This is a genomic window from Aeromonas sp. 600479, assembly GCF_049175515.1.
GTDB lineage: Bacteria > Pseudomonadota > Gammaproteobacteria > Enterobacterales > Aeromonadaceae > Aeromonas > Aeromonas veronii_A.
Genome location: NZ_JAAKVF010000001.1, coordinates 1 through 57,671 on the forward strand (window position 1 = coordinate 1; position 57,671 = coordinate 57,671).

Here is a 57,671-nt window from a genome sequence, read left to right on the forward strand (position 1 = left end):
GTAGGTGAGCTCGCCTTTTTCAATCTGCTCGACCAGCGCCAGTTTAAAAGTCAGCGAGTAATCGCGCTGTGTCCGTTTCACACCTTGTCCCATCCGGTTCTCCATTTATTGGGAGGAAAGGTGTAAACCATATTCAGGACGGGACATGATTGATATAAAAAGCCCGGTCTATTGATCGGGCTTTTTATATCCTCGATCTAGCTTATCTATTCGTCCGCAATCAGGGCAGGGCAATACCGTGGCGCTCCAGCAGTTCGATCAGGCCGATCAGTGGCAGACCGATCAAGGCGTTAGGATCGCGCCCCTCCAGCCCCTTGAACAGCACGATGCCCATACCTTCACATTTGAAGCTGCCAGCACAATCTAGTGGCAATTCTGCCTCTACATAGCGGCGAATGGCGGCTTCATCGAGGTTGCGAAAATGGACAGTGAAGGGTTCCACCAGTTGATGAGCCTCATTGGTTGCGGCATTCACTACGCACAGGCCTGTGTAGAAGGTGACACTGCGCCCCTGGGCCGCCATCAGCTGGGCGATGGCATTGTCGATGGTGCCCGGTTTGCCGAGGATGTACCCATCGCAGACACACACCTGATCAGAGCCGATGATCAAGCCGTGATCACGATGTTGGGCGATGGCATCTGCCTTGGCACGAGCCAGTCTGGCCACCAGCGCCTCGGCGGATTCGCCAGCCAGTGGTCGCTCATCCACATCGGGGGCGGCACATTCAAAGGGGAAACCGAGCTTCTCCAGCAGGGCTTTGCGATAGCGAGAAGTTGAGGCGAGGATCAGATTCTGTGGCATAATCAGGTACCGATGAAAGCGAGTACCGGCATTCTAGGGACTTGTGACGTTAAAATCATCGGCGGTAAGGACTTTTTCCTTTGACTATCAGTTGTTGGACCTATATTATTCGCGCCCTATGCAAAAGGTGAAGTTGCCCGTTAAGGTTGATCCAGTCCGTAGTGCCTTGAAGCTGCTCGATTACATCGGGATAGTGGAAAAGTCGCAGATGCCCAGGCTGGAGGAATCAACCGCTGGCTTGCAGAGTGATATCGATGTATCACTGCACTTTGGCAAAGATGTCCAGAAGTTGACCGTTATGAAAGGCACTGCCCATGCCAAGGTTGACCTGGTTTGCCAACGTTGCGGAGAGACATTCGAACACCTCTGTGAAGCTGAATTTATCTACACTCCGCTGTTCGAAAGGACAAACGAGGAAGAACTGCCGGAAGCTTATGAGCCCATTGAGTTGGACGAAAACGGCGAGATAGATCTTCATCAAATCCTGGAGGATGAACTCATCCTCTCGTTGCCTCAAGTCGCAATGCATTCTCTGGATGCCTGCCCGAGAGGAAACATGGAGATGACCTGGGGTGAAATCGAACCTGCTGATGAGCGGCCGAATCCCTTTGCAGTTCTTGAAGAGCTTAAACGTAAGTGAATTTAGGAGTTAGCCTACAATGGCCGTACAACAGAACCGTAAAACCCGTGCCAAGCGTGGCATGCGTCGTTCCCACGATGCGCTGACCACCGCTGCCCTGACTGTTGATCAGACCAGTGGCGAAATTCATCGTCGTCACCACGTGACTGCCGATGGTTTCTACCGCGGTAAAAAGGTAATCGCTTAAGGATTGCCTTTGTCTACGCAAACTGTCGCGCTAGACATCATGGGGGGAGATATTGGCCCCTCGGAAACAGTGCCTGCCGCCGTGCAGGCACTGTCTCTTTTACCCCAGCTAAAACTGATCCTGGTCGGTGACCACCACCAGACCTCCTCTCTGCTGCAGCAACATGGCTTGCTGAATCATCCCCGCGTTCGTTTCGTACATGCATCCCAGGTGGTTGGCATGGGTGATAAACCGATCGTGGCGCTGCGAACTCTGAAAGACTCCTCCATGCGGGTGGTACTCAATCTGGTGAAAGCCGGTGAGGCCGATGCCTGCGTCAGTGCTGGCAATACCGGTGCGTTGATGGCGATGGCCAAGTGCGTGCTCAAATCCCTGCCCGGGGTAGACAGACCCGCCCTTATCAAGGCGCTGCCGACATTGAGCGGCAAACGTACCGTGATGCTGGATCTAGGCGCCAACGTCAGTTGCGATGCGGATACCTTGCTGCAGTTTGCGGTGATGGGCTCCGTCGTGGCCGAAAAGGTAGAAGGCATTGCATCACCCCGTGTTGCCTTGCTCAACATCGGCGAGGAGGAGATCAAGGGCAACGATCTGGTGCGCCACAGCGCCGAATTGTTGCGTCAGTGTCCCGCACTCAATTATGTCGGGTTCATCGAAGGGGATCGCATCTTCAGCGGCGACAGCGACGTGATCGTCTGCGACGGTTTTGTCGGCAATGTCTCCCTCAAGACGGCAGAAGGGGTGGTGCGGATGATGGCTCAGCTGGCCGGATATCCCCGCAAGAAACGCACTTTTCTTGGCCGGATCGCCGGATTTATGTTCAAACGGCGTTTTTCTTACCTGAACCCCGACCAGTATAACGGAGCAAGTCTGTTAGGATTGCGCGGCATTGTGGTAAAAAGTCATGGGCGGGCCGAACGGCGCGCTCTGTGTAATGCGATCCTGCTGGCCGCACAAGAGGCCAAACATCAACTTCCACTGCAAATAGCAGATCGCCTTGAAGCTGTCTTCTCTGACAGGGATCTATAAGAACTCTATGCATAGCAAAATTCTGGGTACTGGCAGCTACCTGCCGAGTTCAGTGCGGACTAACGCCGATCTCGAGCAGATGGTTGAGACCAGTGATGAGTGGATCGTGGAACGCACCGGTATCCGTGAGCGCCGTATTGCCGGGGCTGACGAAACCGTTGCCACCCTCTCTTACCAGGCCGCCCTGCGCGCCCTGGATGCAGCCGGCCTGACCGCTGCCGATCTCGATATGATAGTGCTGGCCACCACCAGTGCTGAAAATGCCTTCCCGGCTGCCGCCTGCGAGCTGCAGGGGCTGCTCGGCGTTCCGGGCATTCCTGCCTTTGACGTGGCTGCTGCTTGCGCAGGCTTCACCTACGCACTCTCCATTGCCGATCAATTCGTCAAATCCGGCGCCGCCCGCCATGTGCTGGTCGTCGGGGCCGATGTGCTCTCCCGCATGTGCGATCCGCAAGATCGCGGCACCATCATCCTGTTTGGTGACGGGGCCGGGGCTGTGATTGTCGGTGCCAGCGAGACGCCGGGCATCCTCTCTACCCATCTTCATGCCGATGGCCGTTATGGCGAGCTGCTCAAGCTGCCTCATCCCCGTCGTGGCATGCCGGGTGCCGAGCTCGAAGCCTACATGTATATGAAGGGCAACGATGTCTTCAAGGTAGCAGTCACCCGTCTGAGCGAGATCGTAACCGAAACGTTGGCCGCTGCCGGTATCGAGCCGAGCGAGCTGGATTGGCTGGTGCCGCATCAAGCCAACTTCCGCATCATCAGTGCCACCGCCAAGAAGCTGGGTATGAGCCTCGATAAAGTGGTACTGACCCTCGACAAGCACGGCAATACCTCTGCCGCTTCTGTTCCGGTTGCCTTCGACGAAGGGGTGCGGGATGGCCGGATCAAACCGGGTCAGCTGGTTCTGCTGGAGGCCTTTGGCGGCGGTTTCGCCTGGGGCTCGGCGCTGGTTCGCCTTTGATCTTCGGCGGGATGGTGTCTCCATCATTCCGTCACCGATTTCATTTTTGTCTTATCTAAAAGGAATCAATGATGACCCAATTTGCCATTGCCTTCCCGGGACAAGGTTCCCAGTCCGTAGGCATGCTAGCCGAGCTGGCCGAACAACATGCCGTGATCAAGGAGACCTTCGCCGAGGCGAGCCAGGTGCTGGGTTATGACCTGTTTGCCCTGGTGATGGATGGTCCGGTTGAAGATCTGAACAAAACCTGGCGCACTCAGCCTGCGCTGCTGACAGCCTCTGTCGCTCTGTGGCGCCTGTGGCAACAGCAGGGTGGGGCAACGCCTGCCATGATGGCGGGTCACAGCCTGGGTGAGTACTCCGCGCTGGTTTGCAGCGGCGCACTCGATTTTGCCGATGCGGTCAAACTGGTCGAGCTGCGTGGTCTGGCCATGCAGGAAGCGGTACCGGAAGGCACCGGCGCCATGGCGGCCATCATCGGCCTGGATAACGAATCCATCGCCGCCAACTGCGAAAAAGCGGCAGAAGGGCAGGTGGTCTCTCCGGTCAACTTCAACTCTCCGGGCCAGGTGGTTATCGCCGGTCACAAAGAGGCCGTTGAGCGCGCCAACGTGCTGATGAAAGAGTCGGGTGCCAAGCGTGCGTTGCCGCTGCCAGTCTCCGTACCGTCTCACTGCGCGTTGATGAAACCTGCCGCAGAAAAACTGGCAGCTGCGCTGGACGGGATCGAGATCAAGGTTCCAACCATCGCTGTCATCAATAATGTCGACGTATCCTGTGAACAGGATCCGGCCGCCATCAAGCAAGCGCTGGTACGTCAGCTGTTCAGCCCGGTTCGTTGGACCGAGACTGTCGAACGGATGGCCAACGAGGGGGTTACCCTCGAGATCGAGATGGGACCGGGCAAAGTGTTGACCGGGCTCGCCAAGCGTATCGACAAGCGCGTGGAAGGTATTCACGCCAACGATGCCGTCTCTTTCGAGCAGGCGCTGGCCCAGATCAAGTAAACAGGAGCAAGTAATGAGCTTTACCGATAAGGTTGTGTTGGTGACCGGTGCCAGTCGTGGCATCGGTCGTGCGATTGCCGAAACATTCGTGGCCCGTGGCGCGAAAGTGGTCGGTACGGCGACCAGTGAGAACGGTGCCGAGGCGATCAGCGCCTATCTGGGCGACAATGGTTGCGGCATGGCACTGAACGTGACCAGCCAGGAATCCATCGAAGCCGTCTTCGCCGCCATCAAGGCGCGCTTTGGCGACATCGACATCCTGATCAACAACGCGGGGATCACCCGTGACAACCTGTTGATGCGGATGAAAGATGACGAGTGGAACGAGATCATCGATACCAATCTGACCTCGCTTTATCGTCTGAGCAAACCTGTGTTGCGTGCCATGATGAAGAAACGTCACGGTCGCATCATCAGCATTGGCTCCGTGGTGGGAACCATGGGCAATGCCGGTCAGGTCAACTATGCTGCCGCCAAGGCCGGTCTGGTTGGTTTTACCAAATCGTTGGCGCGGGAAGTGGCATCCCGTGGTATCACAGTGAACGCGGTTGCTCCCGGTTTCATCGAAACCGACATGACCCGTGCCCTGAATGACGATCAACGTGCCGGCATCATGAGTCAGGTGCCTGCCGCCCGTTTGGGTGATCCAAAAGAAATTGCCGCAGCTGTGGTATTCTTGGCTTCTGATGAAGCAGCCTATATCACCGGCGAAACCCTGCATGTTAATGGCGGGATGTACATGGTGTAATCAATTTGTCGTGAGATCTGTTCAAATTTGCGATAGTACGCCGAAGTTTGGCACATTTCGTGGTTTGACCAGCGGCAAGCTACTTGCAAACTCACGTCAATTGAATAAACTACCCCAACCAGACGCAAATAGCGTATTTTTAAAGGAAAATTCAGGTCATGAGCAACATCGAAGAACGCGTAAAGAAAATCATCATCGAACAACTGGGTGTTAAAGAGGAAGACGTTAAGAACGCTGCCTCCTTCGTCGACGACCTGGGCGCTGACTCTTTGGATACCGTTGAACTGGTAATGGCGCTGGAAGAAGAATTCGATACCGAAATTCCTGATGAAGAAGCCGAGAAGATCACCACTGTTCAAGCGGCTATCGACTACATCACCGCTAATCAGGAATAAGTTCCTGTTCTGAAAGAAGCGGCCCAAGGGCCGCTTCTTTTGTATTTGTTCCTTTTCAAAACACCTCTCGGAGACTACCTCAGTGTCAAAACGCAGAGTCGTGGTGACCGGCTTGGGGATGCTTTCCCCGGTGGGTAACACTGCCGAATCCAGCTGGCAAGCACTGCTCAACGGGCAGAGCGGCATTTCCCTTATCGAACACTTTGATGCCAGCGAGTTTGCAACCCGCTTCGCAGGTCTGGTCAAGGATTTCGATCCCGAGCAGTACGGTATCAACCGTAAAGACGCTCGCAAGATGGATCTCTTCATTCAATACGGCATCGCGGCCGGTATGCAGGCGCTGGATGATTCCGGGCTGACCATCAATGAAGAGAATGCCGAACGTGTCGGCGTGGCGATTGGCTCCGGTATCGGCGGTCTGGGTCTGATTGAACAGAACCACGAAAGCTTGGTCAACGGCGGCCCGCGCAAGATCAGTCCCTTCTTCGTTCCGTCCACCATCATCAATATGGTGTCCGGTCATCTTTCCATCATGAAAGGTCTGCAAGGGCCGAACATCGCTGTGACCACCGCCTGTACCACTGGTACCCATGCCATCGGTATGGCGGGTCGGATGATCGCTTACGGTGATGCCGATGTGATGGTCGCCGGTGGCGCCGAGAAAGCCTCCACCGCGATGGGGATGGGTGGCTTCGCTGCCGCCAAGGCACTCTCCAACCGCAACGACGAGCCGCAAAAAGCGAGCCGTCCGTGGGATAAAGATCGCGATGGTTTCGTGCTGGGTGACGGTGCCGGTGTACTGGTACTGGAAGAGTACGAACACGCCAAGGCCCGTGGCGCCAAGATCTACGCCGAGCTGGTCGGTTTTGGCATGAGCGGTGACGCGTACCACATGACTGCGCCTCCTGCAGATGGCAACGGTGGCGCCCGCGCCATGAAAAATGCCATCAAGGATGCGGGCATTGCCCCCGAGCAGATTGGTTACATCAACGCGCATGGTACCTCCACCCCGCTGGGTGATGTGGCCGAGCTGCGTGGCATGAAGTCGGTGTTTGGTGAGCACGCCAAATCCCTGATGGTCAGCTCCACCAAGTCCATGACCGGCCACCTGCTGGGTGCAGCCGGTGCCATCGAGGCGATCATCACTGTGTTGGCTCTGCGTGATCAGGTGGCTCCACCCACCATCAACCTGGACAACCCGGATGATGAGTGCGATCTGGATCTGGTGCCCCATGTGGCCAAGCCAGGCAGCTTCGAGTACGCCCTTTCCAACTCGTTTGGTTTTGGCGGCACCAATGGCTCACTGATCTTCAAACGCGTATAATTTGCCGCAGGGCAAAGACACAGGCCCGATACTGCCGGTATCGGGCCTTTTTTATCGGAGGGATCCCTTTGCTTATCAATGGCGTGAAGCTTGATACCATCTCGGCCCATGATCGGGGGCTGGCTTATAGTGACGGTCATTTCACCACCATGGCGGTGAGAGAAGGACAGGTATTGCTGTGGCCAGCGCATCTGGCTCGACTGCAACAGACCAATAGCCGGCTGGGATTGGTTGAACCGGACTGGGATCTCTTGACCCGGGAGGTTGAAGAGATGGTGGCCGAGCAGCCACAATGCGTGGCCAAGGTGATCCTGACCCGCGGCGAGGGGGGGCGGGGCTATGACGGCAGCGGATGTCAGCACACAACCCGGATTGTCACTCTGGCGCCATTTCCCACTCACTATGGCCAGTGGCAACAGGAGGGGATCGAGATGGTGGTGTGCCGCCAGCGGATCGGTGATGCCCCCATGCTGGCCGGGCTTAAAACCTTGAATCGTCTGGAGCAGGTATTGCTGAAAAGCGAACTTGTCAGCCGAAATGCAGTCGAAGGGATAGTGCTTAACAGTCGCGGTTTTCTGATTGAAGGGGTCAGTGCCAATCTGTTTTGGCGTCGGGGCAAGACGGTGTTTACGCCCGATCTCGCCCGCGGTGGTGTCGATGGCATCATGCGTCGCCAGGTGATGGCGATGTTGAAACAGATGAGTATTGAGTTGCGTGTGGTAGAGGCTCCGCTGGAGTCACTATGGCAGGCGGAAGAGGTGTGGCTCACCAATACCCTGATGGGGATCGTGCCGGTCAATGGCATCGAGGATATTCACTATCCCCCAGCGGTATTGAGTCGCCGTTTACAGGAGCGTTTGGTCATTGAAGTTTAATCGGCTTTACACCCTGCTCGCGGGGGCGGCACTGACGGTAGCCGCTGCCGGGGGCTATGTACATTACAAATGGCAACAGGTAGAGACGCTCACCAACAAGGGGCCGACCCGGCTCTTTACGGTGGAGAAGGGCGCCCATGCGGCGCGCCTGATCGCCGAACTGGGTGAGGGGGAAACCAGCCCCTGGGCGGTGCGGCTCTGGCTGCGCAGCCATCCCGAACTGGTGGCCATCAAATCGGGCACCTATGAAATCAAGGAAGGGGCCCCTCTCAAGGAGACCCTTTCCCTGTTCGCATCGGGCAAGGAGTTTCACTTCAGCCTCACCTTCGTCGAAGGTTCCCGTTTCGAGGATTGGCAAAAGCAACTCTCCAGCGCCCCATACCTTGAGCGGTTGACCGTCGAGCAATCCGAAGCCGACCTGGCGCAGGAACTCGGCATCGAGAATGGCAAGCTGGAGGGTTGGTTCCTGCCGGAAACCTATGCCTATACCACCCATGCCAGCGATCTCTCGATCCTGCGTCGCGCCCATCAGGATATGGAGACTTTCCTGCAGCAGAGCTGGGAGAAACGTCAGGCCAACCTGCCTTACAAGACCCCTTATGAGGCGCTGATCATGGCCTCCATCATCGAGAAAGAGACCGGCCAGCCGGACGAGCGGGCGCAGATCGCCTCCGTATTCGTCAACCGTCTGCGTCTGGGCATGAAGTTGCAAACAGATCCCACCGTCATTTACGGGGTGAAGGATCGCTTCGATGGCAACATTCGCCGCAGCGATCTGACCGACAAGAATCCCTACAACACCTATGTGATCGACGGTCTGCCGCCCACGCCTATTGCCATGCCAGGAAAGGCCTCCATCGAAGCTGCGCTTAACCCCAAGTCGACTGATTATCTCTATTTTGTCGCCAAGGGGGGCGGTGCCCACTATTTCTCCAAGACTCTCGATGAACACAATCGGGCGGTTCGTGAATACATATTGAAGAAACCCTAATGTCTAAATTTATTGTGATCGAAGGATTGGAAGGGGCAGGGAAGAGCTCGGCCGTTCGTTATGTGACCGACTATCTGCAGCGCCACGGCATCAACCGGATCGAGTGCACCCGCGAGCCGGGTGGTACGCCACTGGCCGAGCGGATGCGGGCTATCGTCAAAGAGGTGCACGACGAGCGCCTCACCATCGAGGCGGAATTGCTGCTGATGTATGCCTCCCGGGTACAACTGGTGGAGACCCGCATCAAGCCGGCACTGGCCGATGGTATCTGGGTGGTGGGGGATCGCCACGATCTCTCCTCCCAGGCCTATCAGGGGGGCGGCCGTGGTATCGATGCCCAGCTTATCGGAGCCATCAAGCAGGCGGTGCTCGGCAACTTCAAGCCGGATCTCACCCTCTATCTCGATATCGATCCTGCCCTTGGCTTGCAGCGCGCACGCCATCGCGGCGAGCTGGATCGCATCGAACTGGAGCAACTGAGCTTCTTCGAGCGTACCCGAACTCGTTATCTCGAACTGGCCGCCCAGGATGATTCCATTGTGGTGATCGATGCGGCGCAAACGCCGGAACAGGTCAAAGCGGCCATCGAGTGTGCATTGGATCACTATCTGTCGAACGAGCCGCTATGTATCCCTGGCTGATCCCTGACTGGCATGCCCTGAGCCAGACGGCCCAGTCCGGTCGTCTCGGCCACGCCTGGTTGTTGCTGGGCGATCCCGGTCTTGGCAAGGAGCAACTGGCTGAGCGGCTGGCGCGTTTGCACCTTTGCCAACAACCGGATCGTGGAGAACCGTGTGGTCAGTGCCACTCCTGCCAGCTGTTTGACAAGGGCAACCACCCGGATCTCGGCACCATAACGCGCGACAGCAAGACCATCGGGGTCGAGGCCATTCGCGAGATCTGCACCCGGCTGCAGGGCTCTGCCCAGCTCGGCCGTGGCAAGGTGGTGATCATTCCTGATGCGGAGCGGATGACCGAATCGGCAGCCAATGCCCTGTTGAAAACCTTGGAAGAGCCGGCCGGCGACAGCTTGCTGTTGCTGATTGCCTCCCAGGTTTCCCGGTTGCTTCCTACCATTCTTAGTCGCTGTCACAAACATGTCTGTCAGTTGCCTGCAGAAGGGGAGACGGTACGCTGGTTGGCCGAACAGGGTCATCAGGCCACGTTGGCTCAGGTGCGGATCTGTCAAGGGGCCCCGCTGCGGGTACTCGACTATATCGAGCAGCAACAGGACGGTACTCGTCGCGAACTGCTGGAACAGTTTGTCGCCCTGAGTCAAAGTCCGGTCAAGGCGACGGCACTGTGCAGCCAGCTTGGTCAGGAGACGCAGGTCAGGTTGCACTGGTTGCAGCTCTTCTTGTGCGATGCCCTGAAAACCCAGGCCGGATGTGGTCATCATCAGCTGGCAATGCCTGATCTGGCCATCTTGAGTCAACGGTTGGCGGAGCAGCACTCCAGCGAAAAACTGCTGGATGCAGTACAAGATCTGGTTGCCCTGAAAGCGGCATGTCAGCCGGGTCAGCTCTCCAATCCCACCATCCATCTGATGAACTGGCTCAGTCGCTGGTTATAATTACCGACAAGCAGAAAGGTTTTATATGTTACTCGTTGATTCCCACTGTCATCTAGATCGCCTCAGCTATGGCAGCAAGCAGACCAGCTTGGCTGATGTACTGGCAAAGGCCACGAAACTGGACGTGGGATATTTTCTCTGTGTCAGTGTGACTCAGGCACAGTTCCCGACCATGCTCGAGGCGATCGCTCCCTATCCCCAGGTATTTGCCTCTTGCGGGGTACACCCGCTCAATCAGGAACCCGGTGTCGATGCCGAGTTGCTGCTCAAGCAAGCTGCCGATCCACGTGTGGTGGCCATCGGTGAGACCGGCCTCGATTACTTTTACTCGCCCGAGAACAAGGACGTTCAGCAAGCCTCTTTCCGCGAACATATCCGGGTTGCTCGCGCGCTGAACAAGCCGCTGATCATCCATACCCGCGATGCCCAGCAAGATACCTTGCAGATCATGCGTGAAGAGGGCGCTGATCAGGTTGGCGGTGTGCTGCACTGCTTCACCGAATCCCTCGAAATGGCAGAAGCAGCAATGGCGATGGGGTTCTATATATCCATCTCCGGGATCGCCACCTTCAAAAATGCGTCTGCACTGCAAGAGGTGGTCAAGGCTCTGCCCCTGGACAGATTGCTGGTCGAGACCGACTCGCCCTATCTTGCCCCCGTGCCGCATCGGGGGAGGGAGAACGAACCCGCCTTTGTGCGAGACGTTGCGCAGTTTATTGCCGATCTGCGTCATATTCCGCTTAATGAATTGGCAGAAGCCACCAGCCGGAATTTCTTTGAACTGTTCAAACTGGCGAAAAAATAATCCCCAAGCCCCGTTGCTCGGGGCTTTTATATTTCAAATACCAAGCTGATTACCCACCTGAATATCAATATCGCGCTACGTTATCTCTCACTCGCCCAACCAATTCAACTCGTTCATCCATACAAAACCGGGTCGAATAATACTTCTATGTTTCTCGTCCGTTCACCGTGGCCAATGGGTATTAAAACAGCATGCTATTAGTATCGATAATATTCATTATCGATACTTGATGTATGGGAAGGATCCTGTAAGATCCTCTCAAACATCATATGAATCATAGGGTTCCGTGGCATATCCATCCTTGTCCAATCCGACTCATCAGTCACTGCAGACTGTTTTCGATGCACAGCTAAATAGTCGGGCACGCCGCTTTTTGCGCAGTGCAAAAGCGGATTCCACCCTCAATGCCTATCAGGCAGATACCCGTATTTTTGTCTTCTGGTGCCAATTGCACGGACTGGATCCGCTACAAACAACCCATCACGACATCATGAACTTTCTTGCTGATCAGGCTGACGGCGTATTGGCAGACTGGGTATGGCTGGATAAAGAAGAGGGAAAAGGGGAGCTACGCAACGGTGAACCTCGTAAACCGGCAACCCTGGTGAGACGGCTTGCCGGGATCCGTTATGCCTTCAAGCAGAAAGGCATTCATCCCATGCCCACCGAACATCCCGAAATCAAGGAGATGATGCGCGGTATTGTCAGATTGGGGGATAATCGCAAACGCAAAACCGGCGCCCTGACGCTGCAGCCATTGACCCAGGTGCTCGATGGCATCGACACCGGTGATCTGGCTGGCTTGCGTGATCACACCCTGTTGCTGTTGATGTTCAGTGGCGCTTTGCGCCGCTCGGAAGCGGCCCGAATTGAGGTGAGCGATCTCGATTTTGTGGGGCAGGGGATCCGCCTTCGTCTCAAACCGAGCAAGCATCAGCTTCATGAAACCGAGATAGCCCTGATCCCGGGCAAGCACTATTGCCCCGTATCGGCACTGCAAAAGTGGCTACACAAAAGCCGGATCAGCGAGGGGCCGCTATTTCGGCGCATGAACCGCTGGGGTCAACTGATGGCCGAACCACTCGGCCCACAAGGCATCAATCTGATGATCAAGCGGCGAACCGGTCAAGCCATTGACGATCTTTACGTCAGTGGCCACAGCCTGCGGCGCGGATTTATCACCTCTGCCGTGACTGCCGGCAAACCGATGAACAAGATCATCGAGGTGACGCGCCACAAGGATATGCGAACCCTGCAGGAGTACTTCGATGACGCCCACAAATTCTCCGATCATGCCCTTGATGGCTTGCTTTGACACAACTGCGTCACCTCGTTTTTTATGTTAAATGATATCTTGTTGATCTGATGATATATTTGCCGTGCAGCCAACAGCCCAAAGGGGAAGGGCATCTTCCAATGGATAATGGCATGTGATGAGAGATAACAAACTCAGAAACGTAATATCGCAAGGACATATGAGCCAAGAAATGACAGGGCGTGAAGAGCAAGAAGCGGCCCCCCAAAACAATGCCGAGCGGCAGCGCCAACATGTAAAACGCAAGCAGGAGACCCATACCCGATTGCAATGCTGGATCAGCAATCGCCACGCCGAGCGATTGGCCGCTCTGGGTATCCATCTCGAAGACAGTCAGGCATCACTCATCGAGCAGGCGATCGATCTGCTCTACCAACATGAGCTGGGTAGAGAACCTCCGTTTGAAAACAGAGTCGCCACACAGCTCGAAGAGACCGTCGAATAGAGCCAAGAGTGAAGTAACAGCGATACGTGAAGAGATAAAAAAAGCCAGGTACGAATTCCTTGTACCTGGCATAGGGGAATTGGCTCCTTGCAGAGCCGTGCGCTAACTGGTGTTCGGATTGCCTTAAGCTTAGACAAGGCTCAAGGCTTTTCAAGAACCGAAGAAAAGTTCAACCAGAGTGTGGGTATTTCAGACTCGTTCAAGTGCTGATGCACCGAACGATCCACTACGCATTGAACAGATTGTTGTCACGCACCAGCTCGCGGGGGAGGGCATTCTTGACCCGACTCCCCACCCATTTCCCCATGCCCAAGGTATACCCCTGATAGCGGACGATCACCTCGCCAGTGCCCGCATCCTGCTCTGGCCAGACATCTCGCCCCATCATGAATTCCCGCGCATTGGTGCAATCCAGCTCGACCACGCCCTTGCTCGCTTTATCTCCATAGGCCAATGCCCACTCATGAGTGAGGCGATAACCTTTCTTGAAGGTCTCGGCCAACTTGATGCCGATGCGATCGAAGCGCAGCTTGCCCTGCACCTGATCAAACTGCTGGGGAAAGAGCCAGATCTCGTCATTGCGGCCAAACAGTTGACCCTGCGGTGCCACTCCGAAGTTGGCTTCAATCTCGCGCAATATGGGTTCCGCCTCTTTGGCAGGAAGGGGCGTAAAAGGGAATTTACCCAGCTTGCCCGGCTTGAACATGGTGTTGGGTACCGAGTGATGCTTGCGCAATCTGGCGACGAAAAAGCCTTCACTATCGAAGATCTGGGGCCAAACGTGCAGATATCCTTCAGGTGTGCAGGCTTGCTCTGCATGGGGAAACAGGTCGGCCAGTGAGTCAAAACTCAAGGCATCGCCAAACTTGTCCAGCAGGGATTGGCAGACCGCCTGATTCTCCTGCTCACTCAAGGTGCAGGTGGAGTAGACCAGCACACCACCCGGTTTCAGGGCATGGAAGGCGCTCTCCAGCAACCCTTGTTGCACCGCCGCAATCTCGTCGATGCTCTCGATACTCCAGTTGCGCAACGCATCTTCATCCTTGCGCACAGTCCCTTCACCGGAGCAGGGGGCATCGAGCAGGATAGCGTCGAAGATCTCCGGCAGCCACTGGCCAAATACCTTGGCATCAAAGTGGGTCATCCCGACATTGGTCACACCGCAGCGCTGGATATTGGCATTCAGCACTTTCAACCGGCTGCTGGAAAACTCGTTGGCAACCAGCATCCCCTGATTGTTCATCAGGGCCGCGATCTGGGTGGTCTTGGAGCCGGGGGCCGCCGCCGCATCCAGCAACATGCCCTCCGTTTTGATCTTGTCGCTGGCAAAGAGCGCCGTTACCGGCAGCATGGAGCTCGCTTCCTGAATGTAGAAGAGCCCGCTCAAATGCTCGGCGGTGTTGCCAAGGGGGACGGTTTCATCGCAGCGGGTCAGCCAGAAGCCGGTATCACACCAGGGGACAGGGTCGAGTTGCCAACCCAGTGGCTCCATCAGGGCGACGAAATCCGAGACGGCGATCTTCAAGGTGTTGACCCGAATGCTGCGGCGCAGCGGACGTCGACAACTGGCCACAAACTCATCCATCGAGAGATGGGCCGGCATGATGGCCGCAATGTGGCGTAAAAAGTAATCGGGAAGGAAGGTGTTGTCGTGCACTGTGCCGTCTCGTTGACCGAAAAAGAGGGGCGATATTCTACCACAAGGCTAAGAATATTCTGAATCTGAACCCTATCAACAGGCTCCGGAATATAAAAAAGCCCGGCAGGGTGCCGGGCTTGGATGAGATACAAAGGGAAGGGATCAGGGCTGGATGCGCGGGCTCCACTCCAGCCACTCTTTCTCGGCCTTGCCATAGAGCGGATAGCTATGGCCCGCCTTGACGGTTGGCCCCATCTCTCTCTCCGGCGTATTGAAAGCAATGCCGCCAGCCAGCAGGCTCTGCACCGTCTCCACTTCGATGGTGCCGCCAGTCAGGCCGATATCCGCCTTGACCCCGGAGACATTCCAGAAACGGGAGTTGGCCCGCACCAAATGGGCATACTCCTGATCGACGTTAACGTCGATCACCACCTCGCTACCATCCCGAGCAAGCGCCACCTTGGTGACACTGCCCACCACCATCTTGCGAAACAGTAGCGGACTGCCGACGCTCAGGCCATTGACGGAGGGGCTCTTGAGGGTAAGGGCCAGACCCACCGGGCCGACCTGACTCAAGGGGAAGCGATCTTTGCCAGCGCCTTTACCGGGTTGTGCTTCTACAAACGCCCCCTTGATCAGGGTATCGAGGTGAGCGACACCGCCCAGCCCCAGCTTGGCCTGCACCAGAGTGAAGCGGGCGCCGGACTGCAGGAAACGCTCGGCATAGTGGCCATCGAGTTCCGCCTTGAAGATCACCTGACCCAGAGACGGCTCCAGCTCGATCTCTTCAATTTTGCCGATATCGACCCCACGATAGCGGATCGGGCTGCCAATCCCGAGCCCCGGATTGCTATCTGCTACCAGTGACAGCTGGCGCACCTTGGCCTTGGCTTGCTCCCTGGAATCGAACAGTTGATGACTGCTGCGGCCATTGGCCAACCGGTCGAACTCGATAGCGCCGCGCAGCAGTGTACCGAGGTTGCCCACCTTGACCTGCACCCCATCGACCCGCACCTTGGTGTCGATGGCCGGTTTTTTCCAAAACTGGGGTTGCTGGGCGAGGAGGGGAGCATAGACGCCATCAATTTCTAGCTCGATCTCGACCCCCTCTTTGGCGGCGCGCAGCTGTTTGACTTTGCCCGCTTCCAGCCCCAGATAGAGCACAGGTGAGCCAATGCCAATGCCATCGGCCTGATCTGCCTTGAGCAACCAGCGCTGCGGCTTGGCATCACGGGTACCGAGCAGTGCCAACTCCTGACTCGGGTAGAGACGGTTAATCCGCTCGCCACTGCTGGCTTGTACCAGCTTGATCCCGCCCCCCAACCAGGCACTGGCCGGACTGGTTTCTACTTTGATGCCGCTCAGATCGGCATCGATCTGCAACGGGACGGCGCGATAGAAGCGGGCACGATTGAGCAGATGGCCATAGTTCGGCGCCATCACCAGCTCAACGCTGGCATTGCCGCGCGCATCCAAGGTGAGCTGGCTGATACGGCCCACCTGCAATCCCTTGTACCAGACAGGTGCATCCTGATTGAGCCCCGCCAGATCGTCAGCCTGCAGCGTCACCTTGGTACCGCTCTGGGGCGCGCGATCGGTCAGGGTCATCTTCTGTACCGGTTTGCCCGCTACATAGTCGAGGCGAATGGCCGGGCCGGAGAGCAGGCGATCTGCATGCTGCACGCCGGTCGCGGAGAGGGAGACGCTCTCCCACACCAGTTGACTCTTGTCAGTAATGCGGTAAGCCTGCTCCGGGTTGATCAGCGCTGTGACCACACGGCCTTTGTCGGTGAGGCGAATGGGGTCGATACGACCAATCTCGATCCCCTCATAGAGGATGGGCATCCCCTCCTTGACCGGAAGATCGCCAGCCGCAATGTCGATACGCTCGCCACGCGCCGCTTCCGCCAGCCCTTTATAGAGGACGAAAGTCTGTCCCTTCTCCGGTTCCGGTGAATCTTTGGGCGAGTCAAAGGCAATGCCGCCGCTCAGGATGGAGGTAAGGCTGCCAGCCTCCACGTTTACCCCGGCCAGACTGAAGGAGCCCTTGATGCCGCTGATGTTCCAGAAGCGGGTATCGGCTTTGACCAGATGTTCGAAACGCGGCTCGATCACCAGATCCAGAATGACATTCTGGTTGTCCTGACCCAGGCGGGTATTGATAACGCTGCCCACCTCGATGCCGCGGAAATAGAGCTTGGCGCCAATCCCCACAGAACCCAGCGAATCGGCGGTCAGGTGCAGCATGCGTCCCTGAGCCTGATAGCCGGGGGGAGGGCCCTCAAGGGCATCGAAGGTCTCCTCCAGCGGATTGCTTTCACGCCCCGGTTGCAGGTTGATGTAATTGCCGGAGACCAGAGTATCGAGGCCGGAGATCTCGGTCAGCGATGCCTTGGGGCTCACCAGCCAGAAGTCGGAGCCTTTGCGGATCAACGGCCGGGCACGGCTGTCAATCTTGGCCATCACCGCAATCTTGCGGCCATCTTCAGCCAGCTCCAGCTCTTGCACCACGCCGATGGCCACCCCCTGATAACGTACCTGGGTTTTGCCCGGCAAAATGCCGTTGCCCTGGGCGAAGTTGATCTGGATAAGCTGGCCACGGCTCAATACCTGCTGATAGAGAAAGCCACCTGCCAGCAGCAGGGCTATCAGGGGTAACAGCCAGACCGGTGATAACCAGCGACGCTTTTCAATGACGGGTTCAGCCCCGATCATAGTGACTCCTTATTGGCTGGATTAAACAGCACATCAGACAAAAACAGAGAAATCATTAACGAGCCGCCTTGTCCCACAGTAAGCGGGTATCGAGCATGCGGGCCGACATCATGGTCAGCACCACCACACCGGCAAAGGCGGTGGCCCCCGGGCCTGCGCGAACACTCAGCAGCACACCACGATCGACCAGTGCCACCATCAGCGAAATCACGAACAAGTCCAGCATTGACCAGCGACCGATAAAATCGATCACCCGATACATCACCAGCTGGCGCTTGCGCCGTACCGGTTTGGCCCGCTGCAACTGCCAGCAGATCCAGCCCAGCCCCAATATTTTGCCCACCGGCACCAGTATGCTGGCGGTAAGGACGATAGTGGCAATCCCGCCCATTTTGCTGCGATAGAGCATCATGATACCGCTGAAGATGGTATCTGACTGCAGTAAACCCTTGTTGTAGAAATGGGTAATAGGCAACAGATTGGCAGGCAACAACATGAAGGTGGCAAGTGCCAGCAAGCCCCACGACCAGGCAAGGGAGCGGGGGATGCGCACCTGCAACTTGCTGCTGCAACGGGGGCAGGCTGCCCCGGCTTGATAACGCACCAGCAGACCGCAGGTATGGCAGCGGCAGAGCCCCATCTCACGGGCGCTGGTCATGTTCCGGCTCCTTTAACGGGATCCGCGCCCAGTAGGGGGCGGGGTCAAACAGGATCAGCAGGGTCATATTGAGCAGCATCAGAATGCCGAGACTGAGCAACCCGCCACCGAGGCGCACATCGGCGATGTCGATCAGTTTGAACAGGGCAACAAGCAGACTGACGATATAGACCTCCAGCATGGCCCAATGGCGAAACACCTCGACCAGCTTCAAGGTGGGCGCCAAGATATGCCAGCGTTTAGCCAGACCCGAGGCAAGCGCAAAGATCCCCGCCAATAACCCTACCGGTGCCAGTACGGCGCACCAGAGCACCAAAGAGGCCACCCAAAACTCACCTTCGCCAAATAGCACCAGGATACCGCGCAGCAGGTCGGCATCGGAGTTGACCCCCGCCAGCCGCAGATAGATCAGCGGTTCAAAAAACGCGGAGGGGAGCAGCAGAAATCCGGTGATGGTCAGGGCCATCAACTGGGAGGGACGAAAGGCATAACGGCCATAGAGATGTTGGTGACAACGCGGGCAGTGGGCATGACGACGCAGCGGCAGTGCTTTGCGCTGGATCAGCAAGTCGCACGCCGGACAGACAATTACGGAACCGGGCTCCATCATACAATTCAACCTGTTGAAGGAATTGGTGAAATTTACCCTAAAACCGGTTTCCTGTCTTGCCTGCGGCCGGAATGTCACGAAAGTATAATTGACGTTAACGTAAACGTGATATTAGATAGCCAGACTAGACAGGTGAAAGGAGTCATGATGTCCAGTTTGTCCCCCTCGGCAGGCCTGCGCTTTCGCACCGCCCTTGCCAATGAACATCCCCTGCAGATCGTCGGCACCATCAATGCCTATATGGCGCTGATGGCCGAGCGCAGCGGTTTTCAAGCTCTTTATCTCTCCGGCGCCGGAGTAGCCAATGCCTCCTATGGCTTGCCGGATCTCGGCATGACCTCCCTCAACGACGTGCTGATCGATGCCGAGCGGATCACAGCGGCGACCCGAGTGCCGCTACTGGTCGATATCGATACCGGCTGGGGCGGGGCATTCAATATCGCCCGCACCATTCGCGCGTTCGAGCGAGCCGGAGTTGCCGCTGTCCATATGGAAGATCAGGTTGCCCAGAAGCGCTGCGGTCATCGCCCCAACAAAGCGGTGGTGTCGCTGGAGGAGATGTGTGATCGGATAAAAGCAGCAGTGGATGCCCGCGAGAATAGCGAGTTCGTCATCATGGCCCGCACCGATGCGTTGGCGGTGGAGGGGATGGAGTCGGCTCTTGAACGCACTGCCGCCTATGTGGCCGCCGGGGCCGACATGATCTTCGCCGAGGCGGTGACCGAGCTTGCTCAGTACGACCAGTTCAAGCAGGCGGCCAAAGTGCCGATCCTCGCCAACATGACCGAGTTCGGCAAAACCGAACTGTTTGACAAAGAGCAACTGGCCGCCCACGGGGTCGACATGGTGCTCTACCCCTTGAGTGCCAACCGGGCCGCCAATCAGGCCGCCCTCAACGTCTATCAACATATTCGCCAGGATGGCCATCAGCGCGCTGTCGTGGAGACCATGCAGACCCGGGAGTCACTCTACGACTTCCTCGGATATCACCACTACGAGCAGACACTGGATCGTCTGTTTACAGCCAAGGAATAGGAGGCAGCTTATGGGACAGCAAAAACCGTTGGGCGGGGCCGGTCTGCGCGGTCAAAGCGCAGGGGAGACCAGTATCTGCACAGTAGGCAAGAGTGGCACCGGTCTTACCTATCGCGGCTATGACATCAAGGAGCTGGCCGACAGCGCCCAGTTCGAGGAGGTCGCCTATCTGCTGCTCAAGGGGGAGTTGCCCGGTGAGCAGCAGCTTGACGCCTACAAGCGCGAGCTGCGTCGCCTGCGCACCTTGCCCCAGCCGCTGCTGGAAGTGCTGGAACGCATTCCCGCCGATGCCCATCCCATGGATGTGCTGCGCACCGGCTGCTCCATGCTCGGCGATCTGGAGCCGGAAGATGGTTTCGAGCATGAGCATGAAGTGGCGGATCGGCTGCTGGCTGCCTTCCCGGGCATTCTGATCTACTGGTACAAGTTCAGCCATGAAGGTATTCGTATCGCCCTCGACAGCGACGAGGAGTGTATCGGTGGCCACTTTCTGGCGCTGCTGCACCAGAAGGCACCGAGCGAGCTGGAGCGGCGGGTGATGCATGTCTCCCTTATCCTCTACGCCGAGCATGAGTTCAACGCCTCCACCTTTGCGGCGCGGGTTTGCGCCTCGACGCTCTCTGACATGTTCTCCTGCATCACCGCGGCCATCGGCACCCTGCGCGGCCCGCTCCATGGCGGTGCCAACGAGGCGGCCATGGCGATGATCGAACACTGGCAGGATGAAGAGCAGGCAAGGCGCGAATTGCTGGCCAAGCTGGCGGCCAAGGAGAAGATCATGGGCTTTGGCCACGCCATCTACCGCACCTCGGATCCACGCAACGTCATCATCAAGGAGTGGTCGGCCAAGCTCGCCGAGGCGGTAGGGGATGATCGCCTCTATCGCGTCTCCTGCGAGGCGGAGAAGGTGATGTGGGAGGAGAAAGAGCTCTTTCCCAACGCCGACTTTTTCCACGCCAGCGCCTATCACTACATGGGGATCCCGACCAAGCTGTTCACCCCCATCTTCGTCTGCTCGCGGGTCAGCGGCTGGTGCGCCCACGTGATGGAGCAGCGCGAGCACAACCGGATCATCCGCCCGAGCGCCGATTATGTCGGCCCGGCCCCCCGTCACTTTGTCTCTCTACAACAACGATAAGGAAGTCACGATGTCCGCCAACGTCGACGTCAACCACAGACCCGAGCCCGATCAGGTGCTGGTCGATATTGCCGATTATGTCTGCAACCACCCCATTACCAGCGAGGCGGCCCTCGACACCGCCCGCTACTGCCTGATGGATACGCTCGGCTGTGGCCTCTTGGCCCTGCGCTTTCCCGAGTGCACCAAGCACCTTGGCCCTATAGTCCCCGGGACACTGGTACCCCATGGTGCCCGGGTGCCCGGTACCCAGCTCTGCCTCGACCCCGTCAAGGCGGCCTGGGATATCGGCGCCATCATCCGCTGGCTCGATTACAACGACACCTGGCTGGCCGCCGAGTGGGGTCACCCCTCCGACAATCTGGGGGGCATTCTGGCCACCGCCGACTGGCTCTCCCGTACTCGCGTGGCCGAGGGCAAGGCGCCGCTCACCATGAGCGATGTGCTGGTGGCCATGGTCAAAGCCCACGAAATTCAGGGGGTGCTGGCGCTGGAGAACTCCTTCAACCGGGTCGGTCTCGATCACGTGGTGCTGGTCAAGGTCGCCAGCACCGCCGTGGTGACTCATATGCTGGGTGGCACCCGCGATCAGGTAATCGATGCGGTCTCCCAGGCCTGGGTCGATGGCCAGAGCCTGCGTACCTACCGCCATGCCCCCAATGCGGGATCGCGCAAGAGCTGGGCGGCAGGAGATGCCACCTCTCGCGCGGTGCGCCTCGCCCTTATCACCATGAGCGGCGAGATGGGCTATCCCGGTGTGCTGAGCGCCCCCAAGTGGGGCTTCTACGATGTGCTGTTCAAGGGCAACCAGTTCGCCCTGCATCAGGGGTACGGCAGCTATGTGATGGAGAACGTGCTGTTCAAGATCTCTTATCCCGCCGAGTTCCATGCCCAGACCGCGGTTGAGTGCGCCATGAAACTGCACGGTCAGGTGAAGGGGCGGCTGGATGAGATCGACCGCATCGAACTCACCACCCATGAGTCGGCCATTCGCATCATCAGCAAGGTCGGCGCCCTCAACAACCCGGCCGATCGGGATCACTGCCTGCAGTACATGGTGGCGGTGCCGCTTATCTTCGGTCGCCTCATTGCCGAGGATTACGAGGACGATGTTGCCGCCGATCCCCGCATCGACGCGCTGCGCAGCAAGATGGTGGTGCAGGAGGACAAACGCTACAGCCGTGAATATCTGGAATCGGACAAGCGCTCCATTGCCAACGCCATCCAGATCTTCTTCAAGGACGGCACTCACACCGCCAAGGTGGAGGTGGAGTATCCGGTCGGCCATCGTCGCCGTCGGGAGGAGGGGATCCCGCTGCTGGTGGAGAAATTCCAGCACAATCTGGCCACCCGCTTCCCGGCCAAACGGGTCAGCGACATTCTGGCCCTCTGTCAGGATGGGCCGCGCCTTGCCGCCACCCCGGTGCACGCCTTTATGGATCTGCTGGTGATCTGATCGCTCCGCTCTTGCATTGGCCAACATATCGGCAAACAGTGATAAACGAAAAGCGGGCTCATCGGCCCGCTTTGTTATTCTGGCGGCTTATCCCTCGATAAGCCTTACCCCAGCGCACTGCTGTCGCCGTTAAAGAGCGCCGTCATGATGGCCGTTTCGCGACTGGCGATGGTCTCGAGAAACTCGTTGGCACGCCCCATCTGATGACACACCTGATAGCCGCGCTCGACAAAGGAGAAGAGCTCGCCAAGCCCCGCCAGATGGGCTGGCCCTGACACCAGCTTGAGGGTTGCCCCCAGCAGCGGCTTTCTCGCCAGTCTGTCCAGCGTCATGCCAAGCTCGCTCACCAACGCAATCTGATGTTCCCGGCGCGCCTGTTCACCCACGGCACGATAGGCGATGGTGTAATGATCCGGTGTGATGGGATCAATGCCATCAATGCGCCGCAGCGCCACCACCATCAGGTAGTCCAGCTCTTCGGAGAGAGCGTCGAGCTCGATCGCTTGCGCCAGCACCTTGAGGCCGGACTCCGGCAACAGCCGCTCGGCGGTTGGCATCACCCGCATCACGTCCGCATCGCGGCGGGCGCAATCCCCGGGGCCATAGAGATCGGTCAGGAAAAACTCGGCCGCCGGGCCGTAGCGGTCACTCTCCAGCAGATCACGATGGGTTCGCCCCAACCGGTCGGCCTGCCACTGGCGTAGCCGATCCCGATCCTGCAGATCCTCCGGGTGAGCACGCATCTGCTCGCGCAAGGCTGCAACCCGCTTGAGCTGGCGGTAGAGCCGACCCAGGGTGCTATCGTCGTCGTGGGCATGTTCTTGATGCGTCATCTACAGCTCTCTGGCCTTGGGCCCATTGATGGGGATTCGGTGATACGAAGATACAAGTGAATGAAAAACAAGCAGCTTTTGCTGATCGTTCCGTGACAAGTGTAGCGCGCACGGGGGAGGGAATAAATGCCATGCCCCGCTGATGGCCTGCATCCCTCTCGACTCTGTTAAGTGAGTCCCATTTATGTGAACCATCCTTTCATTTGTTGTGAACATGTGTTTAATATCAATAACTAACTTATGACCCAGAGTAACGACCATGTTCTTCAACTCGCTCGCTGGCAGCAGCGCACTCTCTACCATCCAGATCAGCCGTCAGCATCCGCTGGGATTGGCCGCCGCCCGGATCGCGGCCGAAGCCATCGCTGCGGACATGAGCGAGAGCTATCAACTCGATTGCGAATGGGCAGATGAAGAGGAGACCGAGCTTCGTTTTCGCGGCTCAGGGGTACATGGCACTCTCACCCTGGACGAAGATACCCTGGAACTGGAAGTGCATCTTGGTTTGATGATGTTGCCTGTACGCAGCGTACTGGAGCAGGAGATCCTCGATTATGTCGACAATCGCTTACCTTGCCCCAAACGTGTTTGAAACTCTTCGTTGCACTGGTTTTAAATAAACCAGCTGTAAACGATGGCTGTTTGAAATAAGTTGGCAAGCCATATAGTTTGTCAGATTTATTATTCGGCGAGGTCTCAATTCTATTTTTTAAGTAATCTTTCATCTTTATTTCATATTTCGAGTCGGCACTCATTAATGTCATTCTGATTGCATCAAGTCTTCATCCGGATATGAGGGCAGGAGCAATTTGCCGCCTCGGTAAATTCATTTTGTAGGGAAACAACCATGCCACTGAGTGAATTTATCTCCTGCGTCGATACCGCCTGGTTACGCATGGACAGACCCAACAACCTGATGCAGATCATCGGTGTCCTGATGTTTGAAGGAGAGCTTGATGAAGCGCGTCTGCGGGCCGGATTGCGCCACACCATTTCGGTGCAACCCCGCTTCCACCAGCGGGCCGTGCTGGAGGGGGGCTCCTACTACTGGCGCCATGATCCCGATTTCGATCTCGATCAGCACCTCAAGCGTGTGATCCTGCCGGGTGAAGCGGGCAAGCTGGAGCTGGAGAAGCTGGTGGCCGATCTCGCCTCGACGCCGCTCAACCACCAGCGCCCCCTGTGGGATATGCACCTGACCGACACGTCGCTGGGTGGGCAAGCGCTGGTGGTGCGCATTCACCACGCCATGGGCGACGGCTTCTCGCTGGTGCGGGCCATGCTGACCATGATGGATAACACCCCGGAAGGGGCGCCGCGACCACCGTCACCGGAGCCACTGGATGACAGCGATGACGAGGATGATGAGGATTGCCACCAGGGCAGCCGTCTGGTGCGGGCCGGTCTCAAGCTGACCGGTAGCCTCTGGTCCAAATATGTCGAAGTGGTCACCCATCCCACCAAGGCGGTGGATTACCTCAAGACCGGGCGGGATGTGGCGAGCGAGCTGTGCAATATCGCCACCCTCGGTGATGATTCACCCTGCCGCCTGCGTGGCAAGACCACCAGCACCAAGCGGGTGGCCTGGTCGGAACAAATTGATCTGCCGGATATCAAGGCCGTGGGCAAGGTGCTGGGCTGCTCGGTCAACGATCTGCTGATCGCCGCCACCGCAGGGGCGTTTCGCCACTACCTGCAGGAGAAGGGGGATGATGCCAACAAGGTCAAGATCCGCGCCCTGGTGCCAGTCAATATGCGTGCACCGGACGATGAGGGGGCGCTGGGCAACCGCTTCGGGCTGGTGGCCCTGGACTTGCCACTGGATGTTGAACACCCGTTACAGCGGCTCTATACCGTGCGTGACCGGATGCAGGCGCTACGCACCTCGCTACAACCCGTAGTAGTGCTCAACCTGTTACATGCCCTTGGCATGGCCCCCAATGCGGTGCAACAGCAGGCCGTCGAGCTGCTCACGGCCAAGGCCAGTGCGGTGATCACCAATGTGCCTGGCCCGCAGCAGACCCTCTATCTGGCTGGAGCAAAATTGCGTCAGCCGCTGTTCTGGGTGCCGCAATCGGGGGATATCGGCGTCGGCGTCTCCATCCTCTCTTACGATCACAAGGTGCAGCTGGGCCTTATCACCGACAAGAAGCTGGTACCGGATCCGGATCGGGTGGTCGAGCGGTTTGCGGTGGAGTTCGAGCAACTGCTGTTGCTGGTGCTGATGGAGCCGGAGCTATTGTTTGACCCCAACGGACTGGATGCGCTGCTCGGTTGAGCGAGCATTTGAGCGACCAGTGACGGCGTAGCCAACCGGACTGCACCCATCATAAAAGAGGCCAACCCGCGGGTTGGCCTCTTGTTTTGTTGTCTATCCGTGGCAAGAGTGGCGGTTAATCCTCCAGCTCTTCCCGCGCCGCCTCCACATCGAGGCGCTCCATGGCATCCATGGGTTCGCATTCGGCCGCTTCGGCATAGAGGGCTTCGGCCGCTTTCAGGCGGCTCTTGCCGTGCAGCATCACCTGAGCGTTGGCGTACTCCATGCGGGCGATAGCCGATTCGGGGATCAGCGCCAGCGCCTCCTTGAAGTGACGCTCGGACTCCTCCTTCTTGGCACCATAGGTGAGGCCGCCGATCATGGCACCCAGCTTGTCGACGATCTCGGCGTGCCAGGCGCCAAAGGCGATATGGGCTTCCGCGTGGTCGGGTTCGATCTCCAGCGCCTTTTCCAGGCTTGCCTTGATCTTGTCGCCAATCCCTTGCGAGAGGGCCTTGGAGATGGAGATCACCTGACTGTATCGCCCGAGTGCCAGCGCGTGGAAATACCAGGCGTTGGCGTTCTTGGGCTGGCGCTTTTGCAGCTGCTCGGCATGGCTGGCCGCCCGTTCGAAGGCGGCGCGCTTGGCATACTTGTCCTCCAGCAGGTAGCTGGCGTGGATCACCAGCGCCTTGTTTGCCACATTGAGGCCCGCCTCACCGGCCGCTTCGCCAAGGGCGACAGCTCGGGCAAAATCCCCGGCATGATAGGCCCGCCAGGCATCCTGTACCTGCTCATCCTCGGGCCAAGGTTCGGCATCCCCCTGATGGAGACGATCCCAGTTGTCCGCCAGCTTCTGGCCAGCATAGTCATAGGCCGCATCCGCGTAGGGGAAGGGGACAAATTCGAGTTGTGAAGTGGTCATGCTTGTTCTCCCTGTAGCATGTGAATCAAACCTTGTCGGTGTAGTGATGGGCGAGGGCGCCCAGATGAGCGCGGGCATCGGCCCGCAAATAGGGTGCGACCAGCTGCATCACCTGAAAGACGCCGAGGGCGATATCGGCGTCCGCCTTGGGGTGCAGTGCCCGCTGGTAAGAGATCCAGAATGTGCCCACCAGCGCCACATTGGCCGCCAGCGTGCGCATCTGTTGCGTCGTGCCCTCCATCAGCCCGACCGTTTGCAGATGGTTGCAAATGGCGATGGCGGTCTGCTCCTTGCGGCGCAGCAGGGCGGAAAAGCGCTGTTCCACCTGATGATAACCACTCATCAGGGTCGCGATATCGTAGTAGAGGAAACGGTACTGCCAGACGGCTTCAAACATCAGGTGGAGAAAGAGCCAGATATCTTCGGGCTCATCGGACGGGGTGCTGACCGCCTCCAGCAGGCGATCCATCTGCTGTTCAAATTCGCAGAACAGGGCGTTGACGATCTCCTCCTTGTTGTGGAAGTGGTAGTAGAGATTGCCCTGGCTGATCTCCATCTCGGCCGCAATGGCCGAGGTGGTGACGCTGGGTTCCCCTTGTCGATTGAAGCAGGCGAGGGCAGTGGTCAGGATCCGCTCCCGGGTACGACGTTTGGGTTTGCGATCCATGCTACTCCTTTGGTGATGAACGGCGCACGCCGTGGCGATAGCGTTTGGCAAGCCAGTGCTGCAACTGCTCCAGCGACTTGTCGAGGGCGGCGACCGAGCCAATGCCGGGGGCCAGCAGGGTGCGATCTTCATCGGCCAGCGCGGCCAGATTGAGCTCGAGGCCATGCTTGGCCAGCACCGGCGCCAGCTCGTCACGGCGCTGCCAGAGATCGCGGCGGGTATGCTGGTAAGCGTGCTCGCAGAGGCGGCGGCGATCCCGATAACTGAACACATTGGTGAAGAACATCTCGCCATCGGCAGAAGAGGGCTCAAACAGCAGGGCGTCGGCGTCCGGATATTGGTGTTTGTAGCGATCCATCCCCACATGCATGCGGGAGTGGATGATGGCGCGAAAGGTCTGGGCCAGCACCACCGGCAGACCGCTGTCCACCAGATTGGTGGGCGCGCCGGCGGCCATGTCCGCATCATAGGGCACCAGCGGATTGATGCAGAACACCAGATCCGCCCCCTCTTCCAGCGCTACCGAAGCGTGCAGAGTCTTGATCAGCGCCCCGTCCACATAGTAACGCCCGTTAATCAATGAAGGGGGAAAGAGGCCGGGCAGGGCGGCCGACGCCTGTACCGCCGCCGAGATGGGCACGTCATCGAGCCCCGGGCTGCCGAAGGCGACCGGATGGCCGGTATCGAGTTCGGTAGCGACCACAAACAGTCGGCTGCGCAGCTGGCGGAAATCGTTGCTGCGGCCGGGGCGAGAAAAAAACTGGGTCAGGGTGCGATCCACCCCGCGATTGTCGAACAGTCCGGTCGGAATGGCCTTGGAGAGTCCCTGCAGCGATTCAAACAGGCTTCGCTTCCAGGGCGCCGCCAGATAGTAGGTCAGGCTCTGCCACGCCAGTGGCGGGATCGAGGTCAGGCGGTCGGCATATTCACGAAAAGCGGGTCGCAGCAAGGTGGCCGGGTCAAACATCTCCCCCGAATCATCGCTGAGCAGGATCCGCACCAGCTTTGCCGGCGAGATGCCGTTGGCCAGCGCTGACGCCACCACGGCCCCCGAACTGACGCCAACATAAATATCGGCATGGTCAAGGCGCAAGCCGTTGATGCTGTCAGAGAGGGCTGCGCAGGCACCGATCTCGTAGATGCCGCCGAGCGGCCCGCCGCCAGCAAGGGCAATTGCGATGGTACTCATAGCGTCGCCTCTCTATCCATGACATTCACCATGACAAGACCGGCCCAGCGCAGGGCATGGGCCGGTATCAATCACCTTCCGTCACCGCGAGGGATCAGGGCAGGACGCTCTCTGCTTTGGCCTTCACCTCTTTCACCGCATCTTCAGCGGCGGAAAGGAGATCAGCGGCCTGCTCAACCACGGCCTCTTTGGCCTTGGCTACCGGAGCCTTCTTTACCGGAGGCTTGCGGGCAACGGGCTTTTTGGCGGCAGCCGGTTTGGCTTCAGCGGCAGGGGCCTCCTCTTCCTGCGCATCCAGCAGTTGCTGGACCACGTCGGTCAGCTCGGCCATGCGCTTGGAGAGCTTGTCGATATCCTTGCGGGTCGGAATGCCGAGGCTGGCCACAGCGCGGGCCACGCGATCTTCAAAAACCTGCTCCAGACGGCCCCAGGTATTGGCGGTCTTGTCGGTCACAGCTGCAATCTTCTCATCTGCGCTCTGACGGGTTTTTGCTTGCAGCGCTTCACCTTCCTGCACCAGGGCTTCAAAGATCTTGCCACCCTCTTCCTGCGCCTTGGCATAGGCGCCCAGACCGGCCAACCAGATCTGCTGGGTAGACTCCTTGATGGTGGAGGTGAGTTGGTTGTCGGTCACTGACCCTGCCAGCGCTTTCAATTTCTTAGCCATGATCTTCTCCTTGAATAACGACTGTTAAATGTAATGGCGACAACGAAACTGCAATCGGGTTGTGGCATTACTGATTTTTCAACTCCAGTCTAGGGACAAAAAATAGAGGGTTCTACCTAATAACGGAACAGGCACACCACCGAAATTAGGGTTTGCTCACGAACCGACAATCAAATTGCGGATTCCCATATGAATCGTGATATATCTAACAACCTAGTAACACCCTAATCAGTAGCAGGATTCTCTTTATGAACTATTTCATTACTGGCGGTAGTGGTTTTATCGGGCGTCGATTGATCAAAAAGTTATTCCAACAGCATCCCGACTGTACCGTCTATTTTCTGATGCGCGCCTCTCATCAGGAGAAATTGTCAGAGTTGTTCTCATTCTGGAATATGGATGAATCGCGCGCAGTCCCTGTTTTTGGCGACATGACGCAACCGCTGCTGGGGGTATCGGCCGAGATGCAGGAGCAGTTGATCGGCAAGATCGACCACTTCTTCCATCTGGCGGCCATCTATGACCTCAACGCCAAGGCAGGGATCCAGCAGCAGGTCAACACCGAAGGGACCCGTCAGGCTGTTCAACTTGCCGAGCGGCTGGGGGCGGGGCAGTTCCACCACTGCAGCTCCATCGCTGCTGCGGGCCTGTTTGACGGTCTGTTTCGCGAGGACATGTTCGATGAGGCCGAGCACCTCGACATGCCTTACTTTCAGACCAAGCACGAAGCGGAAGGGATTGTGCGAAACGAGTGCACAGTTCCGTGGCGAGTCTATCGACCGGGGATCGTCGTCGGTGACTCCAATACCGGCGAGATGGACAAGATCGACGGCCCTTACTACTTCTTCAAGACCATCCAGAAGCTGCGCCGTCTGCTGCCGCCCTGGATGCCGGCCATTGGGGTGGAAGGGGGCCGTATCAATATCGTGCCGGTCAACTTCGTGGTCGATGCCATGGTGCATATCGCCCATCAGGAGGGAGAGGAGAACAAAACCTTCCACCTGACCGACCCCAACCCGATGCGGGTCGGCGACATGCTGAGCACCTTCTCCCGCGCCGCCCATGCGCCAGAGCCTGCGATCCGCATCAACGCCTCTCTCTTTAACTTCATTCCCCGCCACCTGACCGCCATGCTGATGACCATGGCGCCGGTGCGCCGCATCCGCGATGCTGCCATCGCCGATCTGGGTCTGCCCAAGGATGTGTTCCGTCTTATCAGCTATCCCACCCGTTTCGACAGTCGCGAAACCCAGCGGGTACTGAAAGGCACCGGCATCGAAGTACCGCCGCTGCACAGCTACGCCTGGCGGCTGTGGGATTACTGGGAGCGCCACCTTGACCCCGAGCTCTTTATCGATCGCTCCCTGCGTGGTCGGGTAGAGGGCAAGGTAGTGCTGGTGACCGGAGCCACCTCCGGCATTGGTCGTGCCACCGCACGCAAGCTGGCGGGGGCGGGGGCCAACGTCGTTACCATCGCCCGCGACGAGCAGAAGATTGCCGAGACTAAAGCCGAGTTTGCCGAGCTGGGGCTGACCATCGAGATCTATCAGGGGGATCTCTCCAATCTGGCGCAGGCCGAGGAGATCACCGCTCGCATCGTGGCCGATCACGGCGGCGTCGATATTCTGGTCAACAATGCCGGCCGCTCCATCCGCCGCTCCATCGAGGATTCCTTCGATCGCTTCCACGATCTGGAGCGCACCATGCAGCTCAACTACTTTGGCGCGCTCAAGGTGATCATGGGGGTACTGCCCACCATGATCGAGAAGAAAAAAGGGCACATCATCAACATCTCCTCCATCGGGGTGTTGACCAATGCGCCGCGCTTCTCCGCCTATGTTGCCTCCAAGTCGGCCCTTGATGCCTGGGTGCGGACTGCCGCCTCCGAGTTTGCCGACAAGGGGGTGAGCTTCTCCATCATCAATATGCCGCTGGTGAAAACGCCGATGGTCGCACCGACCAAGGTCTATGAGCAGGTACCTATGATGACGCCGGAAGAGGCGGCCGATCTGGTGTGCGATACCATCATCAACAAGCATGTGCGACTGGCCACTCGCCTCGGGGTGTTCGGTCAGGTGGTTCACGCTCTGGCGCCGCGCGTCGCCCAGGTGATCATGAACACCAGCTTCCGCACCTTTGCCGACCCCAAGGATGGCGACAAATCCAAGGCCACCGCCGATCAGGTTGCCGTCTCGACCCTGATCAAGGGTATCCACTTCTAACCGGGTGATGCGATAAAGAGATCAACAGGGGCCTGAGCAATCAGGCCCCTGTTTTATTTGGAATAGCAGTTGAAGAACGATTAAGGAGGGTCAGACTCGGGACAACAACTCAAGCAGCAGATCCGTCGTACGGCGGGAATAGAGCAGAGAAAGATGCCCGATGGCGGGCAACTCGATATCTTCCATTCCCGCCAATCGTTGCCGTTCCTGCGGCATCACTACGTTGTCGTGACTGGTACGCACCGAGATGCCGGGTACGCAAAGCGGCACCGAAGCGAAACGCTGCAACCAGCCGGAGCCTGGCTCCATCTCGCGGGCATTGGCCCCAAGCCCAAGGGCGGCCAGCTGACTGCCCTGATGGGGCGTTGCCAGCGTGATCAGGCGCTCTACTTTGTCACCACCATGGATAGCCAGATAGTCGCGGCAGACCAGTCCGCCCATGCTGTGACCGACCAGCACCAGCTTGTCAGCCCCAGTCTGCGCCAGCACGTCGTCAATCCGGGTGGCCAGCAGCGGCACCATCTCATCGATATGACCAAATGGTGGCATCAGGGTAATGGTGGCGACCACATGACCTGCAGCCTCTAGTCGGGCGCGCTGGGTGCGCCAGATCCCGCGACTGCAACCGTAACCATGCACCAGCAATACGGGGCGCTGGCATGGACGCAGCCGATCGGGTGCCATCAGCAAAGGCTCAAACGGTAGCAACAAGGTGAAGGTGTAGAGGTAGGCCAGCATCTCCTGCGCCATCATCTTCACCCTGCGCCAAAGGCCGATAGCCGGGGAGGGGTAGAAGCGGGTAAACAGCCAGCTACCGAGCACCACCAGGCAGCGCAACCCAAGCAGGGAAAACACCACAAACAGCAGGGTCAGCAACCAAGGGAGTCCCACGACCAAGTGGGCGATACTCCCAAGGAGCAGCACCTCTACCATCAGCAGGATAAACAGGTGTCGTACGATCGTCATAAGGCCATGATCCGACCAGTCTGACGTGGAAGTCAAATGACACTTTGAGACAGCTTGATCCAGCGCGGCTTTTGTCGCTAAACCCCGGCGAACTCTTTTCCGGTGAGGCTATTTGCAATACTGTATATCCATACATATACTCTATCCATTATCACCAAGAGGAGGCCATCATGGCTGTCGAGATCAAATATGTGGTTGTTCGTGGGGGAGTGGAAAAAATGACCTTTGCCAGCAAAAAAGAGGCCGATGCCTATGACAAGCTGCTGGATACGGCCGACGAGTTGATGACTCTGTTGGCTGGCGCCCCGATCGAGCTGGCACCAGAGCAGCAAGAGAGTCTGGCATTCTACCTGGCAGAGCAGCGTGATGTGCTGCAAACCCTGCTGCGTGGCGGCAAGGTTCAGGCAGGCACGAAGGAAGAAGAGGCTCCAGCGGCCAAGCGCAAGGAGAAGCCACTCAAACAGGTTGCCTGATTGCACAGACCTGCTATTTCTCGGGATAAATAGCTCACACCATTCACTTTAATTGCATTTAAATCCATTTTTACGGCTATTTATCCCGAGAATTTTTTAACAAAGATGCATATCCCATGCATAACTGAATAGCGTACACAACTGAGCGAAACCAGCCAGATCTATGAGGAAATAATGAGCAAACAGTGGAGAGATCGTTATCCAGATCGCTCCCGGTGACCTCAATCAGCAATAACAAGAGACAGAACAAAAACTAGCAGAAGCCGCATTCATCTATCACGAGCCCTTTTTTATCATCTCGGCTCACAGGCACATATCGATTCATCATCAACAAGCAACACCATGACTCAACACCCATTATCCTTGCCGCCGGCCATGCCGCTGTTTGACAGTCTTATCTATCTGGAAGTTGGCAACCCGCAGGTCAATCAGTACCTTGCCAACCTCAGCCTCAACGATGTGCCCGATGCCGGGCTGGTTTACGAGCTGGCGGTCGATTGGTTGCTGGAGCAGCGCAACAGCGAAAACAACTACAAAACCTATCGCAGCGAACTGACCACCTTTTTGCACTGGTGCTTTTGCGAGGCGGCCATCAGCCCGAAAGATCTCACTCGCCGCATCATGATCCGCTATCTCGACTACTGTCAGTCGCCACCTGAAGAGTTAATCGCCTATCGCAACGTGGCGCAATTTGTCCTAGACAAGGAGTGGGGGGAGCGGTTGCCCAATCCGCAATGGCGACCGTTTTTGGGCAAGCGGGAACTGGGCCGCACCTTGCCCTACCGTCTTAGCGAGCAGGCGATGAAGACCAAGCTCGCCATCCTGTCGGCCTTCTTCCAGTTCCTGATCCAGGAGGAGTACATGGACAGGAATCCCGCTCTGCTACTGCAGCGGGTCAAACGGCCGCAACAGCAGGAGGCCGATGATCAGGTGCAGGCCTTCAGCGAGTTGCAGTGGTCATACGTGATGCAGGCCGCCGATACCCTTGCCAACGACCATCCGGAGCAGCACGAGCGCAGCCGTTTTCTCACCATTCTGATGTACGCTTGCTATCTGCGGATCTCTGAGGTTGCAGCCCGGCCGGGCTTTACCCCTGTGATGGGGCAGTTCAGGCGGGATCGCAAAACCGGCGTCTGGGGTTACTACATACCCAGTAGCAAGGGGGGCAAGCGCCGCACTGTTGCCGTTTCACAGGCGCTGCTTCAAGCACTCGAACGTTATCGCACGTTTCTGGGACTCTCGCCCTTGCCGGCACCCAACGAGCAGACTCCGCTTTTTATCCGTCATAAAGCGGCAGCCCACGGCCGGGAGCAGGGAGAACTTAATGCCAATTTAGGGATACGTCAGCTGCGTGAGCTGATACAAGCGGTGATAACCAAAGGTGCCGAGCTTGCCGAGCTGGATGGCTTTTATCAGGATGGTGCCGAAATGCGGCAACTCTCTCCCCACGCTATTCGCCACACCGGGATCACTCATGACATCAACCTCAACGGCCGACCACTTTCCCACGTACAAGCTGATGCGGGCCACGACAGTATCGACACTACCTCCAAATACCTGCACACAAGCCAAAGCGAGCGCCATGAGAGTGCACAGCAAAAACCGCTCGACAGATTGCGATAAAAGCACACTAGTGAGAGATAACGAAGAGTGAAGAAATCGAATGGCATCACCTTGAACCACGTCATTTTACAACATATCCCTGTCAATCGGAGTGAGTGCAATGGCTGCCCACTGTGAAAAGGGGAGCCCAATACACATATTGTTCAAGCATTTTAATAGTGAACGCTTGTCTCAAAATACGACATTTGTGGTTTCAGAATATCGACCAATGGGAGGGGGCGATTGCTATATCTTGTTATCTCTACAGCTCACCCCCACCATGCTCACGCAAACCAAAGGGGAGGGGCATTATCTCTCACAAGGCAAGGTTGTTATCATTGAGTTCTTTTTTCGCCAGAACCGCATCAATATCCGTATGAAGCATGGTGCTCAAACAGGGGATGCACGTGGCAAAGAATATTCGTGGTAACAAGATGGGAAGAACGGCGAAAACCAAACCTACACCATTCCTGGGCGGGGGACAGGCCCTCGTAAAGGCTTATTGAAGATATACACGAAGGAAAACATCCTGACTTTCATATTTATAAGCGTAATGGGGTCAGGTTCGTGAGAGCCGCTCCAGATAGCTCAGAGCAAAACAACGTTGATAAGGACTAGGATGGTGATGCCGATAAATGGGGTTATCGGCATAATTTGTGAAACCAAGGTTAAAATTGACCTTCAACATGTCTCACAGAGTAGGCCCACACCAGAAGAGAGAAAAAAATATATGGGAGAACGTTCACCATTTCGGGTCGCAACCCTCGAGGAGCTTATGGCCAAGGGGACGTGCTGAGTCTGGCCGATCTGGTGCGACGGGTCAGCCCTGGAAAAATGTCTGAAGCCTTATGGCATTCTGTGAAGGTTCATTGCTTGCTGTATTGTCATTTTGATACTGATTAAGCTAGAGCTATTAGCGTAACAAGGCGTAGTAATGCAAAGATTCCAATACTTCTCAAGTTGTGACACTTTCAGGCGGTGGCTATAGGATAACCGTCAAGCCGCTGAATGATGAGGAGAGCAATGATACCTGCTGCGTATGGTTCAATCCCGAACTGGGCGGAAAGCCCGTAGAGTGGACCTTCCCAAGTATCCTGCTGAAACTGAAAGAAAATCAGGAACTATATGGCTATGGCCGAACATTGTTTAAACTTGGTGATAATGCTCGTGGCGCTATAGACTGCCGTGATTTTGAATTGGGGGCCTTCCGGCCCCTCTGTTTTACTCTTAACCAACACTGCGCATAATTAATGGTTACGTTAAAAAGCCCCCCATTTCCGCGACTGGCAATATTGCCAGATTCAAGCGGTACAAATGGAATGGAACGTAACATTACAAAAAACTTTGTCTTTAGGTGGTTTGAGTGCGGTTTGAGTCCAGAAGAAACGGCAAAATTATGTTTTGTTTCTGTGACAGAGGTCACGCTATGGGACGAAGGAAAAAAGATCCCTGACGTGTGCAAAAGGGTTATGCGAATGGCAACAGGACGGGAGTTGCCTACCGTCTTCACCCGATATTGGGACGGGTGGAGGATGTCCGGTCATCATTTAATCACGCCTGCTGGCACCTATTTGTCCAGGCAACGGCTAGAAATCATCGAATCATTCGGGGCAGAAGACCTAAAGGCGCTGAAAGATCATGCAGCGCTGAGGCGTTTACCTACCTCAGAACGCTGAAAGCCTTAAAAGCCGGTTTAGCAGGGAAGGGGGTGATCCAGTCTCGGGGCTAGATGGGCGTGTTCCGCCGCCCGCCGATTAGTGGAAATATCGACATCAGTGGGCGGCTTGTAGGGGCTAAAGCCCCTGAAAATGCGGTTCCGCTTACTGCCATTTAACATAAAAAAGCCATTACGCAGTGTTAGAAAACCCCGCCTGTTTGGAAATTGAAGAACTGGCCGAGGTATGTGCAGGAACGCACACGGTACGATGTCCGGTTATCACAATGCAAGCTTTGGGCGGGGGCTCGGCAGTGTCTCGCAAGCGCCCGCAGTTACCCACCGCTCGGCCCCCCTTCTCCACAGGCGAGCCCCCCTTGCCCCCGCAGTCAGGGCCACAGTCCGCAGGTTAAATCAGCTCTCTTTGTTTTTGTTTTTCAGGGCGTAGGGCCTCCCCATGCCCACTCGGGGTGGTTGTTTCTTGCCTTCGCTTCGCTCAGGGCGGCCTACGGCCGCAGGGCGGAAACTTGAACTCCGGTGGTTATCGGGAGGCTATACGCGCCTTGTTCCAAGGCGAAGGCCCCCAACAGCGGGGACATCTCCCCGTTGGGGAGAACGGGGGACTGCCTGATGGATAAGGGGTTCCGAGCCGTGGATAACTGCAAAAGAAAAAGGCGCTTACTCGACCCAACCGCGCCCCCTACAGCTTGCACCTGGAGGGGGAGGGGGTGAGGCGCGCGCGCCCTTCACATACTTTATCAGGGGTCAAACAGAGGGGGTCAGAGTGTAGCCCTGATGATATTGGAGTGTGCGAGCAAGGGTGAGCTGACCGTAGTAGTTGAGGCGGGCCTTAAGGCCATACTTGCGCAGCCAGTAATTACGGCGGACGACCTTGCCGAACTCGGGGTGACGCATAGCGGTAGCATGGCTGATGATCCCCCAGCGGAGCAATACCAGCACCATGGGGATGTTCTGACGGCGGGCAACGCGGTCGGCAAAACGCATGATGGCCCAGCGGGGGATCTGCAGGGGATTGGTGATCGGGAATCGGAATTGATAGACGGGCGGGGTTGAGGAGGTTGAAGAAACATGGGCTGCAGCCTCATTTTTTTTCACTGGTTTATCTCCATACCACTGATGGATGTATTTGGCTGGCAGGATGCTGTAGCAGGCCCGCATATCGACAAAGCGGGGTTCGGTATAACGCTCACAGTCGGGCGTTGCGTCTATGGCGTCAGGGTGGAGATAGGCGTCTTTGTAGTCGCCATTACCGAGCTTGATCCGGCACTTGATAAGGCCCTTTGAATCCCGTATCGGAAAATCAAACAGTTCTTTGCCGTCGTCGAACTCTTGAGCAGTGTCATAGGCCTTGTAGAGCCATTTGCCCCAAGTGTATTTGGTGCCACAGGGCATCCCGGTAGTCTTGCTTTTGCCCTTGAAATAGGAGGCGACATGGATACGTGGAACCCGAAGGACGTATTTGATAACCAATTTGGCTATCCAGATGAGGGGATAAACGAGTATGCCCTTGGCACCCAAGGACGAACTCAACATAGTGTCGGAGCTGTAGCACCAGCAGATGGTACGGCATAGGGCATTGACGATCTGCTTGTCGATTGACTCGATGTCCTGCACACCGAGGAAGGCATTCCAGCCCCGTTTACGGACGAGACGGAGCCACTTAATCAACTGGGCGCGGTCTGGGTTGTTCCAGTCCCGAGTGTTCATGAAGAACGCGGTTTCATCGAGGGCCAAGCAGCCGTTTTTCGATTCATCATAGATCTGCTCTTGGTCTGACCGGAGAGCTGTTTTCTTGGGGCGCTCATACGCATAACCGAGGTTCTCAAGATCTGACGAACGCGGCTCTTCCGGCAATCTGATGATCGGGGTTGCTTTACCCTTCTCATTGAGCGGCATGTGCTCGGGATAGACATCAATGTTTGTCGCCACAGGGCGGCCCTCATTGAGGTAGCCGACCATGATAGAAACCATCGTTACGGACTTACCAGCCCCAACGGGGCCAGTGACGAAATAAGGCGCTTTCATGAAACCTCCGTGTTACTTGGCATCAAAGGCAGAACGGGCAACCGTCATTTGCCAGATAAAGAGCCATTGAGCAGAACGAGCGACACCAATCATGGCAATCACATCCGGAGTATTACGTGGCAGCAAAGAAAGGCCGAATACAACAAGCGGCTGATTTATGCCTGTAGTCATATTTTGCAATAGGCCAGAAAGAGCAGAGGTGAAGGTGACAACCATAAGTCCCATGGCTGCAAGCAAAGCAACAACAGCAGCACGTTTTGACATCAAGCCAACAATCTTGGCAAAGAAAGAGCCAAGACGTTCAATTAATAAACCGATTAAAACTTTCATAATTAACGAGCCCCCACAACTTGAACCATTGTTTTATGCCAAAGGACAAATAGATAAAGAGCCAATAGCATATACATAAACCAGTAAATCAAAGGATGATAAACCTCATTGTAATTTCGACAAAAGGCACCACCATCATTCGCAGTAGCTGACATATTAGATATTTCAAAAGTAACGGGGAATGGCTTGCAATTACCGACAGGCCAAACCCATTTAGGCAAATTAAGACCTTGAGAGGGTGGAGCTTGCAAAGGAGCATCAGTGATTTGCTGCTCAAGCCAAGTCTTATCCTCTGCCAACTTATCAAGGGCGCCCTCAGCAGGGGCTAATGCCTCTTGGGCCTTGGTGGCTGCCTCTTGGTCTGCTTTGGTCTCTGCCTCTTTCTCTTTCTGGAGAGTCTCTTCTAACTGAGCTTGAGTAAGAGGGCTCTTGAGGTTGTCGTTAAGCGTCCCAGCCTCACCCTCTGGGGTAATGCCCTGTTGTAACTGTGCCAAGAGCTGTTGAAGCTGTTGGAGCTTCTCAGGGGTAACATAGTTGGCAGCGTTCGGGTTAGTGGTCTGCAACTGGCCCTTGATAAGGGCATCGAGCAATGCCTCATCAGCCTCTGAAACGCCTGGGATGTATTTAACAGGGTCAGGAAAGATATGGGGGTAGGGATAAGGCCAAGCATCAGGAACCATAAAAGCATCAGCAGCAGCTTTAGGGTCTTGCATCATATAAGCAGCAAGAGAATCATATAAAGCTTGGTCACTAATAGGCAAATTTTCAGATGCTGAAGTTTTCTTAGACCACTTTAAACCGGGAGACGCACAATCAAGACCTGTAGAGGCATTACAAGTAACCCAAGTTTTATATGTTTCAGTATCCTGAAAAACCTTAGTAACTTTCCTAGAAGGAACAATAGAGTGATACAAATCAACACATTGAGAAGGTGTGAGATTCAAACCATAAGGGGGTTGGTTATAAAAACAATCACCACGATTAACGATAGTGGTTTGAGAAACTTGACCCGTCAATTCATCAATAGCCCAGCCAGCAGCAGCCATAGTAGCAAACCAAGCAGCATACCATGCATTCTTCTTAACAAGCCCTTTCATGTTGGTTTTAACATGAGACATAAAAGTAGGCTTAGGAACATCTATATTTTTTATAGCGTATGGGGCATTAGCGGCATAGCCCTTAATAGTGGTGTTTACTTTTATCAAAGCATCATTAACGACTTTGACAGAGTTCGCCTTGATAACTTCAGCGTTCTGGAAGAAGTCACCTATCTGGAGAGCGGAGGCCGAGAACGTGACCGCGGCGGCTAGTAATATGATGTACGGGCGCATATATCCCCCATGAAAAAGGGGGGCAGAGCCCCCCGATAGTACAGGGGCAGAGCCCCGCCAGTGATTAACCTTGAGCACCTTTGCGGACGAAAGTCTGCAAGAGGCCGAAGCCGATGGACAAGGAAAGCACCACGGCCATGACGGCGAAGCCCGCACCAGAGGCGGTGCCAGCGTCAGCGAGCACGCTTTCTTTGACGGTGGTAACGGTAGCAGCATCCAGAGCGCCAACAGCAGAGGCAGCGGAGGAAGCAACAACAGAGCCAGCAACCAGAACCGGAGCGGCGTACTTACGAACCATATTGCGAATTTTCATGATCATTTCCTTTTGATTGATGTTTACGCTTTTCAATACAGCTCAACCTTGAATTGCGTTTACGGTTTTCAATTGCCCCGAGAGGCCTTCTCAAATATCTGGCGGGTGTGTCGGAACACCGTGCCAGAGCCATAGCCAACGAGCCAAACAAGGAACCCGCCAGCAATAAACATTTCAATACCTGGCTCAATCACCGTTGATTCCCTCCCATGAACCCAATGGCGTAGAGCAGCATGTAGGCGGCAGCCACAATCAGTTGGGAGTAGTCGGGTAGGGCGTCCATGGCTTACGCCTTAGCGTTCTGGACGCTTGCGGGGAGGTCTACAAGACGGAACCCGTTGAACTGGCGGTGGCGGCCGTTGTCGTCACCGAACGAGCCGTTCCGGTACTCGACCATGAACTCGGTCGGGCCTTTGCCAGCGATAGTTTTCAGCATGGCGTGATAGCCGGCTGTCACCTGCTCTTCAGTGATGGACACATCAATGATCTGACTCGGGTCAGTGGTGAGCAGCTTCACAGTGCCAGTAGTGACCTTGCGCCCGTCACGGTCTTTTGTGGTGGTGGTGATGTCGGTGCCTGAGAGTATGTGAGCGATGATTTTCATTTTTTAAGCCTTCTGTGAGTTGGTGGTTGCTTGGTGCTTAGGGCAGTTATTGACACGGGTCCAAGGGAACTGACGGCCAGACTGGACAGGAGTCGCCAGCGCTGCGCGCTGCCCACTCCTGCCAGTCGGCCCAGTCCAGAGCGATGAGGTAGTTGTTGTCGAGGTCTTCGAGAAGCTTCTCGCGTCCCTGCTCATACAGTTCGTCAGCCATGTGCAGGTACTCACCTGTTTCGGTGGCGGTGATGAAGTAATCACGCACCTGCTCAATGAGTTTTTTCTTCTGGGTTTCCCACGCTTCAAGCGACTTGATTTGGTAACGCTTGAGGCGGGTAGCAATGTGAATCTGGTTGAAGATCAAGCCGTCAACGGTGGTCTTTGCAGGGTCGCCGTATTGGGTCAGGCGGCCTTCCGGACTAACACGCAACTCGAAATCGGCGGCGTTCTCATGGTACGGGCGGCCGACGTTGCCAGCGTTCAAGCGAGTGAAGGCACGAGGAGTGGAGTAAGAGGGGCGCAGGGTTTGAGCGTCACGGGGGCAGAAAATGCCGCCCATTGCGACACAGAAAGCGTCCCAGTTGCCTTCGTCAGCAGCACGGCGGCAAGCGTCCAGCAGAAGCCAATCGCCTTGGGTGAGGGTCTCGAATCCGGGCATATCGTAATCCTGATTAGCCATACGGCGCAGTTCACGCCAAGCGGTTACTGTTGGGCCGCCGACCTGTTGGAACTGGCGGATATTGTTGGCGCTCTTCCATGCAAGGACGCGCTGAACAGTGGTAAGGGCAGAGGTTCCGGTCTCGAAGTCTTCGCCAACGGCGAACCCATCCACGTTTTTAGCAATGTATTTGGAGCAGTAACCCACAGCAGAGCCGCGCTTGAGAGATAACGGCTTGCAGGTAAAGCGGTGTTTGCTGGCGCCAGGCTCATTAGGGGAGTCTTTGAAACACTCTTTCCGGCAGATAGAGCGGTACTCATTGGCGCGTTTGTATGGCACGAAGATGATGCAATGCCAGTGCGGCGTACCGTCTGCATGGGGCTCGGCAAATCGAAATCCGTATACAGAAATCGGCTCACGGGGTGCCTTTTCGGTGCCCTTGTCGGCACAGCGGCGACCAATGTTGCGCCATACGCCGTTCAAGTAATCCTGACCGTCTTTGACAGTTGGGCGGCCCGCGGCAATCCAGTTTGGGTTAGTTTTGCCGCCGCTGGTCGGATGGAAGCGGGAAGGGCAAGTGATAGTGAGGAACAAGGCGGCGTGGCGTTCCTGCTTGGCAATGGTCTCGAACCCTTTGAGGCGAGTCATCAGCTCGGCCCGCTGAACCTCTGGATTAGAGACAGAGGCGTCTATGGCATCGACGAGAGAACATCCCACAAGAGGGTCAGATACGCTAACAGCAGCAAGACCTGAAAGAGTGGCTCTATTCTTGCGAACACGATGGATGCGACGACTGACAAGATAGCTAGGTGCGTAAGGATCGGCGAACTTACCAACCACTCCAGCAAGACGAGAGGCGTCGAATAATCGGCGAGAAGAAGTACGACGAATAGCGCGAACCAGATAAGCAGGGTCAACCCAACGATTGAGCCAATGGCATGGGCGAGGAGCTTCGGGATTTTCGAATCCATAATCGAAATCGGGGTCGCGAAGATCGTATCCAGAGAGCAAGGCGTGAGCAGCGCGAAACGCTTTATATTCATATTCATCGCCATCGAAATAATCCTTACGCAGGGTCAGCACATGTTTAGCCAGGCGCTCGGCGAATGCCTCGAATCCCTCATCGTCAGAGGTGAGGTTAAGGGTTCCGCAGTCGCCAGAAATGTTCATAAGGTCGAAAAGCTCTTTGATACGCTGATTCGCTTCAAGCAAACCAGCGTACTCAAGGGCTTGGGAGTAGGCAGAACGGAACCACGGCAACAGGTAGTGATTGCGCACGGTCATGTCATGACGGTGCTGGCAATGCTCGGGGGCGTTGATGTCGCCATACTTGAGCAGAGCCTTATCGTCCAGATAGGCAAAGGAGCCGACCCGAATATGGTCGGAATCCTTGTCGGCATAGACGGCTTTGAGGTCTACGGGTTTGAGGGCGGCCTGCTCTTGTGCCCAATCCTCGCGAAGCATCGCCATATAAGGCTCGGAACCGCGGAGGCGAAAGAGATAAAAATCGCGATCAGAGTACCCAGCGCGAGAGCGAAAATCGGAATTGCGAGAATGAAGGTCAGAGCGTCCAAAAGAGAAATGTCCGGAATCTGCATGGCGGCCATAGTTCAAACCCTTTTGGTTGGCGTAGGAGGTGAAGCGGATCATTTGAGTTGCTCCATAACAAGAACGGCAACAACAAAGAAAACAATGGCGAGCAGCAGAGTAGGGGAATCAATGTTCTGCATGACTTAGACCTCCCACTCACCAGCAAGGCGAAGGTCATCTTCGCGGCGCTGATACATATTCCGGTCATCAAAACTGATGTCGTATTTGGGGGCAGGCTTGGGGGAGGGGGCAGCGGTCTTTTTGCCGCATACCCAATCACCAGCCGCAGGGGAATAGACCTGTGGAGCAAGGCAGCCATAGGCAGAATCGAAACGGGATTTGCCACACTTGGGGCAAACAGGGTCAGCCTTGGGAGCAGAATCGGCACCGTCACAGAGAACGTCACGATTCAATCCGGCATTAGTGACGCGGTACGGCATACGGCAAGCGAGCTTGTTCACATGGGCAAGACGGGCCTCAAGCGAGTAATCTGGAGTGGTGCCGATAACCCCATTTATCGGCGCCATCTTGGTGAGAAGCTGGACGCGCTCGGAGAAAGCGTCGAGCCAGTCAAGTTGCTCTTGTACGGTGTGCTCGTCAGGCCATTCGGGGTCAAGTTGAATGTCACCATCCAGAATCAGCAAGTCAGAACAAGCAGCGCAACCTTCGCCGCCGCAATGCTGGCAAACGTGGTAAATCGGGGTTTGTTGCTGTAGGGTCTGCGCTTCCATGTCGATACACCTAACTAACCTGTTGGATAGCTGGAGTGTTAACCAGCCAGATGGTTAGGTGCAAGTGCTGAAAAATAGTGCAAAATGGTTGTAGCAAACCAACGAGATAGCTAACAGGAGAAAGTTTTATGGACTCTAAAACGCTGATGGAGGCCTACATGAGGGCCAAAAACTACAGCAAGTACAGCGAAGTCTGCCAAGACCTTGGTTTTAGCAGTGCATACATTGCCGATATCAACAACGGAAGAAAGCAATTCACTGATGAGACTGCAAAATTTCTAGCTGTTGGCGCTGGACTAGATCCTCTCGAAGTGATCATTTCCTTAAATGCCGTCAGAGCCAAGACGCCGGACATGAAAGCGACTTGGTATGACATCTTAAAAAAGTACTGCGCAAGCACGGGAACCGCTCTAGCCGTGGCTTGCGTGATGATGGGAAGTCTTAATTCAGAGCCTTCTGTGACTGCGCATAATGTATATTATGTTAAATCAAGTATCTTGTTTCCTGTCACCACTTATTGAACTGTGTATAATGGCAACAATTGATCCTATCTTCGACCGGATGTCTTAAGTGGCTGAATTAACATCAGAACAATTAAAACCCGCTTTTGCGATTGAACAGTTCCCCAAGCTTAGCGAGCTTGAACCTATCCCCTTTGCTGCACTGCAACCCAGAGCCATTTCCGGCATCAAACGTCTTGCCAGTTTTGATGGTGACTGTCCGGTCATGCTGCTCAACGGGTTCCCCGGCGCAGATTACGAAGGCGTTTGCCAAACGTTGATTGCCGACTCCAATGGCAAGGACGGTGACCTGTTTGATCTCTGCTACACCGAAAATCTGAACAACCCCTACAAACCTATCTGGCTGCGCCTGCAACCGGGCACCGGCGTCGAGTTTTGCGAAATGGTTGGCGAGCTGCTCAAGCTGTTGAGCCACCATCTCGATGCCGAACGTATCGTGACCCGCATCATGCGCAAGCAGAACAATGATCCGAAAATCGATGATTTCCTCTCCGATCTGGCGGCTCACGTGGCATTGGGTCTGGAGTTCCAGCACCCCATTCTGATCAACCTGCTGATCCACCACGAAGCGCAGGAAGCGCCGGTGATTTATGGCCGCGATCTCAACTGGGATACCCTGTTTGGCTCCATCAATTACCAGACAGAACAAGGCTCTGTCTATGCCAATCAGCACCTGTTGGAGCCTGGCTTGCTGCGCGAAGCCAATGGCGGTTACCTCATCTTGCAACTGGATGAGCTGCTCGACCAGCCTCACCTCTGGTTCAAACTGAAAAATGCCATGCAAAAAGGCGAGCTGGACTGGAACGCCTATCAGGAAGGGAAAACTCTGACCCCCTTCTTCGCGCCTGAAGCGACCCCCATCAAGCTCAAGCTGATCCTGGTTGGTGACCGACTGGACGTGGCCGAGTTCCAGATGCTGGATCGGGATATGTCCGAACGCATCTTCCTGCGCGCGGATCTGGTGTCAGAGGTCAATATTGAAGAGGATCTGCAGGAATTTCTGCAGTACCTGGCCTGGCTGCGCCAGCGCTGGAGCCTGCTGGACTTCACGCCAGCCGCCCTCGCCGCCCTTTGTCGTCATGCCAGCCGCCTCTGTGACCATCAGGAGTGGCTGTCGCTCTCCGAAGTGCAACTCTCCGCCATCATGCGGATGGCTGACAGTCTGGCCCGGGAGCTGGAATCTGATGTGGTCACCGACGAGCATATCCGCGGCGCACTGGAGGAGCAGGATTACCGCCTCAACTATCTGGTTGAGCAGTCCGATCAGGGGGTTATCGACGGCCAGATCCTGCTGCAAACCGACGGCGAAGAGATTGGCCAGATCAACGGCCTGTCTGTCATTCAGGTCTCCGGTCACCCTTATGACTTCGGCGAGCCGGTGCGCCTCACCGCGACCGTACACCTTGGTGATGGCGATGTGGCGGATATCGAGCGCAAAGCGGAGCTGGCCGGTCATATCCACGCCAAGGCGATGATGATTATCCACGGCTATCTCTCCAACAAATTTGGTGCAGAGAACCCCTCCCCCCTGTCGGCCAATCTGGTGTTCGAGCAGTCTTACCACGAAATTGATGGCGACAGCGCCTCCCTGACCGGCTTGTGTGCCCTGCTCTCTGCCCTCGCCCGCCAGCCTATCTATCAGCACTTCGCCGTGACCGGTGCGGTCGATCAGTTTGGCAATGTGCAGGCCGTTGGTGGCGTGAACGAGAAGATTGAAGGCTTCTTCCGGGTGTGCAAAATCCACGGCATCACCGGCAAGCAAGGGATCATTTTGCCGGGCACCAACATCCAGCAGCTGAACCTCTCTGACGAGGTGATTGCAGCGGTTGAAGCAGGCCAGTTCCACATCCACCCGGTGGATCATGTGGAAGAGGCCATCGAGTTGCTGACTGGCTGTGTCGCCGGTGAGCCTGATATGCCCGATACCCTGTTTGGCCGTATTCAGGAGCGGTTGGACGAGTTGAACGGCTCCACTGCCAAAGTCGGACTGCTGCAATCCCTGCTGGGGCGCCTGTTTGGCCGCTGATGAAGTGATCGGAGTTGTTTAGCGAACAACTGTAAGCTAAATTGGCCCAGCTTTGACCCATTTGAAGGAAATACCGCGTGACCGTAGACAATACCACCATGGAAGCCCGCCTTTCCCTGTGCGAGCAGGGCAAGAACTCTTTTACCCGTGAAGAGCTGCTGGCTTGCAGCCGTGGCGAACTGTTTGGTGAGGGTAACAGTCAGCTGCCTGCCCCCAACATGTTGATGATGGACCGCATCGTCAAGATCAATGACAACGGCGGCGAACACGGCAAGGGCGAGATCCTGGCTGAGCTCGACATTACTCCGGATCTCTGGTTCTTCGATTGCCACTTCCCGGGTGACCCTGTGATGCCTGGCTGTCTCGGTCTGGACGCCATGTGGCAGCTGGTTGGCTTCTTCCTTGGCTGGAAAGGTGGCCCCGGCAAGGGTCGTGCTCTGGGCGTGGGCGAAGTGAAATTCACCGGCCAGATCCTGCCGACTGCCAAGAAAGTGACCTACAAGATCACCTTCAAGCGCGTCATCAACCGCAAGCTGGTGATGGGGATTGCTGATGGTGTGGTCGAAGTCGACGGCCGTCCGATCTACAGCGCCACCGACCTGAAAGTGGGCCTGTTCAAAGATACCACCGCATTCTGATCTCTCTGATTGGTAGTAAAACAGCATTAACGCAAAGGGGCCACAACGGCCCCTTTCCTTTTGTAATGAGTGATGAAGTAGCTGCTACTTCATGAAGAGGCCTGAGCCCCGCCCTTCCATGGCGTCACGCCAACCACCAAGCCAATGCCCTCGGGCATCCAGGCATTGATACGGACACGCTTCTTTCTGTTTGCCGACCACGCCAGCCTGATAACCACGAGCACGAGCTCTTTCCAGACGGTCCCGCTTCTGTCTCTTCATCATCTACGACCCTCTTCGTGGAAAAAAAAAGCGACCAATTCTGCATCGGTCGCTTTCATCTTTACTCCTGCGAACGCACTCGGTCAAACAAAAACTTCCACCCTAACCGGGCTATGTGACACAAGGCACTGAACTGGATTAAGTTTTAATTACAGGGAACTTACTCCTGATTTTTGAGTCCTTCCAGCTCTTCCCAGCGAGCAAATGCCTGCTCCAGCGCGGCTTCAGCGGCATTGAGCGCATCCAGTTTCGGCTGGGTTTTATCTGCCGGCAGCGAGAAGAACCCGGGCTGGTTGATCTCGCTTTGCAGCGCATCCAGCTCGGCTTCCAGCTGCTCAAGACGAGCAGGCAACCCTTCCAGTTCAAGCTGCAGCTTGTAGGAGAGCTTCTTGCTCTTCTTCGGCGCTTCTGGCGCGGCGGCAACGACCGGCTCCGGGGCCTTGACCGGTGCACTCTTGGCCTGTTGTTGAGCGTTCTGCTGTTCGCGGGTCGCCATCATGTCGGCGTAACCACCCACGTAATCGCTGATGCGGCCATCCCCTTCAAACAGCCAGCAGCCGGTCACTGTGTTGTCGATGAAGCGACGATCGTGACTCACCAGCAGCAGGGTGCCGGGATAGTCGGAAAGCAGCTCTTCCAGCAGCTCCAGGGTTTCCACATCCAGATCGTTGGTCGGTTCATCTAGGATCAGTAGGTTGCTGGGTTTAAGGAACAGCTTTGCCAGCAGCAGCCGGTTCTTCTCGCCACCGGAGAGCGCCTTGACCGGGGTACGGGCCCGCTTGGGCTCGAACAGAAAGTCCTGCAGGTAACCAAGAATGTGACGGGAGCGGCCGCGCACCATCACCTCCTGCTTGCCCTCCCCGACGTTGTCCACCACCGTCTGCTCGGGATCGAGCTGCTCGCGGTACTGATCGAAGTAGGCAACCTCCAGATTGGTGCCCCCCTTGACGGTGCCACGGGTCGGCTCAAGCTGCCCCAGCAACAGCTTGATCAGGGTCGATTTGCCGCAGCCATTGGGGCCGACCAACGCAATCTTGTCGCCACGCAGCACTTGCAGATTGAGCTCCTTGAACAGGGTGCGATCGCCAAAGTCCAACCCCAGCCCTTCGGTCTCGAACACCAGCTTGCCGGAGCGATTGACCTCGTCCAGTTGCAGCTTGGCCTTGCCCTGCAGCTCGCGGCGCTGGGAGCGCTCCATCCGCATCGCTTCAAGGGCGCGCACCCGGCCTTCGTTACGGGTACGGCGAGCCTTGATACCCTGCCGAACCCAGACCTCTTCCTGGGCCAGCTTGCGGTCGAATTCGGCATTTTTCAGCTCTTCGACCCGCAGCCACTCCTCTTTCCCCTGCAGATACTCGTCGTAGTTGCCCGGCCAGGAGGTGATGGCGCCGCGATCGAGATCGATGATCCGGGTTGCCAGCTTGTGGATGAACTCCCGATCGTGAGAGATAAAGACGATGGCGCCGCGAAAATCCTTGAGGAAATCTTCCAGCCAGTTGATGGCTTCGATATCCAGGTGGTTGGTCGGCTCATCGAGCAGCAACAAGTCGGGATCGCAAGCCAGCGCACGGGCCAGCGCCACTTTGCGCAGCCAGCCACCGGAGAGGCTATCGAGGGTCACGTCAGGATCCAGCCCCAGCAGGGTCAACACCTGACTGATACGGGTCTCGAACTGCCAGCCGTTCTGATAATCGAGCTGCTCTTGCAATTCGCTCATCTTGCGAATATTGGCATCTGACGGATCGCTCGCCAGCTCCATGGAGATGTGGTGGTACTGCTTGAGCAGCTCCCCCACCCCCGCCAGCCCTTCGGCGGCATAGTCAAACACCGTCAGCTCGCTGGAAGCCGGCGGATCCTGCTCAAGGCGGGTCACTTTCAAATCTTGTTGCAGCACCAGACGCCCGTCGTCCAGCGGCAATTCGCTGGCAATGACCTTCATCAGAGTGGACTTGCCCGCCCCGTTGCGGCCAACCAGACAGAGGCGCTCGCCCCGCTCGATGGTCAATTCGGCATTGTCGAGCAGCGGGAAATCACTGAACGACAGACATGCGCCGTGCAATGTTAAAAGAGCCATGTGTGTTCCTTATTTCATATGAAAAAAACGGGCAGCAGACTGGGTCTGCCCCCGTTTTATCGTCAAATCACTCTCACCCCTGACGGGCGGCCCAGCCCTTGAGCTCCACCAGCGTGAAGGGCCAGCCGAGCTCGCGGCCCGCCTCGTCACGCAGCACCGGAATGCGCACCCGATAGGCGGCAAGCCACTGCTCATCATCCATGATGTCGCACTGGCGGGTGGTAGTGGCAAGGCCAGCCGCCTCCACCAGCGCCCACGCCTGTTCGCACAGGTGGCAACCGTCGGTATGAAACAGGGTCAGCATCACACCTCGCCTTGCTCCGGCGCATGGGTGATGATCCAGCAGTTGTGGATGTGCTGGTTACGTTCGAAATCCTTCGGTCGCGTCTTCTGGGTGATGTTCTGGGCCTTGAGACCAGTGGCCTCGACACCGGCCAGATCCATCTTGAAGTGACGCTTGTTGTTGGAGAAGACCAGAGTGCCGTCCGCCGCCAGCAGGTGCTTCAGGTGCTGCATCAGCAGCAGGTGATCGCGCTGTACGTCGAAGCTCTCGTCCATCCGCTTGGAGTTGGAGAAGGTGGGCGGATCGATGAAGATGAGGTCGTACTGCTCATCGGCTTCAGACAACCACTTCAGGCAATCTGCCTGGACAAACTTGTGCTGACGGCCCACCAGCGAGTTGAGACGCATGTTGTCCTGCGCCCAGTTCAGGTAGGTGCGCGACATATCCACCGTGGTGGTCTCGCTGGCACCGCCAAGACCTGCGTGCACGGTGGCACTGCCGGTGTAGGCAAACAGGTTCAGGAAGCGCTTGCCCTTGGCCATCTGACCCAGCATACGGCGAGTCTGACGGTGGTCGAGGAACAGACCGGTATCCAGATAGTCATAGAGGTTGACCCACAGACGGGCACCGTACTCCTGCACTTCCATCCGGTGCTGCTCTTCGGAGAGCTTCTGATATTGCTGTTTCCCTTCCTGACGCTCACGCACCTTCAGGATCACCTTCTCGCCATCCATCCCGGTCACCTTGATGGCGGCCTGCACCATGTCGAGCAGACGCTGACGGGTCTTCTGGGCGGGGATGTCCTTGGGCGCGGCATACTCCTGCACCACAAGATAGTCCTGATAACGGTCGATGGCGGCGTTGTATTCCGGCAAGTCGGCATCGTAGATGCGATAGCAATCGATGCCCTCTTTGTTGGCCCATTTCTCGAGGGTTTTCAGATTCTTGCGCAGACGGTTGGCAAAGTCCTGTGCCACCTCTTTTTGGGAGGCCACGGAGTCCAGTGCAATCTGGTAGTTGCGCAGCTGACACTCGAGGGCACCGTTGAACAGGCGATATTGCTTGTCGGCGCGCAGGCGCAGACAGCTAAGCAGCTCGGGGGATGCGGACAGAATGGAGACTCTCCACCCCTGGAAGCTGCGACGCAGAGCATCACCGAGGGCCTGATGCACTTCCAGCAGCGCCGGGAACTCGCCAAGACGCTCGCCATAAGGCGGGTTGGAGATGAGCATACCGACCTGACGGGCCTCCCCTTGACCTTCTTCCCCTTCAACAGCGGCAGACATCGGCAGCGGGTTTTCCAGCTTGGTGACGTCGGCCTGCCTGAAGGTGATGAGATGGGCCACACCGGCTGCTTTGGCGTTATCACGGGCTTTGAGCAGCACACGCTGGTCGGCATCACAACCAAACAGTTTGACTTCGCAACGCTGCATGCCACGTTTGGCGCGTACTTGCGCTTCCATCATCAGGCTTTGCCACAGCTCGCTATCGTGCTGCAGCCAGCGATCGAACCCGAAGCGCTCGCGGCGCAGCGCCGGTGCCATGTCGGCGGCGATAAAGGCCGCTTCAATCAGCAAGGTACCGGAACCACACATGGGGTCCATCATGGGCTCACCGGCCCAGCCGCTACGGGTAATCATGGCGCAGGCCAGGTTCTCTTTGAGCGGTGCTTCACCTGTGCCCTGACGATAGAAACGCTGGTGTAGCGCCGGGCCTGACAAGTCCAGCGTGATATTGGCCTTGCCCTTGCCCAGGTGCGCCATGATGCGAATATCCGGCGACTTCTTGTCCACGTCAGGACGCACGTGACCGCGCTTGGTGAAGCGGTCGACGATGGCATCCTTGATCTTCAGCGCGCCATATTGGGTATTGCGAATGGCAGGGTTGGTACCGGTAAAGTCCACCGCGATGGTAGAGGTGCCGGAAAAGTGCTCTTCCCAGGGTATGGTGTGGGCGCCCAGATAGAGATCCAGATCGTCGTTCATCTGGAATTCGGAGAGCACCAGCACGATGCGGGAGGCAAAACGGCTCCACAGACAGGCCTTGTAGCCAATCGCCAGTTCGCCTTTGAAATGGACGCCAGCCACGGTCTCACGAACCTGCTCTGCGCCAAGATTGGTCAGCTCATCGGCCAACAGGTTTTCCAGCCCCTTGGGGCAGGTTGCAAAAAATTCTTTCATCACGCTCACGGGGAACCCATAAAAATAGTGGCGCATTATACCTCATCAGGCGGGCTGGAGCATGCAAAAGTCGGCGCAAACAGCAGGATGGAAACAGATTGATAGGTGGCGAATAAAGGTAAAAGACCCCATGACTACCCGATGGGGAGATCATGGGGCCAGACATCATTTAGCGGATCACTTCATACGAGCCTTGAAACGGGGATTGCTTTTGCAAATGACGAACAATTTGCCCCGACGGCGCACCAACTGACAATCGGGATGACGTGCCCGTGCGGATTTGAGTGAACAGACGACCTGCATTCAGGACTCCTTCTTGCTTGAAAATGCGCCAAAGCGCTTGTTGAAACGGGCCACACTCCCCTCACTCGATACCTGCTTCTGCTTGCCGGTATAGAACGAGTGCGACTGGCTGGAAACATCGAGCGACACATAGGGATACTCCTTCCCGTCTTGCCACGTATAGCGGCGATCGCTCTTGATGGTTGACCCGACCAGGAAAAAGGCATCTGCTGCCGTGTCATGGAACAGCACCAAACGATAATCCGGGTGAATATGAGGCTTCATGGCAACTCCATTTTGTTATGTTATAACAAAATGTAAGTGAGAATAGCTCTCGTTTCAAGCATAAAATGTCGTATGAAGAAAATCGCTTCAGTGAGTGATGTGTTGATACTGAGGTGGAGGCACTACGCCAGCGGAAAGAAACAAGAGGGAGGCTCCATACTTGCAGCACGGAAGGCCAAGACACTGCGTGGGTCAAAACACAAGGTGCAAGTGAGTGTAACAAGCCTCAGGAGAGGCTGAATCATAACCATCAATGAGAATAGGCAAGATGTTCGCGGTTCAATGAGATATCAGAAACGAGATGCTACAGAGGTGAAAACAGTAAAAGAGACGCGGTGTAATAACAGAGATGAAACGATTGATGAAATTATATCAACTGACCTTACGGTATTGCTCGGTCACGGTAATACGCGGTTTCATCCGGTTATTCATCACCTTGATCACCCCGAAACGCGGCAAGGTTTTACTGGTGGTCAATACCAGCTCGGCAGTGAGGTTCAAACAGACGCTGGCCTGCTCCCCAGCCTCAATGACCATAAATTCACCGTTGCCATGGGGTGTATTCATCAAGACCAGATCACCATTTTGCGGGATCACTTGCGGATGCTGTTCACTAAAAAACCAGCTTTGCGGCATCAGGGGTTTATAAAAACGACTGACCGCGATGGCATTAAGCACCAGCTGTACCTGATGGGGAATACTCCACTCGAGTTCGGCTGCTTTATCCATCAATTGATAATAGAGGGCTGCATCATCGACACAAAAAGGTTGGGTCGCAAACGAGCTGGGCACCAATTGTCGCCCTTTATACTCGGTCGCAAATAACATGTTATCAGACAGGTCCAACATCAGACGGTCATTCTGGGCATCATAGTGCCATTGCCAGCTATCGGTCGGTTGAATAAACATGTTGGAGCCCTTACTTGATAATTACCAGTTGACTTTATTCCATATGCAGGAAATCAGCAACGTCAAATAAAGGGCTCCTCCATCTATTTCTTAAATATTGGTCACAATCTCTTTGACCAGCCTCGGCCCTTTATAAATAAAGCCGCTATAAATTTGTACCAGACTGGCACCGGCAGCCAGCTTTTCACGGGCAGCCATGGCACTATCAATACCACCCACCCCGATAATTGGCAGAGCACCATTGAGCGCCTTGGCCAGATGACGGATCACCTCGGTACTCTTGTGCTGTAGCGGACGACCACTCAGGCCACCCGCTTCACCGGCGTGGGGCATGTCATAAATCATTTCACGCTCGAGGGTGGTATTGGTGGCGATAACCCCATCAATACCATTCCGTACCAACGAAGCGGCCACCTGATCTATTTCTTCAAGGCTTAAATCCGGGGCAATTTTAACCGCCAGCGGCACGTACTTTTTATATTGGGCGGCCAGCTCTTGCTGACGCACCTTGAGGGCGGCCAGCAACTCATCCAGCGCCTCGCCATATTGCAGCGAACGCAACCCCGGGGTGTTGGGGGAAGAGATATTGACGGCAATATAACCGGCATGATCATAAACCTTGTCCATGCAGATCAGGTAATCATCCTTGCCCTGCTCGATGGGAGTGTCTTTGTTCTTGCCGATATTAATGCCGATGACCCCCTGATATTTGGCCTCTTTTACCTTGGTCACCAGATGATCCACCCCCTTGTTGTTGAATCCCATCCGGTTGATGATCCCCTCTGCCGGAATAACCCGGAACAAGCGGGGCTTGTCATTGCCACTCTGGGGTCTGGGGGTGACGGTACCGACCTCGATAAAGCCAAATCCCATGGCGCCCAGCGCGTCAATACACTCACCATCTTTATCCAGACCGGCCGCCAATCCCACCGGATTGGCAAAAGAAAGCCCCATGACAGTGACGGGGCGTTTCGGCAAATTCTGGCGGAAGAAACAATCGAGTGGCGTACCGAGAAGGCGGGGCAAATATTTCATGGAGAGATCGTGAGCCTGTTCCGGATTGAGCTTGAACAGGAAATGCCTGGCGATGGGGTACAACATCTTTGCTCCTTAAAGAAAGCCCCGGCAACTGGCCGGGGCTTTGGGTGTAATGTCGGTGCCATGCCTTAATCTGGTAATTAAAGTGCCCGACAATTCAACTGGAGCAGGTTCAACTCTCGCAAGGCCACCGAGAACTTGGCGAACTCGTGAGTGCTGGTGGTCTTGAAGTCGGCCAACATATGGGTCCAACGGGACAAGAGTTGCTCATGCTCCGAAATCCAGTTGGCCAGTATGGTAGCGCATTCTCCCTCTCCTTTGCACCCTTCCAGTACCACAGAAGTGAGACTGCGTTGCTGCCAGTCCAGATCTTCGCGGAAGGAGGCTCGCGCCATCGCCTGCCAGTGGTTGCCGACCGGCTGATGGTTGATCTGGTCGAGGAACCAGTGCAGATCCAGTTTGGCACCGAGGCGATAGTAGACATTGGCGGCGCGCAGGATATCGGTCTTGTGCTCCGCGGCAATCTGCGCCAGATCCAGGCTGGAGAAGAGGCTGCTCATATGGGCGACCTGACGGGCAATGGCCTCCGGCACCTGTTTCTCCATCCACTTGGCAACAGCCTGACGATGCTCGGCCACTTCGCTCTCATCCATTACCTCGTAGAGGTGTTGAGCGAGGGTCTCGAACGCCGGGCGGAAGAAGGCGATGTTCTCGCTGATGCTCCAGCTGCGATTGCGGGCACGCAGGAACCAGCGGGTGGCACGGCGCACGATGCGGCGGCTGTAGAACATCAGCTCGAGCTGAGTCTGGGCATCCACCAGGTTGTCGCACCCTTCGATATCGCGCCACAACTGGTTCATGCCAAACACTTCGCGGGCCATGGCAAAGCAGCAGGCCACTTCGGCGACTGACGCACCGGTCTCGTCCTTCATCCGGCTGGCGAAGTTGAGCCCCATGTCGTTAACCAGCATGTTGGCAACCCGGGTAGCGATGATCTCGCCGCGTAGCGGGTGATCGGCCAGCTGGGCACCAAACTGCTGCTGTACCTTGGCCGGGAAGCTGGTGACCAGCATGTTGGCGAGGAAGGGCTCGTCGGTCACTTCCGGGCAGTTGAGCTGCTCTTTCAGTACCATCTTGCCGTACGCCACCAACACCGCTAGTTCGGGGCGGGTCAGCCCCTGCCCTGCCGCCATCCGCTCGGAGAGCTCCTCATCGGATGGCAGGAACTCCAGTGCACGATCGAGCTTGCCTTCCCGCTCCAGCCCCTGAATAAAGCGCTGCTGCTCTTTAAGTTGTTCAGAACCGCGGAAGCTGGTGACCGAGATGGACTGGGATTGACGATAGGCGTTGGTGATCACGATCTGCGCCACATCGTCGGTCATCTCATACAGCATCTGGTTGCGCTGCTTGAGGGTCAGATCCCCTGCCGCCACCAATTGGTTGAGCAGGATCTTGATGTTCACCTCGTTATCGGAGCAATCCACCCCGCCCACGTTGTCGGTAAAATCGGTGTTGATGCGACCGCCCTGACTGGCGTACTCCACCCGACCGAGCTGGGTGAAGCCGAGGTTGCCCCCCTCGCCCACGATGCGGGCCCGCAGATCGCGACCATTGACTCGCAGTGCGTCATTGCTGCGATCGCCCACTTCCCCATCGCTCTCGCGAGCGCTCTTCACGTAGGTGCCGATGCCGCCGTTCCACAGCAGATCGACATTGAGGCAGAGCAGCGCCTTGATCAGCTCGTTTGGGGCCATGCTGGCCTTGTCGGTGCCGAGCAGGGTCTGCATCTCGGGGCTCAGCTTGATGGACTTGGCAGAGCGCAGGAAGATGCCGCCCCCTTGTGATATCAGCTCGCGGTTGTAGTCATCCCAGCTGGAACCCGGCAGATCGAACAGGCGCTGGCGCTCGACAAAGCTCTTGGCCGCATCCGGAGTGGGGTCGACGAAGATGTGCATGTGGTTGAACGCGCCCACCAGCCGGGTGTGCTCGGAGAGCAGCATGCCGTTGCCGAACACGTCTCCCGCCATGTCGCCGATCCCGACGCAGGTAAAATCGGTGGTCTGGCAGTTGACGCCAATTTCACGAAAATGCCGTTTGACCGACTCCCAGGCGCCACGGGCGGTGATGCCCATCTTCTTGTGGTCGTAACCGACCGAGCCACCGGAGGCAAACGCGTCGCCCAGCCAATGGCCATATTCGAGGCTTATTTCGTTGGCGATGTCGGAGAAGGTAGCCGTGCCCTTGTCGGCGGCCACCACCAGGTAGTAGTCATCCTCGTCGTGACGCACCACGGATTTGGGCGGGATCACCTCGCCGCCGATGATGTTGTCAGTCACATCGAGCAGACCGCGAATAAACAGGCGATAACAGGCCTTTCCCTCCTCCTGAATGACGGCGCGGGTTGCCCCCACCGGCATCTGTTTGCAGTAGAAACCGCCCTTGGCCCCCACTGGCACAATGACGGTGTTCTTGACCTGCTGGGCTTTCACCAGACCCAGTACTTCGGTGCGGAAGTCCTCTTTGCGATCTGACCAGCGCAGACCGCCACGAGCTACTTTGCCCCAGCGCAGATGTACCCCTTCCACTCGCGGCGAGTAGACGAAGATCTCGAATTTCGGCAGCGGCAGCGGCATGTCGGTGATAGTGGAGGGAGCCAGTTTGAAGGAGATGTAGGGCTTGATGTTGCCCGCCTTGTCCAGCTGGTAGTAGTTGGTACGCAGGGTAGCGTCGATCATCTCCACATAGCGGCGAATAATGCGATCGTCGTCCAGGTTGGCCACCTGATCCAGCTTGGTGGCAAGCTGCTCGTGCAACTTGGCCTGTACCTTGACGTCCTGCTTGCCGGCCGGATCCAGGCGCTGTTCAAACAAGGTGAACAGCAGCTGAGCAATCTCCGGATAACGGGTCAGGGTCTCTTCAATATAGGACTGGCTAAAAGAGACGCCGGTCTGACGCATGTATTTGGCATAGGCGCGCAGCACCGACACCTGGCGGCCGGTGAGACCCGCCCCCAATACCAGCCGGTTGAAGCCGTCATCTTCCAGCTGCTTGTTCCAGATGGCAGCAAAGGCCTGCTGGAAGCGTTGCTGACTCTGGGCCAGATCAAAGGGCTGCTCGCCGTGCAGTAGCATGGAGAAGTCGAGGATCCAGAACAGATCGCCGCCCGGAGTGCGAACCTGATACGGGGTTTCACCGATCACCCGCAGCCCCATGTTCTCCAGCATCGGCAGCACGTCTGAGAGGTGAATGGGTTCGGTGCGATGGAACAGCTTGAGCCGTACCCGACGATCGTTCTCCTCCTCCTGTGCGCGGTAGAACAGCATGCCGAGTGGCTCGGCTTCGCTCAGGTTATCGAGCGCCATGATGTCGGCCACGGCCGAGCCAGGCAACACATCCTCCTTGTAAGCACGGGGGAATGCGGTGCTGAAACGGCGGCGCAGCTCGTTGCCACGGGCCTCGCCATAGTGAGAGAGCAGCACGGAGTCGAGTCTGTCGTCCCAGCTGCGGGCCGCTTCAATCAGGTTGTTCTGTACTTCGTTCACATCCACATCCACGTTGTTGTTGTTGACCCGCACTATGTAGTGGGTCCGCGCCAGCACGCCTTCGGTGAAGTAGACGTTGAACTCCACCTCTTCATTGCTGCCAAAATATTTCTGCAAAATTTGCTGGGTCTTGATCCGCAGCGCCGTGTTGTAGCGCTCCTTGGTGACATAGACCATGCAGGAGAAGAAGCGACCATAGACATCGCGGCGCACGAACAGTCGCAGC

General features: G+C 56.5%; 55 protein-coding genes (1 of these 55 running past the window's edge). 28 read left to right on the forward strand and 27 right to left on the reverse strand.

Annotation, left to right across the window (positions count from 1 at the left end; genetic code table 11):
• Nucleotides 1–220: 220 nt before the first annotated feature.
• On the reverse strand, nt 221–802 hold the full coding sequence (locus tag G5149_RS00005; RefSeq protein ID WP_421211007.1) for a Maf family protein: 582 nt from the start codon (nt 800–802) through the stop codon (nt 221–223).
• A gap of 118 nt (nt 803–920) precedes the next feature.
• Between G5149_RS00005 and yceD the strand changes: the two genes are divergently transcribed.
• The 15 genes from yceD (at nt 921) to G5149_RS00080 (ending at nt 13,103) form a co-directional block, all read left to right on the forward strand.
• A complete protein-coding gene (yceD, locus tag G5149_RS00010) occupies nt 921–1,442 on the forward strand; it encodes a 23S rRNA accumulation protein YceD (RefSeq protein ID WP_013723766.1) in 522 nt (173 codons plus the stop codon).
• 19 nt (nt 1,443–1,461) lie between these two features.
• A complete protein-coding gene (rpmF, locus tag G5149_RS00015; protein ID WP_005300935.1) occupies nt 1,462–1,629 on the forward strand; it encodes a 50S ribosomal protein L32 in 168 nt (55 codons plus the stop codon).
• Between the two features lie 9 nt (nt 1,630–1,638).
• Nucleotides 1,639–2,658, forward strand: a complete 1,020-nt coding sequence (gene plsX / locus G5149_RS00020; RefSeq protein WP_421211009.1) for a phosphate acyltransferase PlsX — start codon at nt 1,639–1,641, stop codon at nt 2,656–2,658.
• 7 nt (nt 2,659–2,665) lie between these two features.
• The gene (locus G5149_RS00025; protein WP_040065495.1) at nt 2,666–3,625 is read left to right on the forward strand and encodes a beta-ketoacyl-ACP synthase III; all 960 of its coding nucleotides are present in this window, start codon (nt 2,666–2,668) and stop codon (nt 3,623–3,625) included.
• 71 nt (nt 3,626–3,696) lie between these two features.
• Nucleotides 3,697–4,632 carry an ACP S-malonyltransferase gene (gene fabD / locus G5149_RS00030; protein ID WP_216980309.1) on the forward strand — a complete coding sequence of 312 codons (936 nt, stop codon included), beginning with the start codon at nt 3,697–3,699 and terminating at the stop codon, nt 4,630–4,632.
• A 13-nt stretch (nt 4,633–4,645) separates the two neighbouring features.
• The gene (fabG, locus tag G5149_RS00035; RefSeq protein ID WP_421211011.1) at nt 4,646–5,380 is read left to right on the forward strand and encodes a 3-oxoacyl-ACP reductase FabG; all 735 of its coding nucleotides are present in this window, start codon (nt 4,646–4,648) and stop codon (nt 5,378–5,380) included.
• 158 nt (nt 5,381–5,538) lie between these two features.
• On the forward strand, nt 5,539–5,775 hold the full coding sequence (acpP, locus tag G5149_RS00040; protein WP_005300909.1) for an acyl carrier protein: 237 nt from the start codon (nt 5,539–5,541) through the stop codon (nt 5,773–5,775).
• A gap of 82 nt (nt 5,776–5,857) precedes the next feature.
• Nucleotides 5,858–7,099, forward strand: a complete 1,242-nt coding sequence (gene fabF / locus G5149_RS00045) for a beta-ketoacyl-ACP synthase II (protein WP_005360452.1) — start codon at nt 5,858–5,860, stop codon at nt 7,097–7,099.
• A 68-nt stretch (nt 7,100–7,167) separates the two neighbouring features.
• Entirely contained in the window at nt 7,168–7,974 is an 807-nt protein-coding gene (pabC, locus tag G5149_RS00050; RefSeq protein ID WP_421211014.1) for an aminodeoxychorismate lyase, read from the forward strand.
• Nucleotides 7,964–8,965 carry an endolytic transglycosylase MltG gene (gene mltG, locus G5149_RS00055; protein ID WP_162632596.1) on the forward strand — a complete coding sequence of 334 codons (1,002 nt, stop codon included), beginning with the start codon at nt 7,964–7,966 and terminating at the stop codon, nt 8,963–8,965. The genes pabC and mltG overlap by 11 nt, the downstream gene beginning before the upstream one ends.
• Nucleotides 8,965–9,606 carry a dTMP kinase gene (tmk, locus tag G5149_RS00060; protein ID WP_111901116.1) on the forward strand — a complete coding sequence of 214 codons (642 nt, stop codon included), beginning with the start codon at nt 8,965–8,967 and terminating at the stop codon, nt 9,604–9,606. The genes mltG and tmk overlap by 1 nt, the downstream gene beginning before the upstream one ends.
• A complete protein-coding gene (gene holB / locus G5149_RS00065) occupies nt 9,591–10,538 on the forward strand; it encodes a DNA polymerase III subunit delta' (protein WP_421211017.1) in 948 nt (315 codons plus the stop codon). The genes tmk and holB overlap by 16 nt, the downstream gene beginning before the upstream one ends.
• Before the next feature lie 25 nt (nt 10,539–10,563).
• On the forward strand, nt 10,564–11,343 hold the full coding sequence (locus G5149_RS00070; protein WP_421211018.1) for a TatD family hydrolase: 780 nt from the start codon (nt 10,564–10,566) through the stop codon (nt 11,341–11,343).
• A 373-nt stretch (nt 11,344–11,716) separates the two neighbouring features.
• Nucleotides 11,717–12,658 (forward strand): site-specific integrase, encoded by a 942-nt coding sequence (locus G5149_RS00075; protein ID WP_265344088.1) that lies wholly within the window; start codon nt 11,717–11,719, stop codon nt 12,656–12,658.
• Between the two features lie 172 nt (nt 12,659–12,830).
• Nucleotides 12,831–13,103 (forward strand): RepB family protein, encoded by a 273-nt coding sequence (locus tag G5149_RS00080; RefSeq protein ID WP_407842925.1) that lies wholly within the window; start codon nt 12,831–12,833, stop codon nt 13,101–13,103.
• Nucleotides 13,104–13,329: 226 nt separating this feature from the next.
• On the opposite strand, the gene rsmF is transcribed toward G5149_RS00080, so the two are convergent.
• The 4 genes from rsmF to G5149_RS00100 all read right to left on the reverse strand — a co-directional run bounded on the left by rsmF (nt 13,330) and on the right by G5149_RS00100 (nt 18,725).
• Entirely contained in the window at nt 13,330–14,760 is a 1,431-nt protein-coding gene (gene rsmF / locus G5149_RS00085; protein WP_421211020.1) for a 16S rRNA (cytosine(1407)-C(5))-methyltransferase RsmF, read from the reverse strand.
• A 144-nt stretch (nt 14,761–14,904) separates the two neighbouring features.
• Complete coding sequence (locus G5149_RS00090; protein ID WP_421211022.1) at nt 14,905–17,457, reverse strand: MlaD family protein; 2,553 nt, start codon at nt 17,455–17,457, stop codon at nt 14,905–14,907.
• A 55-nt stretch (nt 17,458–17,512) separates the two neighbouring features.
• Nucleotides 17,513–18,115: a paraquat-inducible protein A gene (locus tag G5149_RS00095; RefSeq protein WP_216978796.1), complete on the reverse strand. Its 603-nt coding sequence runs from the start codon at nt 18,113–18,115 to the stop codon at nt 17,513–17,515.
• Nucleotides 18,099–18,725, reverse strand: a complete 627-nt coding sequence (locus G5149_RS00100) for a paraquat-inducible protein A (protein ID WP_216978795.1) — start codon at nt 18,723–18,725, stop codon at nt 18,099–18,101. The genes G5149_RS00095 and G5149_RS00100 overlap by 17 nt, the downstream gene beginning before the upstream one ends.
• Before the next feature lie 147 nt (nt 18,726–18,872).
• Between G5149_RS00100 and prpB the strand changes: the two genes are divergently transcribed.
• From prpB to G5149_RS00115, 3 genes are read left to right on the forward strand one after another with little or no spacing between them, the layout of a single operon-like run.
• Complete coding sequence (gene prpB, locus G5149_RS00105; protein WP_139462753.1) at nt 18,873–19,760, forward strand: methylisocitrate lyase; 888 nt, start codon at nt 18,873–18,875, stop codon at nt 19,758–19,760.
• A gap of 10 nt (nt 19,761–19,770) precedes the next feature.
• A complete protein-coding gene (gene prpC / locus G5149_RS00110) occupies nt 19,771–20,898 on the forward strand; it encodes a bifunctional 2-methylcitrate synthase/citrate synthase (protein WP_270656830.1) in 1,128 nt (375 codons plus the stop codon).
• A gap of 10 nt (nt 20,899–20,908) precedes the next feature.
• On the forward strand, nt 20,909–22,354 hold the full coding sequence (locus G5149_RS00115; RefSeq protein WP_421211025.1) for a bifunctional 2-methylcitrate dehydratase/aconitate hydratase: 1,446 nt from the start codon (nt 20,909–20,911) through the stop codon (nt 22,352–22,354).
• 104 nt (nt 22,355–22,458) lie between these two features.
• On the opposite strand, the gene G5149_RS00120 is transcribed toward G5149_RS00115, so the two are convergent.
• A complete protein-coding gene (locus G5149_RS00120; RefSeq protein WP_157160780.1) occupies nt 22,459–23,187 on the reverse strand; it encodes an FFLEELY motif protein in 729 nt (242 codons plus the stop codon).
• Nucleotides 23,188–23,446: 259 nt separating this feature from the next.
• Between G5149_RS00120 and G5149_RS00125 the strand changes: the two genes are divergently transcribed.
• Both G5149_RS00125 and G5149_RS00130 read left to right on the forward strand, forming a co-directional pair.
• Nucleotides 23,447–23,779: a polyhydroxyalkanoic acid system family protein gene (locus G5149_RS00125; protein ID WP_157160779.1), complete on the forward strand. Its 333-nt coding sequence runs from the start codon at nt 23,447–23,449 to the stop codon at nt 23,777–23,779.
• 255 nt (nt 23,780–24,034) lie between these two features.
• Nucleotides 24,035–25,465 carry a wax ester/triacylglycerol synthase family O-acyltransferase gene (locus tag G5149_RS00130; RefSeq protein WP_005360484.1) on the forward strand — a complete coding sequence of 477 codons (1,431 nt, stop codon included), beginning with the start codon at nt 24,035–24,037 and terminating at the stop codon, nt 25,463–25,465.
• Between the two features lie 115 nt (nt 25,466–25,580).
• Here the strand turns inward: G5149_RS00130 and G5149_RS00135 are convergent, their stop codons facing one another.
• From G5149_RS00135 to G5149_RS00150, 4 genes are all read right to left on the reverse strand, one after another.
• Nucleotides 25,581–26,369 (reverse strand): hypothetical protein, encoded by a 789-nt coding sequence (locus G5149_RS00135; RefSeq protein WP_216978790.1) that lies wholly within the window; start codon nt 26,367–26,369, stop codon nt 25,581–25,583.
• A 25-nt stretch (nt 26,370–26,394) separates the two neighbouring features.
• A complete protein-coding gene (locus G5149_RS00140; protein ID WP_201956796.1) occupies nt 26,395–27,036 on the reverse strand; it encodes a TetR/AcrR family transcriptional regulator in 642 nt (213 codons plus the stop codon).
• Nucleotide 27,037: 1 nt separating this feature from the next.
• Complete coding sequence (locus G5149_RS00145) at nt 27,038–28,225, reverse strand: patatin-like phospholipase family protein (RefSeq protein WP_040065538.1); 1,188 nt, start codon at nt 28,223–28,225, stop codon at nt 27,038–27,040.
• 94 nt (nt 28,226–28,319) lie between these two features.
• A complete protein-coding gene (locus G5149_RS00150; protein WP_139462516.1) occupies nt 28,320–28,892 on the reverse strand; it encodes a phasin family protein in 573 nt (190 codons plus the stop codon).
• Between the two features lie 248 nt (nt 28,893–29,140).
• On the opposite strand from G5149_RS00150, the gene G5149_RS00155 reads away from it, so the two are divergent.
• On the forward strand, nt 29,141–31,114 hold the full coding sequence (locus G5149_RS00155) for an SDR family oxidoreductase (protein WP_421211029.1): 1,974 nt from the start codon (nt 29,141–29,143) through the stop codon (nt 31,112–31,114).
• 90 nt (nt 31,115–31,204) lie between these two features.
• On the opposite strand, the gene G5149_RS00160 is transcribed toward G5149_RS00155, so the two are convergent.
• Nucleotides 31,205–32,080 (reverse strand): esterase/lipase family protein, encoded by an 876-nt coding sequence (locus tag G5149_RS00160; protein WP_270656828.1) that lies wholly within the window; start codon nt 32,078–32,080, stop codon nt 31,205–31,207.
• 170 nt (nt 32,081–32,250) lie between these two features.
• Between G5149_RS00160 and G5149_RS00165 the strand changes: the two genes are divergently transcribed.
• The 4 genes from G5149_RS00165 to G5149_RS00180 all read left to right on the forward strand — a co-directional run bounded on the left by G5149_RS00165 (nt 32,251) and on the right by G5149_RS00180 (nt 35,831).
• On the forward strand, nt 32,251–32,553 hold the full coding sequence (locus G5149_RS00165; protein ID WP_005333111.1) for a YebG family protein: 303 nt from the start codon (nt 32,251–32,253) through the stop codon (nt 32,551–32,553).
• Between the two features lie 375 nt (nt 32,554–32,928).
• Nucleotides 32,929–34,176 carry a tyrosine-type recombinase/integrase gene (locus G5149_RS00170; protein WP_421211444.1) on the forward strand — a complete coding sequence of 416 codons (1,248 nt, stop codon included), beginning with the start codon at nt 32,929–32,931 and terminating at the stop codon, nt 34,174–34,176.
• A gap of 100 nt (nt 34,177–34,276) precedes the next feature.
• Nucleotides 34,277–34,585, forward strand: a complete 309-nt coding sequence (locus G5149_RS00175) for a hypothetical protein (protein WP_216978787.1) — start codon at nt 34,277–34,279, stop codon at nt 34,583–34,585.
• Nucleotides 34,586–35,474: 889 nt separating this feature from the next.
• Nucleotides 35,475–35,831 (forward strand): DUF3653 domain-containing protein, encoded by a 357-nt coding sequence (locus G5149_RS00180; protein WP_421211032.1) that lies wholly within the window; start codon nt 35,475–35,477, stop codon nt 35,829–35,831.
• Between the two features lie 743 nt (nt 35,832–36,574).
• Here G5149_RS00180 and G5149_RS00185 read toward each other — a convergent pair.
• The 7 genes from G5149_RS00185 to G5149_RS00215 form a co-directional block, all read right to left on the reverse strand.
• On the reverse strand, nt 36,575–37,855 hold the full coding sequence (locus G5149_RS00185; protein ID WP_421211034.1) for a zonular occludens toxin domain-containing protein: 1,281 nt from the start codon (nt 37,853–37,855) through the stop codon (nt 36,575–36,577).
• A 12-nt stretch (nt 37,856–37,867) separates the two neighbouring features.
• Nucleotides 37,868–38,185 (reverse strand): hypothetical protein, encoded by a 318-nt coding sequence (locus G5149_RS00190; protein WP_421211036.1) that lies wholly within the window; start codon nt 38,183–38,185, stop codon nt 37,868–37,870.
• Nucleotides 38,186–38,187: 2 nt separating this feature from the next.
• Nucleotides 38,188–39,516, reverse strand: coding sequence for a hypothetical protein (locus G5149_RS00195; RefSeq protein ID WP_421211038.1), 1,329 nt, complete (start codon nt 39,514–39,516; stop codon nt 38,188–38,190).
• Nucleotides 39,517–39,580: 64 nt separating this feature from the next.
• Nucleotides 39,581–39,829 (reverse strand): hypothetical protein, encoded by a 249-nt coding sequence (locus G5149_RS00200; RefSeq protein WP_184150399.1) that lies wholly within the window; start codon nt 39,827–39,829, stop codon nt 39,581–39,583.
• Nucleotides 39,830–40,115: 286 nt separating this feature from the next.
• On the reverse strand, nt 40,116–40,433 hold the full coding sequence (locus tag G5149_RS00205) for a hypothetical protein (protein ID WP_421211040.1): 318 nt from the start codon (nt 40,431–40,433) through the stop codon (nt 40,116–40,118).
• A 46-nt stretch (nt 40,434–40,479) separates the two neighbouring features.
• On the reverse strand, nt 40,480–42,735 hold the full coding sequence (locus tag G5149_RS00210; protein ID WP_421211042.1) for a replication endonuclease: 2,256 nt from the start codon (nt 42,733–42,735) through the stop codon (nt 40,480–40,482).
• Between the two features lie 83 nt (nt 42,736–42,818).
• A complete protein-coding gene (locus tag G5149_RS00215) occupies nt 42,819–43,406 on the reverse strand; it encodes a hypothetical protein (protein WP_421211044.1) in 588 nt (195 codons plus the stop codon).
• Nucleotides 43,407–43,534: 128 nt separating this feature from the next.
• Here G5149_RS00215 and G5149_RS00220 point away from each other — a divergent pair, with 128 nt between their 5' ends.
• The 3 genes from G5149_RS00220 (at nt 43,535) to fabA (ending at nt 46,591) form a co-directional block, all read left to right on the forward strand.
• Complete coding sequence (locus tag G5149_RS00220) at nt 43,535–43,927, forward strand: transcriptional regulator (protein WP_421211046.1); 393 nt, start codon at nt 43,535–43,537, stop codon at nt 43,925–43,927.
• A gap of 49 nt (nt 43,928–43,976) precedes the next feature.
• On the forward strand, nt 43,977–45,953 hold the full coding sequence (locus tag G5149_RS00225) for a Lon protease family protein (protein ID WP_005336580.1): 1,977 nt from the start codon (nt 43,977–43,979) through the stop codon (nt 45,951–45,953).
• A 98-nt stretch (nt 45,954–46,051) separates the two neighbouring features.
• Complete coding sequence (gene fabA, locus G5149_RS00230) at nt 46,052–46,591, forward strand: 3-hydroxyacyl-[acyl-carrier-protein] dehydratase FabA (RefSeq protein ID WP_196783564.1); 540 nt, start codon at nt 46,052–46,054, stop codon at nt 46,589–46,591.
• Between the two features lie 84 nt (nt 46,592–46,675).
• On the opposite strand, the gene rmf is transcribed toward fabA, so the two are convergent.
• From rmf to G5149_RS00275, 9 genes are all read right to left on the reverse strand, one after another.
• Nucleotides 46,676–46,855 (reverse strand): ribosome modulation factor, encoded by a 180-nt coding sequence (gene rmf, locus G5149_RS00235; protein WP_005315693.1) that lies wholly within the window; start codon nt 46,853–46,855, stop codon nt 46,676–46,678.
• Between the two features lie 157 nt (nt 46,856–47,012).
• Nucleotides 47,013–48,926, reverse strand: a complete 1,914-nt coding sequence (locus tag G5149_RS00240) for an ABC transporter ATP-binding protein (protein WP_216978786.1) — start codon at nt 48,924–48,926, stop codon at nt 47,013–47,015.
• A gap of 73 nt (nt 48,927–48,999) precedes the next feature.
• Entirely contained in the window at nt 49,000–49,230 is a 231-nt protein-coding gene (locus G5149_RS00245) for a glutaredoxin family protein (RefSeq protein ID WP_216978785.1), read from the reverse strand.
• Nucleotides 49,230–51,425: a bifunctional 23S rRNA (guanine(2069)-N(7))-methyltransferase RlmK/23S rRNA (guanine(2445)-N(2))-methyltransferase RlmL gene (gene rlmKL, locus G5149_RS00250; RefSeq protein WP_421211049.1), complete on the reverse strand. Its 2,196-nt coding sequence runs from the start codon at nt 51,423–51,425 to the stop codon at nt 49,230–49,232. The genes G5149_RS00245 and rlmKL overlap by 1 nt, the downstream gene beginning before the upstream one ends.
• A 141-nt stretch (nt 51,426–51,566) precedes the next feature.
• A complete protein-coding gene (gene ykgO / locus G5149_RS00255; protein WP_005336596.1) occupies nt 51,567–51,692 on the reverse strand; it encodes a type B 50S ribosomal protein L36 in 126 nt (41 codons plus the stop codon).
• Complete coding sequence (locus G5149_RS00260; RefSeq protein ID WP_005336598.1) at nt 51,693–51,956, reverse strand: type B 50S ribosomal protein L31; 264 nt, start codon at nt 51,954–51,956, stop codon at nt 51,693–51,695.
• Nucleotides 51,957–52,328: 372 nt separating this feature from the next.
• Nucleotides 52,329–52,865, reverse strand: a complete 537-nt coding sequence (locus G5149_RS00265) for a cell division protein ZapC (protein ID WP_421211051.1) — start codon at nt 52,863–52,865, stop codon at nt 52,329–52,331.
• Nucleotides 52,866–52,955: 90 nt separating this feature from the next.
• Nucleotides 52,956–53,966, reverse strand: coding sequence for a quinone-dependent dihydroorotate dehydrogenase (gene pyrD / locus G5149_RS00270; RefSeq protein ID WP_421211053.1), 1,011 nt, complete (start codon nt 53,964–53,966; stop codon nt 52,956–52,958).
• 77 nt (nt 53,967–54,043) lie between these two features.
• Nucleotides 54,044–57,671: the 3' portion of an NAD-glutamate dehydrogenase gene (locus G5149_RS00275; RefSeq protein WP_421211055.1), read on the reverse strand. It continues 1,211 nt past the right edge of the window; only the last 3,628 of its 4,839 coding nucleotides appear in the window; its start codon lies off the right edge, out of view; the stop codon is at nt 54,044–54,046.

Coding starts and splice junctions, on each gene's coding strand:
- G5149_RS00005 (WP_421211007.1), bottom strand. CDS start 802: ATGCCACAGAATCTGATCCTCGCCTCAACTTCTCGCTATCGCAAAGCC.
- yceD (WP_013723766.1), top strand. CDS start 921: ATGCAAAAGGTGAAGTTGCCCGTTAAGGTTGATCCAGTCCGTAGTGCC.
- rpmF (WP_005300935.1), top strand. CDS start 1,462: ATGGCCGTACAACAGAACCGTAAAACCCGTGCCAAGCGTGGCATGCGT.
- G5149_RS00025 (WP_040065495.1), top strand. CDS start 2,666: ATGCATAGCAAAATTCTGGGTACTGGCAGCTACCTGCCGAGTTCAGTG.
- fabD (WP_216980309.1), top strand. CDS start 3,697: ATGACCCAATTTGCCATTGCCTTCCCGGGACAAGGTTCCCAGTCCGTA.
- fabG (WP_421211011.1), top strand. CDS start 4,646: ATGAGCTTTACCGATAAGGTTGTGTTGGTGACCGGTGCCAGTCGTGGC.
- acpP (WP_005300909.1), top strand. CDS start 5,539: ATGAGCAACATCGAAGAACGCGTAAAGAAAATCATCATCGAACAACTG.
- tmk (WP_111901116.1), top strand. CDS start 8,965: ATGTCTAAATTTATTGTGATCGAAGGATTGGAAGGGGCAGGGAAGAGC.
- holB (WP_421211017.1), top strand. CDS start 9,591: ATGTATCCCTGGCTGATCCCTGACTGGCATGCCCTGAGCCAGACGGCC.
- G5149_RS00070 (WP_421211018.1), top strand. CDS start 10,564: ATGTTACTCGTTGATTCCCACTGTCATCTAGATCGCCTCAGCTATGGC.
- G5149_RS00080 (WP_407842925.1), top strand. CDS start 12,831: ATGACAGGGCGTGAAGAGCAAGAAGCGGCCCCCCAAAACAATGCCGAG.
- G5149_RS00090 (WP_421211022.1), bottom strand. CDS start 17,457: ATGATCGGGGCTGAACCCGTCATTGAAAAGCGTCGCTGGTTATCACCG.
- G5149_RS00095 (WP_216978796.1), bottom strand. CDS start 18,115: ATGACCAGCGCCCGTGAGATGGGGCTCTGCCGCTGCCATACCTGCGGT.
- G5149_RS00100 (WP_216978795.1), bottom strand. CDS start 18,725: ATGATGGAGCCCGGTTCCGTAATTGTCTGTCCGGCGTGCGACTTGCTG.
- prpB (WP_139462753.1), top strand. CDS start 18,873: ATGTCCAGTTTGTCCCCCTCGGCAGGCCTGCGCTTTCGCACCGCCCTT.
- prpC (WP_270656830.1), top strand. CDS start 19,771: ATGGGACAGCAAAAACCGTTGGGCGGGGCCGGTCTGCGCGGTCAAAGC.
- G5149_RS00115 (WP_421211025.1), top strand. CDS start 20,909: ATGTCCGCCAACGTCGACGTCAACCACAGACCCGAGCCCGATCAGGTG.
- G5149_RS00120 (WP_157160780.1), bottom strand. CDS start 23,187: ATGACGCATCAAGAACATGCCCACGACGACGATAGCACCCTGGGTCGG.
- G5149_RS00125 (WP_157160779.1), top strand. CDS start 23,447: ATGTTCTTCAACTCGCTCGCTGGCAGCAGCGCACTCTCTACCATCCAG.
- G5149_RS00130 (WP_005360484.1), top strand. CDS start 24,035: ATGCCACTGAGTGAATTTATCTCCTGCGTCGATACCGCCTGGTTACGC.
- G5149_RS00135 (WP_216978790.1), bottom strand. CDS start 26,369: ATGACCACTTCACAACTCGAATTTGTCCCCTTCCCCTACGCGGATGCG.
- G5149_RS00140 (WP_201956796.1), bottom strand. CDS start 27,036: ATGGATCGCAAACCCAAACGTCGTACCCGGGAGCGGATCCTGACCACT.
- G5149_RS00145 (WP_040065538.1), bottom strand. CDS start 28,225: ATGAGTACCATCGCAATTGCCCTTGCTGGCGGCGGGCCGCTCGGCGGC.
- G5149_RS00150 (WP_139462516.1), bottom strand. CDS start 28,892: ATGGCTAAGAAATTGAAAGCGCTGGCAGGGTCAGTGACCGACAACCAA.
- G5149_RS00155 (WP_421211029.1), top strand. CDS start 29,141: ATGAACTATTTCATTACTGGCGGTAGTGGTTTTATCGGGCGTCGATTG.
- G5149_RS00160 (WP_270656828.1), bottom strand. CDS start 32,080: ATGACGATCGTACGACACCTGTTTATCCTGCTGATGGTAGAGGTGCTG.
- G5149_RS00165 (WP_005333111.1), top strand. CDS start 32,251: ATGGCTGTCGAGATCAAATATGTGGTTGTTCGTGGGGGAGTGGAAAAA.
- G5149_RS00170 (WP_421211444.1), top strand. CDS start 32,929: ATGCCGCTGTTTGACAGTCTTATCTATCTGGAAGTTGGCAACCCGCAG.
- G5149_RS00175 (WP_216978787.1), top strand. CDS start 34,277: ATGGCTGCCCACTGTGAAAAGGGGAGCCCAATACACATATTGTTCAAG.
- G5149_RS00180 (WP_421211032.1), top strand. CDS start 35,475: ATGGAACGTAACATTACAAAAAACTTTGTCTTTAGGTGGTTTGAGTGC.
- G5149_RS00185 (WP_421211034.1), bottom strand. CDS start 37,855: ATGAAAGCGCCTTATTTCGTCACTGGCCCCGTTGGGGCTGGTAAGTCC.
- G5149_RS00190 (WP_421211036.1), bottom strand. CDS start 38,185: ATGAAAGTTTTAATCGGTTTATTAATTGAACGTCTTGGCTCTTTCTTT.
- G5149_RS00195 (WP_421211038.1), bottom strand. CDS start 39,516: ATGCGCCCGTACATCATATTACTAGCCGCCGCGGTCACGTTCTCGGCC.
- G5149_RS00200 (WP_184150399.1), bottom strand. CDS start 39,829: ATGAAAATTCGCAATATGGTTCGTAAGTACGCCGCTCCGGTTCTGGTT.
- G5149_RS00205 (WP_421211040.1), bottom strand. CDS start 40,433: ATGAAAATCATCGCTCACATACTCTCAGGCACCGACATCACCACCACC.
- G5149_RS00210 (WP_421211042.1), bottom strand. CDS start 42,735: ATGATCCGCTTCACCTCCTACGCCAACCAAAAGGGTTTGAACTATGGC.
- G5149_RS00215 (WP_421211044.1), bottom strand. CDS start 43,406: ATGGAAGCGCAGACCCTACAGCAACAAACCCCGATTTACCACGTTTGC.
- G5149_RS00220 (WP_421211046.1), top strand. CDS start 43,535: ATGGACTCTAAAACGCTGATGGAGGCCTACATGAGGGCCAAAAACTAC.
- fabA (WP_196783564.1), top strand. CDS start 46,052: ATGGAAGCCCGCCTTTCCCTGTGCGAGCAGGGCAAGAACTCTTTTACC.
- rmf (WP_005315693.1), bottom strand. CDS start 46,855: ATGATGAAGAGACAGAAGCGGGACCGTCTGGAAAGAGCTCGTGCTCGT.
- G5149_RS00240 (WP_216978786.1), bottom strand. CDS start 48,926: ATGGCTCTTTTAACATTGCACGGCGCATGTCTGTCGTTCAGTGATTTC.
- G5149_RS00245 (WP_216978785.1), bottom strand. CDS start 49,230: ATGCTGACCCTGTTTCATACCGACGGTTGCCACCTGTGCGAACAGGCG.
- rlmKL (WP_421211049.1), bottom strand. CDS start 51,425: ATGCGCCACTATTTTTATGGGTTCCCCGTGAGCGTGATGAAAGAATTT.
- ykgO (WP_005336596.1), bottom strand. CDS start 51,692: ATGCAGGTCGTCTGTTCACTCAAATCCGCACGGGCACGTCATCCCGAT.
- G5149_RS00260 (WP_005336598.1), bottom strand. CDS start 51,956: ATGAAGCCTCATATTCACCCGGATTATCGTTTGGTGCTGTTCCATGAC.
- G5149_RS00265 (WP_421211051.1), bottom strand. CDS start 52,865: ATGTTTATTCAACCGACCGATAGCTGGCAATGGCACTATGATGCCCAG.
- pyrD (WP_421211053.1), bottom strand. CDS start 53,966: ATGTTGTACCCCATCGCCAGGCATTTCCTGTTCAAGCTCAATCCGGAA.